At 41.0% G+C, this 51,670-nt stretch carries 39 protein-coding genes, 1 tRNA gene, 2 pseudogenes, 1 CRISPR repeat array and 2 riboswitches; of the genes and pseudogenes, 30 read left to right on the top strand and 12 right to left on the bottom strand.

The genetic code is table 11. The annotated features are described in order from the left end of the window. Nucleotides 1–456: 456 nt before the first annotated feature. The 9 genes from RMY32_RS10410 (at nucleotide 457) to ftsH2 (ending at nucleotide 12,150) form a co-directional block, all read left to right on the top strand. Nucleotides 457–585: a hypothetical protein gene (locus RMY32_RS10410; RefSeq protein WP_322715060.1), complete on the top strand. Its 129-nt coding sequence runs from the start codon at nucleotides 457–459 to the stop codon at nucleotides 583–585. A 240-nt stretch (nucleotides 586–825) separates the two neighbouring features. Continuing rightward, nucleotides 826–2,286 (top strand): TM0106 family RecB-like putative nuclease, encoded by a 1,461-nt coding sequence (locus RMY32_RS10405; protein WP_322715059.1) that lies wholly within the window; start codon nucleotides 826–828, stop codon nucleotides 2,284–2,286. Between the two features lie 210 nt (nucleotides 2,287–2,496). Further along, nucleotides 2,497–3,681: an esterase-like activity of phytase family protein gene (locus RMY32_RS10400; RefSeq protein WP_322715065.1), complete on the top strand. Its 1,185-nt coding sequence runs from the start codon at nucleotides 2,497–2,499 to the stop codon at nucleotides 3,679–3,681. A gap of 325 nt (nucleotides 3,682–4,006) precedes the next feature. After that, nucleotides 4,007–5,629, top strand: a complete 1,623-nt coding sequence (locus RMY32_RS10395; protein WP_322715058.1) for a serine/threonine-protein kinase — start codon at nucleotides 4,007–4,009, stop codon at nucleotides 5,627–5,629. Nucleotides 5,630–5,730: 101 nt separating this feature from the next. After that, nucleotides 5,731–7,245, top strand: a complete 1,515-nt coding sequence (locus RMY32_RS10390; protein WP_322715057.1) for a serine/threonine-protein kinase — start codon at nucleotides 5,731–5,733, stop codon at nucleotides 7,243–7,245. A gap of 110 nt (nucleotides 7,246–7,355) precedes the next feature. Further along, a tRNA-Asp gene (locus RMY32_RS10385) sits at nucleotides 7,356–7,429 on the top strand. Nucleotides 7,430–7,562: 133 nt separating this feature from the next. After that, entirely contained in the window at nucleotides 7,563–9,008 is a 1,446-nt protein-coding gene (gltX, locus tag RMY32_RS10380; RefSeq protein ID WP_322715056.1) for a glutamate--tRNA ligase, read from the top strand. Nucleotides 9,009–9,231: 223 nt separating this feature from the next. Beyond that, the gene (locus tag RMY32_RS10375) at nucleotides 9,232–9,726 is read left to right on the top strand and encodes a hypothetical protein (protein ID WP_322715055.1); all 495 of its coding nucleotides are present in this window, start codon (nucleotides 9,232–9,234) and stop codon (nucleotides 9,724–9,726) included. A gap of 537 nt (nucleotides 9,727–10,263) precedes the next feature. Continuing rightward, a complete protein-coding gene (gene ftsH2 / locus RMY32_RS10370) occupies nucleotides 10,264–12,150 on the top strand; it encodes an ATP-dependent zinc metalloprotease FtsH2 (RefSeq protein ID WP_322715054.1) in 1,887 nt (628 codons plus the stop codon). A 151-nt stretch (nucleotides 12,151–12,301) separates the two neighbouring features. Here the strand turns inward: ftsH2 and rnc are convergent, their stop codons facing one another. The 5 genes and pseudogenes from rnc to RMY32_RS10345 form a co-directional block, all read right to left on the bottom strand. After that, the gene (rnc, locus tag RMY32_RS10365) at nucleotides 12,302–13,057 is read right to left on the bottom strand and encodes a ribonuclease III (RefSeq protein WP_409882681.1); all 756 of its coding nucleotides are present in this window, start codon (nucleotides 13,055–13,057) and stop codon (nucleotides 12,302–12,304) included. 60 nt (nucleotides 13,058–13,117) lie between these two features. Beyond that, nucleotides 13,118–13,489, bottom strand: a pseudogene (locus RMY32_RS10360) (Swt1 family HEPN domain-containing protein); the annotation flags it as partial. A 141-nt stretch (nucleotides 13,490–13,630) separates the two neighbouring features. Beyond that, nucleotides 13,631–13,936 (bottom strand): hypothetical protein, encoded by a 306-nt coding sequence (locus tag RMY32_RS10355; RefSeq protein WP_322715053.1) that lies wholly within the window; start codon nucleotides 13,934–13,936, stop codon nucleotides 13,631–13,633. Nucleotides 13,937–14,038: 102 nt separating this feature from the next. Then, on the bottom strand, nucleotides 14,039–14,239 hold the full coding sequence (locus RMY32_RS10350; RefSeq protein WP_322715052.1) for a hypothetical protein: 201 nt from the start codon (nucleotides 14,237–14,239) through the stop codon (nucleotides 14,039–14,041). Nucleotides 14,240–14,282: 43 nt separating this feature from the next. Beyond that, the gene (locus RMY32_RS10345) at nucleotides 14,283–14,870 is read right to left on the bottom strand and encodes a Uma2 family endonuclease (RefSeq protein WP_322715051.1); all 588 of its coding nucleotides are present in this window, start codon (nucleotides 14,868–14,870) and stop codon (nucleotides 14,283–14,285) included. A gap of 92 nt (nucleotides 14,871–14,962) precedes the next feature. Here RMY32_RS10345 and bchD point away from each other — a divergent pair, with 92 nt between their 5' ends. Beyond that, nucleotides 14,963–16,987, top strand: a complete 2,025-nt coding sequence (gene bchD, locus RMY32_RS10340; RefSeq protein WP_322715050.1) for a magnesium chelatase ATPase subunit D — start codon at nucleotides 14,963–14,965, stop codon at nucleotides 16,985–16,987. 37 nt (nucleotides 16,988–17,024) lie between these two features. Here bchD and RMY32_RS10335 read toward each other — a convergent pair whose 3' ends face one another. Then, complete coding sequence (locus RMY32_RS10335) at nucleotides 17,025–17,810, bottom strand: RNA polymerase sigma factor SigF (protein ID WP_229498888.1); 786 nt, start codon at nucleotides 17,808–17,810, stop codon at nucleotides 17,025–17,027. 610 nt (nucleotides 17,811–18,420) lie between these two features. Here RMY32_RS10335 and RMY32_RS10330 point away from each other — a divergent pair. The 11 genes and pseudogenes from RMY32_RS10330 (at nucleotide 18,421) to RMY32_RS10280 (ending at nucleotide 32,728) form a co-directional block, all read left to right on the top strand. Continuing rightward, on the top strand, nucleotides 18,421–19,728 hold the full coding sequence (locus RMY32_RS10330) for a Fis family transcriptional regulator (protein WP_322715049.1): 1,308 nt from the start codon (nucleotides 18,421–18,423) through the stop codon (nucleotides 19,726–19,728). Then, nucleotides 19,728–23,204, top strand: a complete 3,477-nt coding sequence (locus RMY32_RS10325; protein WP_322715048.1) for a hypothetical protein — start codon at nucleotides 19,728–19,730, stop codon at nucleotides 23,202–23,204. Before RMY32_RS10330 ends, RMY32_RS10325 begins: the two co-directional genes overlap by 1 nt. After that, on the top strand, nucleotides 23,197–25,962 hold the full coding sequence (locus tag RMY32_RS10320; RefSeq protein ID WP_322715047.1) for a pPIWI_RE module domain-containing protein: 2,766 nt from the start codon (nucleotides 23,197–23,199) through the stop codon (nucleotides 25,960–25,962). Before RMY32_RS10325 ends, RMY32_RS10320 begins: the two co-directional genes overlap by 8 nt. Before the next feature lie 113 nt (nucleotides 25,963–26,075). Next, nucleotides 26,076–26,804 carry a Bax inhibitor-1 family protein gene (locus RMY32_RS10315; RefSeq protein WP_322648731.1) on the top strand — a complete coding sequence of 243 codons (729 nt, stop codon included), beginning with the start codon at nucleotides 26,076–26,078 and terminating at the stop codon, nucleotides 26,802–26,804. A 131-nt stretch (nucleotides 26,805–26,935) separates the two neighbouring features. Then, nucleotides 26,936–28,094: pseudogene (locus tag RMY32_RS10310) on the top strand (PCRF domain-containing protein). 117 nt (nucleotides 28,095–28,211) lie between these two features. Next, nucleotides 28,212–29,334, top strand: a protein-coding gene (gene prfB, locus RMY32_RS10305) for a peptide chain release factor 2 (RefSeq protein WP_322715046.1) whose coding sequence is annotated in 2 segments (ribosomal slippage) — nucleotides 28,212–28,283 and nucleotides 28,285–29,334 — 1,122 coding nt in all. Because the reading frame shifts where the segments join, the coding sequence is not laid out codon by codon here. A 130-nt stretch (nucleotides 29,335–29,464) separates the two neighbouring features. Further along, nucleotides 29,465–29,620: a DUF3285 domain-containing protein gene (locus RMY32_RS10300; protein ID WP_104904774.1), complete on the top strand. Its 156-nt coding sequence runs from the start codon at nucleotides 29,465–29,467 to the stop codon at nucleotides 29,618–29,620. Between the two features lie 124 nt (nucleotides 29,621–29,744). Then, the gene (gene ybeY, locus RMY32_RS10295; protein ID WP_322707034.1) at nucleotides 29,745–30,272 is read left to right on the top strand and encodes an rRNA maturation RNase YbeY; all 528 of its coding nucleotides are present in this window, start codon (nucleotides 29,745–29,747) and stop codon (nucleotides 30,270–30,272) included. Between the two features lie 153 nt (nucleotides 30,273–30,425). Beyond that, nucleotides 30,426–30,881 carry a diacylglycerol kinase family protein gene (locus RMY32_RS10290; protein ID WP_322715045.1) on the top strand — a complete coding sequence of 152 codons (456 nt, stop codon included), beginning with the start codon at nucleotides 30,426–30,428 and terminating at the stop codon, nucleotides 30,879–30,881. 476 nt (nucleotides 30,882–31,357) lie between these two features. Continuing rightward, a complete protein-coding gene (locus tag RMY32_RS10285) occupies nucleotides 31,358–31,957 on the top strand; it encodes an aminodeoxychorismate/anthranilate synthase component II (RefSeq protein ID WP_322715044.1) in 600 nt (199 codons plus the stop codon). A 3-nt stretch (nucleotides 31,958–31,960) separates the two neighbouring features. Continuing rightward, nucleotides 31,961–32,728, top strand: a complete 768-nt coding sequence (locus RMY32_RS10280) for an MBL fold metallo-hydrolase (protein WP_322715043.1) — start codon at nucleotides 31,961–31,963, stop codon at nucleotides 32,726–32,728. 91 nt (nucleotides 32,729–32,819) lie between these two features. On the opposite strand, the gene RMY32_RS10275 is transcribed toward RMY32_RS10280, so the two are convergent. After that, nucleotides 32,820–34,061 (bottom strand): VCBS repeat-containing protein, encoded by a 1,242-nt coding sequence (locus RMY32_RS10275; protein WP_322715042.1) that lies wholly within the window; start codon nucleotides 34,059–34,061, stop codon nucleotides 32,820–32,822. 667 nt (nucleotides 34,062–34,728) lie between these two features. Between RMY32_RS10275 and RMY32_RS10270 the strand changes: the two genes are divergently transcribed. Next, the gene (locus RMY32_RS10270; protein WP_322715063.1) at nucleotides 34,729–36,039 is read left to right on the top strand and encodes an aminopeptidase P N-terminal domain-containing protein; all 1,311 of its coding nucleotides are present in this window, start codon (nucleotides 34,729–34,731) and stop codon (nucleotides 36,037–36,039) included. 169 nt (nucleotides 36,040–36,208) lie between these two features. Here RMY32_RS10270 and RMY32_RS10265 read toward each other — a convergent pair whose 3' ends face one another. Next, nucleotides 36,209–37,399: a HAMP domain-containing sensor histidine kinase gene (locus RMY32_RS10265; protein ID WP_322715041.1), complete on the bottom strand. Its 1,191-nt coding sequence runs from the start codon at nucleotides 37,397–37,399 to the stop codon at nucleotides 36,209–36,211. A gap of 416 nt (nucleotides 37,400–37,815) precedes the next feature. Further along, nucleotides 37,816–38,052, top strand: a riboswitch (cyclic di-AMP (ydaO/yuaA leader). 98 nt (nucleotides 38,053–38,150) lie between these two features. Here RMY32_RS10265 and ntrB point away from each other — a divergent pair. The 4 genes from ntrB to RMY32_RS10245 all read left to right on the top strand — a co-directional run bounded on the left by ntrB (nucleotide 38,151) and on the right by RMY32_RS10245 (nucleotide 42,476). Further along, entirely contained in the window at nucleotides 38,151–39,002 is an 852-nt protein-coding gene (gene ntrB, locus RMY32_RS10260) for a nitrate ABC transporter permease (RefSeq protein WP_322715040.1), read from the top strand. 84 nt (nucleotides 39,003–39,086) lie between these two features. Then, on the top strand, nucleotides 39,087–40,529 hold the full coding sequence (locus RMY32_RS10255) for an ABC transporter substrate-binding protein (protein WP_322715039.1): 1,443 nt from the start codon (nucleotides 39,087–39,089) through the stop codon (nucleotides 40,527–40,529). 54 nt (nucleotides 40,530–40,583) lie between these two features. Further along, the gene (locus RMY32_RS10250) at nucleotides 40,584–41,420 is read left to right on the top strand and encodes a nitrate ABC transporter ATP-binding protein (RefSeq protein ID WP_322715062.1); all 837 of its coding nucleotides are present in this window, start codon (nucleotides 40,584–40,586) and stop codon (nucleotides 41,418–41,420) included. A 16-nt stretch (nucleotides 41,421–41,436) separates the two neighbouring features. Continuing rightward, nucleotides 41,437–41,660, top strand: a riboswitch (cyclic di-AMP (ydaO/yuaA leader). Nucleotides 41,661–41,855: 195 nt separating this feature from the next. Then, nucleotides 41,856–42,476 carry a universal stress protein gene (locus tag RMY32_RS10245; protein ID WP_322715061.1) on the top strand — a complete coding sequence of 207 codons (621 nt, stop codon included), beginning with the start codon at nucleotides 41,856–41,858 and terminating at the stop codon, nucleotides 42,474–42,476. A gap of 335 nt (nucleotides 42,477–42,811) precedes the next feature. Here RMY32_RS10245 and RMY32_RS10240 read toward each other — a convergent pair whose 3' ends face one another. Genes RMY32_RS10240 through RMY32_RS10230 form a run of 3 tightly spaced genes read right to left on the bottom strand, consistent with a single transcriptional unit; the run spans nucleotide 42,812 to nucleotide 43,526 of the window. Next, entirely contained in the window at nucleotides 42,812–43,024 is a 213-nt protein-coding gene (locus RMY32_RS10240) for a high light inducible protein (RefSeq protein WP_322672725.1), read from the bottom strand. 44 nt (nucleotides 43,025–43,068) lie between these two features. After that, the gene (locus tag RMY32_RS10235; protein WP_322715038.1) at nucleotides 43,069–43,281 is read right to left on the bottom strand and encodes a high light inducible protein; all 213 of its coding nucleotides are present in this window, start codon (nucleotides 43,279–43,281) and stop codon (nucleotides 43,069–43,071) included. 41 nt (nucleotides 43,282–43,322) lie between these two features. Continuing rightward, nucleotides 43,323–43,526, bottom strand: coding sequence for a high light inducible protein (locus tag RMY32_RS10230; protein WP_322715037.1), 204 nt, complete (start codon nucleotides 43,524–43,526; stop codon nucleotides 43,323–43,325). A gap of 724 nt (nucleotides 43,527–44,250) precedes the next feature. Here RMY32_RS10230 and RMY32_RS10225 point away from each other — a divergent pair. The 4 genes from RMY32_RS10225 to RMY32_RS10210 all read left to right on the top strand — a co-directional run bounded on the left by RMY32_RS10225 (nucleotide 44,251) and on the right by RMY32_RS10210 (nucleotide 49,509). Continuing rightward, a complete protein-coding gene (locus RMY32_RS10225) occupies nucleotides 44,251–47,370 on the top strand; it encodes an MFS transporter (protein WP_322715036.1) in 3,120 nt (1,039 codons plus the stop codon). A gap of 290 nt (nucleotides 47,371–47,660) precedes the next feature. Then, complete coding sequence (locus tag RMY32_RS10220; protein ID WP_322672721.1) at nucleotides 47,661–47,933, top strand: hypothetical protein; 273 nt, start codon at nucleotides 47,661–47,663, stop codon at nucleotides 47,931–47,933. Between the two features lie 278 nt (nucleotides 47,934–48,211). Beyond that, entirely contained in the window at nucleotides 48,212–48,454 is a 243-nt protein-coding gene (locus tag RMY32_RS10215; RefSeq protein ID WP_322715035.1) for a hypothetical protein, read from the top strand. A 179-nt stretch (nucleotides 48,455–48,633) separates the two neighbouring features. Then, nucleotides 48,634–49,509 (top strand): alpha/beta hydrolase family esterase, encoded by an 876-nt coding sequence (locus RMY32_RS10210; RefSeq protein ID WP_322715034.1) that lies wholly within the window; start codon nucleotides 48,634–48,636, stop codon nucleotides 49,507–49,509. Nucleotides 49,510–49,603: 94 nt separating this feature from the next. Here the strand turns inward: RMY32_RS10210 and RMY32_RS10205 are convergent, their stop codons facing one another. After that, nucleotides 49,604–50,434 carry a dienelactone hydrolase family protein gene (locus RMY32_RS10205; RefSeq protein ID WP_322688031.1) on the bottom strand — a complete coding sequence of 277 codons (831 nt, stop codon included), beginning with the start codon at nucleotides 50,432–50,434 and terminating at the stop codon, nucleotides 49,604–49,606. 306 nt (nucleotides 50,435–50,740) lie between these two features. Continuing rightward, a CRISPR array of direct repeats spans nucleotides 50,741–51,421; the repeat unit is 37 nt; unit sequence ATTGCAATTTATCTAAATCCCTATTAGGGATTGAAAT. Between the last annotated feature and the right edge of the window lie 249 nt (nucleotides 51,422–51,670).

The following is a 51,670-nucleotide window of genomic DNA, read 5'->3' as shown; positions in this document are numbered from 1 at the left end:
TGCTAAGACTTTTGGACAAATACTCAGCACTCTCCGATATTTCTAGATTGAAAGGACGTGCCATTGTTTACTTCTAGTTTTGATTCTTTCCCGCCCTTTATTCTACAGTTCTATGCAGCCTCACATAGAATTGGTATTAGGACAGTCAACACCAAAATTCTCACAAATCAAATAGGATTGCTATAGTCTGTTAAGTTTAAATTAGTAAGGTCAACAAGTTCTTAGTAAGCACTTTAGTGTTTACTACGAACTTTTCATTACTAGGTTAGACATTGTACTAAGCACAACTTAGAAATTATTTCCACATCATTTTCACTCTTACTATTTTTACTTAAATCAAAACAGTTTTATTAAAAAATATCGTTTAGACAATCGCAGTTTTAACCACTCGTACTGCCTCCTCTAGCAGAATAAAGTTTTACACCTGACTGAATCCGCCTGACTGAGTCGATAATTATGCAATCGTTTTGCAGTCAAATTAATCGTCAAGATCAGAGGAGAGTTTTGCGATCGCTCGTGCGATCGTTGTGTAACACGTTTACAGATGAGAAGCGGCTGATGTTGTATTGTTATGTAACCTTGTAATAATGGACAAACTGTGATTTTTACTCTCTTTGAGTTGTAATTTGGCAGAAAAGCAAACGCTCTAGCTGTTGACAGTATAAAATAAACGGCAAATTAAGCGTGGACGCATTAGTGTAGCGCACCGTATCCCTACGGGAAAGCAAGCTACGCCAAGCGTCTTGCAGAGAAGCTATCGCCACTTCCAGATTTTAATTGTCACAGTTACTCCCAGATTCTGCTAATTCTTGTTAACTTAAAAGGATGCTAATCAATGCCGAACTCCTACTGCAATACCAACGCTGTAAACGCCGACCTTTTCTAGATATCCACGGTGACAAAAGTCAGCGCGATGCTCCCAATGAGTTGCTACGGAAACTGCAACAGGACAAAATCGCTCATCAGTTGAGTGCTTTGGCACAGATGACTTATTACCAACCAGATTATTCTTATGGAAACTGGGAAAAGGGAGAGAAAGGAACTTTAGAATTGATGCAGCGTGGGGTTGAGTACATCTATAAAGGAGTACTGTTAGCAACTTATTCGGAAGCAGACACCCTGCTAAGTCGTCCAGATTTACTTGTGAAACAGCCGGGACAATCAAATTTTGGAGATTGGATCTACGTCCCAGCTAGTATTGAACTGGGTAAGCGCCCTAAACAAGAATATCAAGTTGTCGCTGCATTTCATGCCCAAGTGTTGGCAACAGTGCAGGGAGTTGCACCTGAAACAGCTTTGCTCATATTGCGAACTAAAAATACAAATTATGCAGTGGATCTGTGCAAATGGACACCACGGATGCAGCAGATTTTGGAAGAGTTTATTCAAGTATTAAAGTCACCGAATCCGCCAGAGGTATTTATTTCTCGCCAAAAGTGCAATTTTTGCCATTGGTATACTCAATGTTATGCGATCGCTCAATCTGAAAAACATCTCTCACTACTACCAGGTGTAACACCCCTTCGCTACACTCAACTCCAAGCCTTAGACATTACCACACTGGAATCTCTTGTTAACACCAGTCCCAGCAGCTTAGAAAAGTTACTTGGTTTTGACACCGAAGTAGCGCCCAAATTGGTAGTACAAGCTCAATCTGCACTAGAAAAACGACCGTTGATTTTACCATATCCACTACCAACAGAAGATATTACATTTACAGCGCCTATAGAGATTTATTTTGATATTGAAGCCCAGCCAGACTTAGATTTAGATTATCTTTTAGGGGTTTTGGTTGTTAATAGACAAACTAATACAGAACAATTTTATTCATTTTTAGCTGATAAACCAGAAGACGAAGAATTAGTTTGGCAGCAATTTTTGGATTTGGTTTGGCAATATCCCGAAGCGCCAATTTATCATTTTTGTGTCTACGAGTTTGATACAGTCAAACGGTTGGCAAAACTTTACGGCACTCCACATTCTTTAGTGCGTCCTGTACTGAATCGATTTGTGGATGTGTATGAACAATTAACCCAAAGTGTAGCATTGCCCGTAGAAAGCTATGCCTTGAAAGCGATCGCTCGTTGGATAGGATTTGAGTGGCGTGATAAAGAAGCCAGTGGTGCCAAGTGTATTTACTGGTACGATAAATGGTTAGAAACAGGCGATCGCACTTTACTAGAAATTATCCAACGCTACAACGAAGATGACTGCCGCGCTACCCATAAAGTGAAAGATTGGCTTGTCAACTTTTTCCAAAGTGAGTATGATTTACGATTAGCTTAAGTAATTTATTATTTTTTAAAGGTTTTCAAATTCAAATACTTTTTGATAAGTCTAAGTAAAAGAAACACCTACTCAGACTTGTCATCAAGTTAAAAAAACATGATTTGTCGGAATTTTCAGGTTTGTATCTGTTAAATTATTTATTTAATTGATATTATTTGTAGGGATGTATAAATGTTTGTTACTAAAAATATTTATTTGATAAAAATTATGCAGAGTTTTAAAAAAATCTTCGTATTTCCACGAATTATTTACTTGTTGATTCCAATTATAATTATTAGCTTTGTATTCACCAACTTTTCTTCAAATAGTGTTGAAATTAGTAGTATAGATTTTATTGGAGAAGCAACCTTACAGAAAAGTTTAATATTTAAAGAAACTGAAGTAGGAGGTTTATCGGGAATTACATATAATGCCAAAAACAACCTTTATTACGCTATTTCAGATGACCGGGGACAAAAGGCTGCCGCTCGTTTCTACACATTAAAAATCGATTTGAGCAAAGGTTTGCTAGAAAAAGATGGAATTATTCCAGTCAGCGTTACTACATTATTAAATGAAAATGGTCAAATATTTCGTCCTGGTGAAACTGATACAGAAGGTATTGCATTAACTAATAAAGCAACTGTGTTTGTATCTTCTGAAGGCGATGCTGCAAAATTAATTAATCCTTTTATTAAAGAGTTCTCACTATCTTCTGGCAGAGAAATTGCAACACTTTCTATACCAAACAAATTTTTACCAGATAAAACTAATCAAAAAGGTATCCGCAACAATTTGGCTTTTGAAAGCCTCACCATCACACCCGATAATAAGCATCTATTTACAGCCACCGAAAATGCTCTAATTCAAGATGGTGTCGTAGCGAAACCTAATATTGGTACTTCTTGCAGAATTTTACAATACAACTTGCTCAACAAGCAACCTGAAAAAGAATTTCTTTACCAAACTGAACCAGTTACACCATTTTTAAATCTAATTGGCAAATTCGCTAGTGGATTACCCGATTTACTCGCTCTTGATAATCAAGGACATTTATTAAGTTTAGAAAGGTCTTTTACTGGTTTAGGATTTGCTATTTCTCTGTTTCAGGTTTCCTTAGAAGAAGCCAATGATATTCATAATATTGATAGTCTTTTAGCCGTTGACTCCAAAAATATTAAACCAGTTAAGAAAAAACTGCTGTTAGATTTGAGAAAACTAGATGTACTGCTAGACAACATCGAAGGCTTAACTCTTGGTCCAAAACTACCGAATGGTCAACAATCATTAATTCTCATCAGTGATAATAATTTTAACTCCCTACAACGCACCCAGATACTAGCCTTTCAATTTAAAGTTGAAAATCCCCTCATTAGATTATTACGCCGGGTACTCCCAAATTTTAAGCTTTAATTGCACATAGATAAAGGTGCTTAGGCGCAGCCCGTCATAAACATTGCAACTTGACTGCTATTTAGTTATTTCTGATTATTCCTGTGTATTCACTGAATATACTAGGTAACTTTATCTAGGTGATTTATAGTTTACGTGTAATTTCTCAACCGTACTCCTTAATAAATATGTTACACAATGTTTAGTAGCTTTTGCAGAGGGCTTAAGCATATTTACAGCATATAATTAATTTTCTCAAAATTCGGACATCTCTTAGATTTAAATTTAATAATTAGCTAGACTTATTAAAGTATTTTGCCAATAACATTTTTTATAAATGATTTTTATGCCAGAAAATAAAATTGATAGTATGGTAGGGCAAAAGGCAGAAATAGACGATTACATCGGACATTTTTTAAACAATCGCTATTTAATCAGAGATTTGATTGGCAAAGGGGGGATGGGTAGAGTTTATCTAGCAGAAGATACTGCTAAAGGCGGTATGCCGATCGCAATCAAAATCTTATCACTTAGTTTGTCAAACCAACAAATGTCCCAACGTTTTGCCAGAGAGATTTTTATTGGCGCTCAATTGGGTCGCAAAAGTAAACATATTGTTCGCATTTTAAGTTATGGAGTTACTGAAGATAAAACTCCATTTTATGTAATGGAATGTCTCCAAGGGAAAAATCTCAAACAAATTCTGAACATTCAGCCCTTAACAATATCGAAGTTTTTAGAAATTTGTAATCAAATTTGTTTTGGCTTACAATGTGCCCATCAAGGTATTAGTCTTAAAGGAGAGATTTACCCTATTGTTCATAGAGATATTAAACCAGAAAATATATTTATTGCTGAAGATAGTAAAAAAGGTGAAATTGTTAAAATCCTAGATTTTGGTATTGCTAAGTTTTTAACAGAGCGAAGTGGAATGACACTAACAGATTCTTTTATTGGCAGTTTGCCTTACTGTTCTCCGGAACATATGGAAGGGCGTAAACTGCTAGATGTCCGCTCTGATATTTATAGTTTAGGAGTATTAATGTTTGAAATGCTGACAGGTAAACACCCATTTCAAACAAAAAGTAACTCCTTTGGTACTTGGTATCAAGCCCATCGCTTTCAAATGCCACCTACAGTTGAAGAAGTAAATCCGCAAGTTAAAATACCAGAAATATTAGAAAAAATATTAATGACTTGTTTAGCTAAAGAAGTAAGCGATCGCCCTCAGAATATCAACCAAATATTAGAAGATTTAGAAAAAGTTAGTCTTCAAGTTAATAATATTATTCCTAGCAATAGCACAGACATTATTAAAGTTTCGCTTCCAGTTCAATTAGTACCCGCAACTTTACTATCAGAAAAAGAGTGCTTGCAGAAAAATTGGCCTAAAAATAAACCAATTGCACCAATTGGTTTTCCCCATTTACTACAGACTTCTCAAAGACCTATACCAACTTTTTGGGCAATGTTGCCCAAACAAGAGATTGCAAAATTTTTGGATAAAATACATAGTACTGAATTTATTAGTAAAATGAATGTATATCCGATGCTAATGTGGTTAACAGTGCTATATGACGCCCAACCTTCTACGACTAAGTGGCTACCTTATTTTCTGGATTTAAAAGATAACAAGAGTCAAAATATAGCACGTAGTTTAGCAGAAGTAGGCTACTATCATTTACTATTTTTCCCCTTAGAAGAGCCAACTCATTGCTCTCATGTAACGACTTTAAATCTCACGGCTAAACAGCGTCAGCAACTTTTAGATTGGTTAAATATGAGTCAACAGTCAAATGAATTAATTTTGCCCGATCAAGCCAAAAATATTCTAAAAGCAGAGTACGAAAAGCTGAAGTTAGACATATTACGAAACTTAGCCACACATCAAAAATCTGAGACAGAAGTTTTAAAAACTTGGATAAATAAATTTTTAGAAATGTTTTTGAAAATGCTATTACGTCGTTGAAATTTTGCTAGTAAAATCAAAATCCTTGCCACCATTAACTAATAATATTTTTATGTGTTTATTGCTAACTTTCAATGGACTCAGCATCAAAGGTGAACAAAGTGAATCAGAGCTTATTTACATCTCCCAGTAGTACGGGCTTGCTTGCCAATCGTTATCAACTCAAGCAATTAATTGGCAGCGGTGGCATGGGTGAAGTTTTTTTAGCAAATGATGTTTTGTTAGGAGGTATACCAGTTGCTATCAAGTTTTTGACTCAAACTGTTGTTAATACCAAAATGCAACAAGACTTTGCTCGTGAAGCTTTAATGAGTGCAGCCTTGAGTCAAAAGAGCGTACATATAGTGCGGGCGTATGATTATGGTGTGAATGAGAAAGGAAAACCATACTACGTCATGGAATATTTATGTGGTAAGAGTTTAAAGGATTTAATTCCGCTATCTCTGCCCATGTTTTTGACTCTCTCTCGCCAAATTTGTTTGGGCTTACAGTGTGCTCATCAAGGAATTAACATTGATGGCAAAATTTGTCCGTTGGTTCATCGAGATATCAAGCCCGCTAATATATTAGTTATTCCCGATCCGATATTGGGCCAGTTAGTTAAAATTCTTGATTTTGGTATTGCTAGATTTTTGAATTATGCATCAACAGCTAGTACAAGTAGCGGATTTAATGGCACTTTACCCTACTGTTCTCCAGAACAGCTAGATGGAGAAAAATTAGATAGTCGCTCTGATATTTATAGTCTGGGTGTGATGATGTTTGAGATGCTTACAGGCAAAAAACCTTGGCAAACAGAAACTGATTACTTTGGCGCTTGGTATAAAGCACATCATTTTGAAGCACCAAAAACGATCGCAGATGTTAAACCTACTATTAAAATACCTCAGAAGTTAAATAATTTAATTATGGCTTGTTTGACTAAAAAAGCAAGCGATCGCCCTCAAAATATCGCTGAAATTTTACAAGTTTTAAACAGTCTAGAACAGTCTAATTGTCCTACTTTACCTACAAAATTCACCTTTAAGTCTCCCTTAAATTCTGCATTACCAATCACTGTAGAACAAAGCTATCGGCAACTTTTGTGGCCTCAAAATAAACCAATTCAAGAAATTGTTTTTCCCCAGCTTCTAGACACTCCCCAAGGATCTATAACAGCGCTATGGTTGATGTTATCTAAACAAGAAATTAAAAACTATGCGGTTTCTACCCGTTATAACCAGTTTGTCTTTGTAACATCCCCTCACCCAATGTTGTTGTGGGTAACTGTACTCTATAATCAACAATTCGCTCCGAAGTGGCTACCGTGCTACTTAGATATGCAAAATCCCCAAAATCTCAGAATGGTAAGTTTACTGGCTGAAAATGAACAATATCCTTTGATTTTCTTTACTCTGGAAGCACCACATTCCTGCATCAAGGTTCTCAGCAGTCGCATTGAGCCAACTCAGCGGCAGATGTTAAAAACTTGGGTGCAACAAAGCCATAGGCTACTACCCACTTCTCAACCCCAATTGAGCAAACAGCTATTGAAACAGCAGTATAAACAAATGCAATCCCGAATATTGCAACATCTGGAATCAGAGCCACAGGTTGTGTTATCGCGGTCTGTTTAACGTATAATTTGCATCTTGGAGATACGCAACAAAAATCATTACTAATTCCTGACTCCGAAACACTTGACAAGTAGAAAAAAAATAGTGATAATAGCAAAGTTGCCAAACAAGGGACTGTAGTTCAATTGGTTAGAGCACCGCCCTGTCACGGCGGAAGTTGCGGGTTCGAGCCCCGTCAGTCCCGTTCTAAATTTATGAGTAGCAAATCACTTAACTTAGGTGATATTAGATTCTGAATTACCCAAAGAGGTTGACTCAGGATTCAGGATTTAAATATAAGCTACATTTATCATGCTTTGCGAAAGAGAGAATTAACTGTGACTGTTAGAGTCCGTATTGCGCCGAGTCCAACCGGAAATTTACATATTGGTACAGCTAGAACTGCTGTATTCAACTGGTTATTTGCCCGTCACCACGACGGTAAATTTATACTGCGAATAGAAGATACAGATTTAGAGCGATCGCGTCCCGAATACACCGACAATATTCTGGAAGGATTGCGTTGGCTAGGACTGAACTGGGATGAAGGGCCATTTTTCCAATCCCAACGCCTGGATATTTATAAAGAAGCAGTGCAAAAATTGCTAGAGCGAGGATTAGCTTATCGCTGCTACACCAGTTCTGAAGAATTAGAAGCGCTCCGAGAAGCCCAAAAAGCTCGAGGCGAAGCACCTCGCTATGACAACCGTCACCGCAACCTCACCCCAGAACAACGCGCCGCTTTTGAAGCAGAAGGTCGTTCTTCTGTAATTCGTTTCAAAATCGAAGACGAGCAGGAAATTGTCTGGAACGACCTAGTAAGGGGAAAAATGTCTTGGCGAGGTAGTGATTTAGGTGGTGATATGGTCATCGCCCGCGCCTCAGAAGAGGGTAGCGGTCAACCTTTATACAACTTTGTTGTTGTAGTGGATGACATCGATATGCAAATTACCCACGTCATCCGGGGAGAAGACCACATCGCCAACACTGCCAAACAAATTCTGTTGTATGAAGCGATGGGTGCAAAAATTCCAGAGTTTTCGCACACGCCGTTGATTTTGAATATGGAAGGGCGCAAGCTTTCTAAGCGGGATGGCGTCACTTCCATTTCTGAATTTCAGAAAATGGGCTTTACTGCTGAAGGCTTGGTAAATTACATGACATTGCTGGGTTGGTCGCCACCAGACTCGACACAAGAAATATTTACCTTAGAAACAGCAGCTAAAGAATTTGGCTTTGAACGTGTAAATAAAGCAGGTGCAAAGTTTGACTGGGACAAGCTGGATTGGTTGAACAGTCAGTATATCCACAATACGCCAGTAGATAAACTCACAGATTTACTCATCCCCTTTTGGGAAGCGGCTGGCTATAAATTTGATGGTGGACGCGAGCGCTCCTGGTTAGAACAGCTAGTAACTTTAATTAGCCAGAGTTTGACTCGCCTGGTAGATGCAGTACCTCAAAGCCAACTGTTTTTTAACGACACAGTTGAATTTAGCGATGAAGGCAGTACACAATTAAAGCAAGAAGGTTCTACTGCTGTTCTAGAAGCGATTGTCACAGCTTTAGAAAATCAGCCGCAACTGTCAGAAGCCGCCGCCCAGGAGATTATTAAACAAGTTGTCAAAGAGCAGAAAGTCAAAAAAGGCTTAGTGATGCGATCGCTTAGAGCAGCTTTAACTGGAGATGTTCATGGCCCCGACTTAATCCAATCTTGGTTACTACTAAATCAGATTGGTTTAGATAAACCGCGCTTGAGTCGGGCTATAACGGAAGCTAAGTAGCGATTACTTGCAGATTTTAGAAATATTTTAGATTTTAGGGGCGCACGTTTGTGTGCCCCTATCCATAAGGTAGAGCAACTATAAGAACAAGAAATTATTGACTAATTACTAATGAATTATCCCCAATTCTAAATCTAAAATAGTTAGTCAATTATCCTCATGTTGGGAACTTGGTGTGTAAAATTCATGTCTTCAAAAACACTTAGAAGCGAACGTAATTACAATGCCGACAAAAGCGCTCAATAGAGGGATGAGATTATCGTTCATGATAGTTACGCTCTTCATCACATCAACAGTTAATGCTGCGGTTGATGCTCAGGAAGCGCCAACGATATTTGGAGATGTCACCATTAGCCCTCAGTTTTCGCCAGACCCTCTGACAGTTCGCGGGATGAGTGGTGGCTCAATATCTGGGAGTCAAGTAGGTGGGAGAAGCGAAACAGCTACTGGCCCTTGTACTGGATTTGTGGATGAAACACCAGACCACACATTAGCGTTAACAAGTAAATTTGACTACCTGAAGTTGCAAGTGCAAAGTCCTGAAGACACCACAATGATTATTAAAGGGCCCGGTGGTACTTGGTGTAATGACGATTTTGATGGCAAAAATGCTGGCATTGTTGGTGAATGGCTAGCTGGAAGTTACCAAATTTGGGTTGGTTCTTACGAAAAAGGCAAGTATCTTCCTTACACTCTAAAAATTACAGAAGTAAAGTAGGGCATGGGGCATGGGGCATGGAGAAGAGACAAGGTAGACAAGGAAGAGGGGGAGATAAAGGAGAGGCTTGTTCAATAGACCTCTAGCAAAAGTGCTTTTTGCAAGAGAGGGGAAAAGGGTAAAGGTTAAAGGGGAAAGGGAAAATAACAAACCTTTCCCCCTTTCCCTTTCCCCTTTTCCCGACAAATGCCAAGAAGTCTAATAATTCCCCCTTGTCTCCCCAGTCCCCAGTCTCCACAATCATTATTGAGAGCGGCTTGAACGATACAAGGAGCATTCTGGAGAAATTTTCTCTGTCTTTGCATCCCGTTGCGCTCCCTTTTCTCGTGCGATATTGTATTAAAATTAAGTTAACTTTGATTAAGATTCTTGTTGGCATCGCCATAATGCTCTAATTGCCTTATGGCAGTGCATCTAAGAGATCGAATTAAACAAAATGGATTTATAAACATCCGTTTAACAGCTTAAAGTGACAGAGTGATTGAACTTAGGTTACTAGAGCTAACGAGTTGTATAGGCATCTAGAGGCAAATTAAAATGAAATTCTCTTGGAAAGTCGTAGCACTCTGGACGTTGCCGGCTTTGGTAATTGGCTTTTTCTTCTGGCAAGGGGCGTTTGCAGGCGCACCTGTTGACATGAGTAAGAATACAGCTAATACCCGCATGACTTACGGTCGCTTTCTAGAATACTTGGACAGTGATCGCGTCAACAGTGTGGATCTTTACGAAGGCGGTAGGACAGCAATTATAGAAGCCCGCGATCCAGACCTGGAAAATCATGTCCAAAGGTGGCGCGTGGATTTGCCTATTAACGCTCCTGAGTTAATTAGCAAGCTCAAAGAGAAAGCCATTAGTTTTGATGCTCACCCCATGCGGAATGATGGCGCAATTTGGGGATTGTTGGGCAATCTCATTTTTCCAGTTTTATTGATTACTGGGCTGTTCTTTTTGTTCCGGCGTTCTAGTAACCTCCCCGGCGGCCCAGGTCAAGCAATGAACTTTGGCAAATCTAAAGCGCGTTTCCAAATGGAGGCAAAAACCGGCGTCAAATTTGACGACGTAGCCGGAATCGAAGAAGCTAAAGAAGAACTACAAGAAGTCGTCACCTTCCTGAAGCAGCCAGAAAGATTTACTGCTGTGGGCGCACGGATTCCTAAGGGAGTGCTGTTAGTTGGGCCTCCTGGAACTGGTAAAACTTTACTCGCAAAAGCGATCGCAGGTGAAGCAGGCGTACCTTTCTTCAGTATTTCCGGTTCGGAATTTGTGGAAATGTTTGTTGGTGTGGGTGCATCCCGCGTCCGCGACTTGTTTAAGAAAGCTAAAGACAACGCCCCCTGTATTATCTTCATCGATGAAATCGACGCCGTAGGACGGCAACGGGGCGCTGGTATCGGTGGCGGTAACGACGAGAGAGAGCAAACCCTCAACCAATTGCTCACCGAAATGGATGGGTTTGAAGGTAACACAGGCATCATTATTATTGCTGCTACCAACCGTCCCGATGTACTAGACTCAGCATTGTTGCGTCCTGGTCGCTTTGACCGCCAAGTAACAGTTGATGCACCCGATATCAAAGGGCGTTTGGAAATCTTACAAGTCCATGCGCGAAATAAGAAACTAGACCCTAGCGTATCTTTAGATGCGATCGCTCGCCGCACTCCTGGATTTACTGGTGCTGACTTAGCCAACTTACTCAACGAAGCAGCAATTCTCACTGCGAGAAGACGCAAAGAAGCCATCACCCTCCGCGAAATTGATGATGCGGTGGATCGGGTAGTTGCAGGGATGGAAGGTACTCCTTTGGTAGACAGCAAGAGCAAGCGCTTAATTGCTTACCACGAAATTGGACACGCCTTAGTGGGGACTTTGTTAAAAGACCATGACCCAGTACAGAAAGTTACTTTAATCCCACGGGGACAAGCACAGGGTTTAACTTGGTTTACACCCAATGAAGAACAGGGGTTAATTTCCCGTTCTCAACTGAAAGCGAGAATTACTGGTGCTTTGGGTGGTCGCGCCGCCGAAGAGGTAATTTTTGGCGCTGCGGAAGTCACAACTGGCGCTGGTGGAGACTTGCAGCAGTTATCGGGAATGGCCCGGCAAATGGTGACTCGGTTTGGGATGTCCGACTTAGGCCCACTGTCATTAGAAAGCCAGCAGGGAGAAGTATTCTTGGGTCGTGACTGGACAACCCGATCTGAGTATTCTGAATCTATTGCTTCCCGCATCGATGGACAAGTCAAAGAAATTGTTGAGCAGTGCTACGACAATGCTAAGAAGATCATCCGTGACCATCGCACTGTCACCGATCGCTTAGTAGATTTGCTCATTGAAAAAGAAACTATTGACGGCGAAGAATTACGCCAGATTGTAGCTGAGTACACTGAAGTACCTGAGAAGCAACAGTACGTACCGCAACTATAATATTTGACTCATTTCCAGATAGTAGCTGGAAATGAGTAAAGTAACAAAAAGTAAAATGAGGATGGCGTATACCATCCTCATTTTTTTGCGTTTTTTCAGTGTTAGAAAGCTTCTAATTTTAAAATTCTCAAAATTTATGAACCCATAAACTCTATAACAAACCTTGTTTTTTCAACTTAGCTAGCGCATCTTCAGCAGCAGCTTTTTCTGCATCTCTTTTATTGCGTCCGTTACCTTCGCCATAAATTTTTTCATCTACCAATACTTTTGCAATGAATTCTGGTGCGTGAGAAGAACCTCCTATTTGTTCTGTGAAATATTTGGGAGGAGTTGGAGTAACGCTGCGTTGCACCCATTCTTGAAAGCGATTTTTGGAGTCTACAAAATTCTTGGAGTTGCTATCAGATTCATGAGGAACAGGTGAGTTTTCAACTATTGCTGAATCAAACAATGGTTCCACAAAATCTCGGACTGAATCAACTCCAGAATCTAGAAAATAAGCACCAATAATGGCTTCAAAAGTGTTACTGAGCAACCTAGATTGTATTCGTCCTCCATCTTTTGCTGCACCCCTACCTAGCCGCATCCATCGACCCAAGTCTAAACTAACAGCAAACTTTGCTAACTGCGGTTTATCTACTAATCGAGAACGTAAAGGTGTTAATTCGCCCTCTTTTTTGTCTGGATAACGACGATATAGATACTCGCCACTCAGGAAATTTAGTAACGCATCACCCAAAAACTCCAGTCGTTCATTATCTTCACCTGAATTAGGGTTTTCATGCATATAGGATGTATGAGTGAGTGCGCAAAGCAAGAGAGATGCATCTTGAAAGGGCAATTGTTTTAGGAGTTCATCTAAGTTTTCTCTTATGCGTGCTTCTTCAGCTTGCTTTGGAGAAAGCATTCGCAGAATTTCTTGCTTGTGCTTTTCTACAATATCTGCTTCTGATGCTGAAATAGCTTTGAGAAGTCGAACAATACTATCAAGTGCGCGATAGGTATCATCAGTAGAGAAACGCTTTCCATTCATTTCATGTGCCCATTTATTACGAACTTCAATGAGTTCGCTAACTAAGGCACGTTCACCATGACCCAGTTTTCTTTTAAAAACCTGATTCCACTGTCCAATTATTACTTTTAGTAACTCAGAAATATCATCACGCAGAATGTCTTCTGGATTGCGCTTTAAACTTTGGTTATCGGATAGAATAGATGTCGCTATTTTCAGCCAGCGCTCACCATGAACTTTTCGCATTTCCTGTTCAAAATAGGGATATAGACCCTGATTTAAAGAAATTAGAGCGCTCTCGATTCGGTTGCGATTACTAATAGCCATTGAAGTATTTGATATTACAAATGATTTTCTGGTATTTGTTCCGCAAAGGCGGACTTAATTCGTGTAGCTTTATTATTGAGGGTTTTGAGTTTTCAAGAGAATGAAACAGTTGTGTAAATAATATTCGAGTTTATAAAGAACTTACGGTTTACTTTGGGCGATCGCACCATACAAAATACCTAAAATTTTCTTAATATCCTTAATATAATATTCACTCAAATCAATCGAAACCACATTACCTTCAAGCTTGAGAAATTGCCAGATAGTACCGATAGTAACAGCACCATATATAGCTTTTATTTGATTTCCACCTCTCTCGTTAAATAATTGAGCAGCTACCATTTCAGCAATACATTGCGCTAAACCAGACCTCAGATTCTCATTTTTACTTTCTACTAGGACAACCACCGGACTTCGTACAAGCAACTGTTCCGAAGAAAGACTCAAAATAAAATCACAAAATCCGTTTAATCCTCGCTGGCTATCAACAGTAAAATCAACTCAAGAAAACAAACTTATTTCATAATTAAATTTGCGTCTAATTTCTAATCAAATTGGACTGATTATAATTTCACTTCGAGCTTTTTCCGAACCGATCGCTACTGCTAAATCAATATTTTCCTTAAGAAGAGTAGATAATAAATTGCTACATTCTTGCTCCTGCACATTTGCGAATAGCCCAGATGACTCGTGGATAACTAACCCAAAATAATCAATAACTTCAATAAATTTAAAATCACTATAAGCCATAAAACTTACTCCTTTGTCTTATGACTGAATCCTATAACAAGGTTTAAAAATTCAGCTTTGGCGGAAACACCTTAGCTAAATCAAGAGATAAATCAGGGAAGCAGGGAAAAGTTATTATCTCATTTGATAAGAAAATTCGCTTATTTGAATAACCATATCTGCCTTGATTATCCTGATATGGTTCACTGTAAGCTTCCAAATAATTATCGAAAAAATTAAATATCCAATAATTAGTAATACCGGCTTTAGCATAGAGAGGTATTTTAACATCTTGGTCATAAGCTAAAGAAGAATCTGAAACCTCCATTACCAAAAGCACATCAGCAGGTTTAGGATGACCAGATAGATAATTATCATCTCGGTTTTGAAGAATAGCAAAATCCGGTTCAGGTTCACTATTCGGTGGCAAAGCAATCGGAGCTTGAGATTGCAAAGTTGCCCTATCACCTACAATTTTCGGAAGTTCTCGCAACAAGTTTCGCAAACAAGTTTCATGGGCTGTACCTTTGGATGCCATTTCAATAATTTCCCCGTTGATTAATTCAATGTGGTCATCTTCATGGAAAAAGCCCAATTCTCCAAGCTTGTGGTATTCATCCAGTGTGAAGCGTTTAGCCTGAGCAATACTCATAACCTTACCTTTGATCTCATTGCCATAATACTTATTCTAAATGTGTCAGAAATTGGTATGCTAAAGGTCGAGACTCGCTAAGAAAGCAAACAATGCCTGCGCCTACTATTAATCCTACAATCGCTGCTTTTCCCTTGACAGCCGTAGTTGGTCAAGAAGCAATTAAATTAGCCTTGCTTTTAGCCGCAGTCGATCCTGGTTTGGGAGGAGTGGCGATCGCAGGTCGTCGCGGTACGGCAAAATCTGTAATGGCTCGTGCTATCCACGCTCTACTACCGCCGATAGAAGTTGTCAAAGGTTCAATCAGTAATTGTGACCCCAACTACCCAGAAGAATGGGACGATCAACTTTTGGCGGAGTACGCAGACAAAGATATTCAAGATATTCCCGTCGAAATTATCCCCGCGCCTTTTTTGCAAATTCCTCTAGGTATCACCGAAGACCGACTCCTCGGTTCAGTAGATGTGGAAAAATCAGTAAAACAAGGTGATACGATTTTTCAGCCTGGATTACTCGCTACAGCCAACCGAGGTGTACTGTACGTAGATGAAATTAATTTATTAGATGACCAAATATCAAATCAGCTTTTAACAGTATTATCTGAGGGACACAACCAAATTGAACGGGAAGGGATTAGTTTTCAGCATCCGTGCAAATCCCTATTTATTGCCACCTACAATCCAGAAGAAGGTGGATTACGAGAGCATTTATTAGATAGAATTGCGATCGCACTCTCTGCTGATGGTGTACTCGGCTTAGATCAAAGAGTAGAAGCAGTCGATCAAGCGATCGCCTATTCTAAATCTCCCCAAGATTTTCTCCAACAGTACAACGAAGATTTAGACTCTCTCAAAACTCAAATCATCTTAGCGCGGGAATGGCTCAAAGAAGTAATCATCACCCACGAACAAATTGCCTATTTAGTAGATGAGGCAATTCGCGGCGGAGTTCAAGGACATCGCGCCGAGTTATTCGCCACGCGGGTTGCTAAAGCTGCTGCGGCTTTGGAGGGACGAACAACAGTTAATGCCGAAGATTTGCGCCGTGCGGTGGAGCTGGTAATTATACCACGCGCCACAGTTGTGCAGACACCACCAGAACAACAAGCACCACCTCCGCCTCCGCCGCCGCAACAAAATCAAGAAGAACCTCCAGACGAATCAGAAGAGGAAGAACAAAAAGAAGAGGAAGAAAATCAAGAGCAAGAACCGCCCAGTATCCCAGAAGAGTTTATCTTTGATCCAGAAGGGGTAATTCTTGATGACAGCGTGCTTTACTTTACTCAAACAGCGAAGCGGCAAGGTAAATCTGGTAGTCGCAGTGTCATCTTTTCTGATGACAGGGGACGCTACATTAAGCCAATGTTACCTAAGGGGAAAGCGCGACGCATTGCAGTAGATGCCACCTTGAGAGCTGCGGCTCCTTATCAAAAATCACGAAGAGAAAGACACCCAGAAAGAAAAGTTATTGTCGAGCAGGCTGATATTCGCTCGAAACGCCTAGTACGTAAAGCTGGGGCGTTGGTAGTATTTGTGGTAGATGCTTCTGGCTCAATGGCACTGAATCGAATGCAATCAGCTAAAGGTGCGGTGATGCAACTGTTGACAGAAGCTTATCAAAACCGCGATCAAATAGCATTAATTCCCTTCCGGGGAGAACAAGCCGAGGTATTATTGCCTCCAACACGTTCTATTGCTTTGGCGCGTAACCGTTTGGAAAGGTTGCCCTGTGGCGGGGGTTCACCCTTAGCACATGGTTTAACTCAGGCTGTGCGCGTCGGCTTAAATGCTCAGATGAGTGGAGATATTGGGCAAGTTGTCCTTGTAGCAATCACCGATGGGCGAGGTAATATTCCTTTAGCGCGTTCTTTGGGCGAACAGCTAGAAGCAGGAGAAAAGCCAGATATCAAAGGAGAATTATTAGAAATTGCTGCGAGAATCCGTGCTTTGGGAATGCAACTATTAGTAATTGATACAGAAAGTAAATTTGTGTCTACTGGGTTTGCTAAAGAATTATCGCAAACAGCAGGCGGTAAATATTATCATTTGCCGAAAGCGACAGATCGAGCTATTGCTGCTATGACCAAAGGTGCGATCGCTGATTTAAAATCTAGATAATTTGTCATTTGTCATTGGATTTTTGACTTAGCTATGACTACGAGCCAGTAGGCATTACCTGTGGTTGTAAATAGCAAATCAAATCTTGAATTCCCTTTTGCAGATAGCGGGTTACTGTCATTGGACTAGTACCAATGTTCTTAGCTGCATCCTTGCGAGAAAGTTCCTTCAAAAATACCATTTCAACTGCCATGCGGGGCTTTTCTTCCAACATATTGATTGCGCCTTGGAGTTGTTGGCGTTCTTCTTCTTGTTGCAGAAGTACATGAGAACGAGGACAAGGAAGTGCCTCACCCAAGGTTATTTGGCAATCAACATAGTTAACTGCGGTTGCATCTAAACTCAAAGGCATCCGGTTTTGAGCAGCTAATTTGGTTTCTTGCCACTCTTGTACAGATACTCGAAGTTGGCTGGCAATTTCAGCATCCTTGGGCGGGCGACCTAAAGAGATTGATAAATCCTTGCGAATCTTTTGTCCTTCATTGTATAATTCTTGCCAACGACGGGGAATTTTTAATAGAGTACTGCGATCGCGCAAAAAGTGCAGCATCTCACCGCGAATATATGGCACTGCAAAGGAACTAAAAGCATATCCTTGGCTAGGATCGAAACGCTCAATAGCCCTAATCAAACCAAAATACCCAATTTGTTCTAAATCTTCATAAGGTTCATTGCATTGATGGCTGAATTTATGAGCCATCTTCCGTACTAAGCCAGTATGTAACTGTACAAGTTTATTACGAAGTTTAATAGATGGATTCTGGTGATACAAGTGCAATAATTCTATACCATCAGTTCGTAAAGAGGACTCACTTGTTGCCATATAAATTACCTTTGTTGTAACTCCTATTCCTGAGAAAATGGAGCTGCGTATATTTTCTTCTAAGCTGTTATTATTTTGCTGAGTCAGGGAAGAATAAGCCATCGTCGTTTCACTGAACTTGTTAGGGGTCTAACTCCACAATTCAGTATTTGTACGCATGATTTTGCGAACCCCTCTGTTACAGGTGATTTTTGCTTTTTATATAACTGTTGAATGGCACATAATCTTTAGCTTTTGCAACAAAAACTAGCTATTTATGCTGAACAATGCATAACTGACCTAATAGCCATCTGTCATACTGAGAGCAACGTGAATCGGTACTGAATTAATCGCAAAAGAGACTGGGCAATTTTATCTTTTAGTACGCACCATCATTAATAAAGGTCGAAAATCCAAATTGAAAGTTGGGTACAAGAACAAAACCTAAGCTACAAAAAACAGAATTCCGACTCATCTTTAATGGGAATTTCTACTTAGTTGGGTCTTGAGGTACATTTCTATTCAATATTGGTAAGATGGAAACTTTGGAAACTTAGTGGAAACATAGAAACAGGTGATTGACATGCCAGTTTGATGGGTGTCACACTTCTGCTAAACAGGAGGGTGAACAATGAAAATCACCAAACACCGACAAAAAATTCTCGATGCACTTCAGCAATGGTTTAGTATCCATAAACAAGGGCCAACTCTAGAAGAGTTGTGTCAAGAACTCGGAATGCAACCACGTCAGAAAGCAACAGTTCAGAAGTGGTTGCAAACTATGCGCGGTATAGATGTGGAATGGGATGACCACAGCGCCCGTAGTCTTCGCCTTTTGACATCTAAACCGGAAAAACCCTCCTTACACCTATCTGTTACCGATACTCTGCGATATCTGGCTACTGGCGTGGTGCAGTGGGAAAAACTTGAGCTAGAAAAGCGAAGTCAAGTACCAGAAGCCCTTCGCATTGGGATGTCCCGTATGTACTTAACTTCCTTACTACGGGGAGAACAAGCCCCAGAGAACCTACCTCAATTTTTTGATTGGGCGGAAACATCAATTACTTCTTGGAAACCAGCCCAAGAGATTAAATATCTTTCGCCAGATGTCAGCGTTATAGAAGACGGAGTAGTTTCCGATTTTGCAAGAGAATGGCAAGTTTCGGGTAATGATGTGGTGGCGCAGGTACAAGAGTCAGTACTGAAAGATGTACTGGAATACTGTCGGGGAAATCAGTTAGAAGATGCTTATCGCGCTTTTCGACAACTGATTATTACTAAACCCACTCTTCATTACTCAGAATATCGGCAACAGCTACGTTTACCCAAACTCAGACCACTGCGGGAGTTATTGTCACGGTTAGAAATCTATGTCGATATGGATAAGTTGGCAGAGGGTAGCGTCTATCATCTGTGTCCGCGCTGCAAGTATGTGCAACGCCAACGCCCTGATGGTACATATACCTGCCATAACCCTTGGTGTGCAAGACTTTGTGCAACCAGCAACTTTCAACCATTGCCACCTATTTCTAAAGAAAAAGCAGCAGACTGGAAAGCTGTTACCCCTGGCGTACATTTGTACGGTACGCTTCCAGGAATTTGGGAAATTCAACTCAAAGAAGAACTTACAAAATTGGGTTTGCGCGTTACTCTCTGGCCTTTTGTCGATGAATTTGACTTACTTGTAGAGTTCCCGCGCAAAGTTCGCTGGGCAATTGATTTTAAAGATTGGTCATCGGTGGATGAAGAACGTTTGAAAAAAGTGCAGTATCGGCGTGATGCAACGGAAACTTTTGTAGTTTTTCCAGATGAACGCGAAGACTATTTACGGATAAAGGTAGTGCGCGAACAACTAGAACCTGAACTTGAAGGGGTGCGCTTACGCTTATTTAGCGAAATCATCACTCAGGCTCAAGCAATTTTAGGGAAGAAAAAATAATGCGTGACACCATTAGCTGGCGCAAGGAGCTGTGTAAAAAACTCCGCAACTCGGATGAATTACAACAGCATATAGTATCTAGTTTAGTTAACGCAGATACTAAGGTACAACAGCGAGAACTTAAGCGTCTTGCCTACCTCATTGCTGATGTGGAATTGGGATTAACCCTACTTAAGGAAGTAGCACCAGAAGAACCTGCCACTTCTGTGGAAGCTTTGCTTAAAGGATATCGTTTTCCAGTTGAACAACTACAAAGCGATCGCAACTGGCAACTTATACAAAATGCTCGTTTCTATTTGATTAAGCGTAAAGGCAGACAATGGCTGCGAGTTCTTCAGGAGTACATAAATTTACCTGAAATTATTAGAATCTACAGCCTTGAAGAGGCAAGGAATGTTCCTCAAACTATTTTATCCAGTACCTACCCAACTCGTTTAGAGAAGATATATCTTCCAACTTTATTAAAAACTCCACAGCATAGACAACGAAAAGTCAAATTAGCAGATGAGGGGCGGTGGTATGCCAAGATTTCCCAAAAAGGTAACTCTCCAGTTGAGGTTCCGATTAATATTCCCAAGGAAGTTGCTAACATAGCACCTTCGTGTGTAGTAACCCTTCATCGCACACGGACTAAGCAGAATCCACAGTGTAGCGTTACCCGTGAAGAATTAATACTAGCTGCCCAAGAAATGGACGATAAATTGTCCCAGTTTGGGCAACAAGAAAATTATCGTAACCGTTTGGAAAACATCCTCTTCCAGCTATACGATGCTGAATCAGATAATTTCCAGCATGGTAATCAGCTAACTTTAGAAAATCTTATCCACATTGTTGGGCTTTTGAATGTGGGCAAGTCTACCCTGTTGGAAATTCTGATTTACCACTCCGCTAAACAGGGCGATCGCTGTGGGTTGATGGTGAATGATGTTGCTACAGCAGTGCGCCTCGCTTCTTTGTTCTGCCACAAATTAGGAATTCCTGCTGCACCAGTGTTGGGTAGTAAACGCCAAGAGCAACTGGCAAAAGTCTACGAACCTATTCTCAAAAGTGAGGGTGAGGAAGTTACTAAAGGAGGGATGCACCCTGCATGGCGTTGGTTTAGTCCAGTCTGTCCACTTTTAGCTCTAGTGCAATCAGAAGATAAATGGGAATTTGGCAATGAACCTTGTCACAAGCTTTATCAAAAAGTTCTTGTAGCTGATAATGATGATTCTGATGATGAAGACTGGCAGGAAAGTGATAAAAAATACACTTGTCCCTGTTATTACAAATGTCCACGTCACCATTTAGAACACGATATTGCTACAGCTTCAGTCTGGATTTTCACCCCTGCTAGTTTTATTCATACTCGTGTACCCCGCCAAGGATTTGAACAAGACTTGACGTTTGCTGAGGCTGTTTATCGAGAATGTAAATATCTATTTGTTGACGAAGCCGATCGCGTACAGATTCAGTTTGACGAAGAGTTTGCCCCGGATGAAGTCTTAGTCGATGCTTCTGAAAACTCTTTTTTAAATAAACTCGGACTTAATCAGTCTACGATTTACAATTCCGATCGCAGTGATATGGCAGGCGATCGCTTTGTTGCTTGGACAACCGCACATTACAATACCCAAAATGCTACTAACCGCATCTATCACTTACTCCTCACGCACCCTAAATTAGTTGCGTGGTTGGCGCCACTTCCTTTTACAGGTCGTTCTCTATTTGCTCGGATTATCCGTGACTTGGTTGATCCGCCTGAGATTACTGTCTCAGCGAAACCGAAACTAACTCGCCAACAAATCATGGAAGAACGGCGTAAACGCATCATTGAAGCAGACTTGGCTCCCACAGAGCAACGTCGCCGCCGCAAACAAATGATGGATCAACTAGATGGATTTTTACAACATCCGCTCAATCCCCGTCGTGGTGGTGAACTTTCAGGTTTGGCGCTGACAATACTAACTGCGGAAGATGACCGTCAAGCCTTAGCTGAAATTGCTCCTTGGTGCAAAAGATGGATAGAAATCCATAATCTTTCCCTACCAGATGAGACTCAATTTGAGGAACTAACCCGAAATCTCCAGTTTGCAATTTTAGTCACCATACTCGATAACCGCCTGGGTTTTATAGTTGATAATCTGAGCGACCTCGGTCGGGTAATTAACTTGCACGACTCAAGCCAAGACCTTTTACATCGTCCACCGGATGACTTCCTCTCAGTTTTACCAGAATCGCCAGTGGGAAATATTCTAGGTTTTTTGTATAAACAAGAACGTAGCGCTAAAAAAGCTGGCAAGCTGGACTATTTCCGCTATGTAGGTGTAGGTCGTGCGTTACTGTTAAATTTCCCAAAACTGTTTGCAGTTGACGATTGGGACGGCCCACATACTGTTCTGATATCAGGTACTAGCTATGCTCCAGGTTCGCCAGCTTATCACATCAACATAAAACCCACTATATTGTTGCAATCTAGAACTGGCGAGGCAGGTATAGCTGAAAGTCAATTTTTCTTTAGTCCCAAACAGAATCCGCAAGCCAACTATATTGCTTTATCAGGATTACCACCTGCAAAACGCAAACTTGCTGCTAAAGAAATGGTGGAGGCTATGTGCCACTCAGTAAGAGGTGGAGAGAGTTTTCTAGATGGGGTATTTCAGGATTTAGCACAGCGAAAACAACAGCAACCTGAATGGTGGAGCGATCGCGATCGCATCTTGATTGTCGTGGGTAGCTACGATGAATCCGAATGGGTCACGTCTATCTTACAATCGCGCTACCGCTTCGACGTAAACATCAACGATGACGGTATTGCTACCCTCCGTCGTGACAATGCTCCTACTCATCTTCATGGTATTCTGCGAAGCGAAATTAGGAATTTACAACATTTACCCACCCAGATTGTAGTTGCCCCTTTGATAGCTCTAGAACGGGGTCATAACATCTTGAATGCTGAAGGCAAAGCTGCATTTGGTGCAGTGCTGTTCCTCAATAGACCTATGCCAATCCCTGATAACTGGCAATCTACTGTTCAGCAACTCAATACTTGGGCGTTAAAGCACGAAAAAGACTCCACACTTTACGAAGAAGCTCAATCAATATCGGGGAACCTAACCCTGACTCAGGTTGCAGATATCTTCTACCAGAATGCTGTTGCCGAGATGGTCAACTTGAACTATACGGCGTGGGCTTTTAAGCAATTAACACAAGGAGAGCGATCGGTACTTTGCTGGACTCAGTTAGTAAGTATTTGGCAAATCATTGGGCGTTTGGTGCGTGGTGGTGTACCAGCAGTAGTCCATTTTATAGATGTGAAATTCGCGCCAAATTCAGCCATTGGCGAACAAGACAGTGAAAGTACTTCACTTTTGGTTGCCATCATCAAGGTGCTGGAACCTTATATAGAAGGTGAGGATGTGCTGGCGCGATCGCTTTATGGCGCTTTTCTGAACGCACTTCAACAAATGAAACAAAGAAATTTAAACTATGACTAAAATTATTCTTCCTGGTGCTTGGGTACTTACTGCAACGAATCCAACATACAAACTCTCTGCAATCTATGTCCCTACTACATGGCGACAAGTCGCCAACAACCTTGCTCAACAGCGTGCCAGACTCCAAGGTAAAAGTTATCGGGCTGTGCCAGTTTACTCCCTCGATCCCCTGGTAGTTGGTAGTTTTCCCAAAATTATCAAGACTTTGCGTAATGGCTGGCAAAAAGACAATGTACCTTGGTTATTAGCAACAGAAACCACAGGACTTTCTGACTTAGGTAATTTGATCAAAGATTGGTTAATAGAAGAATTTAGTTCCTTGGAGGATGTTGAGTCACAGCTTGCAAATTTGAATAATGATGATTGGCAATGGGGAAATTCACAAACCTATGAGTTACTCCATCCTCAAAACAAAGTCGAAACAAGCAACCTTTACCAAGCAATTCCAGATTACCTTGCCAAGGAGTTTCTCCAAAAACCAACAGTTTCCTTTGGCGTTGATGAGCAGTATCAATTGACATTTTACCCAGTGGTCAGCCTTCAAGGTGCTGAGTTGATGTCATGGCCTCCCAGTCAAGTTACGGTAACAACAGGAAAAGAAATAACAGAAACAGCTTACATTTCATTTGTCATTGAGTTTGTTTTGCAAACAGTTCCCTGGCGCGAAAAACCTATTGTTTATCATCATTTATCAATTCGACGTTGGCTGACTAAACCTTTGAATTATGTACCTTATCCAGGTGTGAAAGCTCATACTGGTGATAACCGTCGCTGGTTAGATGGACAACGCCAACCCTTTTGCTTTATTCCACTGATGATGAACCGTTATGGAAAGGAAGTAAAGTGGCCTCAAGCCATCAGCAATCTTCTTTCTCTCAATGACTCTCAACTTCCTGACGCAAATAATTTCGTTTCTAACCCAAATCACAACTGGTCAGGTGTCAACACAATTCCTAGTGGTATCCAAGCTGCGATCGCCTATACTTCTAAATTAGGTGAACCACCCTGCTTTGCTGGTGTCAGCCCACAAGATTTGGCTAGTTTAGATCGAGCTATTGAAGCACATCTCCCTGTTCAAAGAGTTGGTGACGCTGAGAGGGTGACAGGTAACGTTTTTATTTTCTGGCCTTTAGAAAAACCCAAACAGAAAATTGTTCCTCTGCTTGCTGACAAAAAAAACCAATCTAATAAACTTAAAAAAGCCAAAAAATCTGACGATCCAAATCATTCACACACCCCAATGCTGCGACCAAAATTAGCAGCACCAGCAGTATTTCGTAAAGCTGAAAGTCCCCTCCGTACCATACTGATTTTGTGGGAAACTCCACAGTGTCGTGATGCACTAGTTGCTGAAATTTGCCAGTTACTATATTTATCACCCACAAAAGTAGAAAATATTTATCAAGGTTCCTGCGGTTCTCTGTGTATCAAGACTCAACATGTTGGCGACCTTACACAAGACTTGGAAATTCAACATTTCTCTGAAGCAAGGAAAACTTATCAACAGCAACGCCCTGATTTATTAGTAGAGCGCATTAATCAAATTACCGCGTTTCTACCCCAAACTAAAGAACTAAGTGGGGCATTAATCGAAATTAGACCGAAATCTCGTATATCCGAGGCTGATCCCAAGTTGGCGTGGCGAATTGGGGCAATGAAAGCAGGCTATCTCAATCAACACATTCATCGGATAACTTATATTACCAAAGCTGGTGAAGAAAAACCGAAAAAATCCGGTTTGGAACCAGTAAAACGAGCAGTATCAGATTTACTAAGGCAATTTGGGATTTTACCTGATACTCCTTTAATTAATTCCAAAAAAGATGGCATTGATCCTGATGTCTGGTTAACGTGCTTTTATGTTCTACGCCGTACCCGCAAAACCAATGCTGAAAATATTCCCAAAACTGTTGTTTTGATGATCAGAGTTAATCCAATAACAGCTAAAGTAGAATTAACAACTCCTGATTTATTTAAAGAACAAGGCTGGATATCATATCCTGTTGGACTCGCGCATCTTCTTAATGAAGACTGGGATTCTAACTCTTATGATGAAAGTAATGAAGAGCTTGATGATGAACAAAAGCGCAAAGAGCAAACGAAAGAACAAAGGCTAATCAATAAGTTCGTTGCTGAATGTTTGCAAGAGTGTTTAAATACTCCAATTACTGATAATAAACCCCCGCGTGTACTGTTCATGGCAGAGGCACTAAATGCCCGCAAAATGCTGAACTGGCTACAAAACCAAAATTTACTAACTAATGACCCATTGCAAGCACTAAAACAATACCTTTCACAAGAGCAAATCAATCGTCTGTGGGTTGTGCGCTTACGAATTGCAGATACTGGTGAAGTACCAGTTGCTATTGTTAAAGATTCTCCTGGGAGTCGAACCAGTGGTGTTTACCGATGGCGGAGTGTGTGTGATGATGGGGAGCGATCGCTCTACCTGAGCGTTAGAAAGGCGTTGTATACTGAACGAGGCACAACAATATTACAAAAAAATCAGTCTCGCCTTGACAATGGCAGCAGGCAAGCTGGAAAAGCCAAAATTTTAGAAATAGCCTTGATTCATCACCCAGAAATCAAGGGCGACAAGCTAGCTCACTTTGTTCACTCTCTCAGAAGTCGCTGGCCTTATTTTGCAAATGACGTTTCCTTGCCTTTGCCTTTTCCCTTTGCAATCAAGGCTAAAGAGTATGCTATCAGTACTAAAGATCCAGTGGAATCGTCAGTCTCTGAGGATTCCAATTTTTAACAACGAAACTACCTTTCAGATTTTGCAACAATATTAAATCGTTGGCTGTTAACCGCAAAGATTGGTAACAATAGGAATAAGTAGAACGTTTTCCTAAAAAACAGTTTTTCAATATGAGCAATACCAGTAATTTTCGTGAAGCTATCCGTGAGGCTAAATCTCACGCCCTTGTTGGCCCAAACGTGATTGCCAACGCCCTCCCCTACGTCGGTGGTGGATTGGTGCTGACTGCATTAGGAACCTACGGTGGTTTGGGAGTTATCCGTACTAACCCCGGAATATTCTTTCCCACCTTCATTGGTGCGGTGATTGTGGAGTTAATTTTGTTCTTTGTTGCTCAGAATGTTGCCCAAAAAGGTAACAAGGGGCTTGCACTACCCCTATTGGCAACCTACAGCCTCTTGTCTGGATATACCCTCAGTGGCTTGGTGTATGTCGCTTTGAGATCCCAAGGCGTTGGCATTCAAGGCATTGGGTTAGCTGCCCTTGGTTGTGGTGTCACCTTTATTGCTGCCCGTCAAATTGGTTCAAATCTTTCTGAACAAGATGGCATGGCTTTGACGAAAACCATCAATCTTGGTGTCATTGCCTTGGTGGTTGTGTGTTTAGCGCAATTCGGGTTTGCTATGTTTGGTGTTTACACGCCAAATTGGTTAGAAATCGCCATCTCCGGTTTAGGAGTATTCCTGTTTGTTGGGGTTTCTGTTGTCGATTTCTACATCTTGCCCCGCACTTACAGCGATGACCAATATTTGCCTGCTGCTTTGTCGATGTACCTTACTTACATCAACTTGTTTGTCTTTATCTTGCGGTTGCTAATTGCCATCAATGGCCGCGATTAATTGTCTGTAGACACTAACAAAAGTCAAGTTTTATAAGGGTAAAACCGTGGTTAAATTTTTAGCAACCACGGTTTTTTCATCGTTTTAATAGTAGGATATATAGATAAATTAAGCCTCAAGTGAGCAAAACTATGCTTGAACTTTTAAATATCAAAATTGAAGTAGAAAGGTTGTCTAATATCTTGACCAAGGCTGAAGGCTGTCTTTGACCTGACGGAACTGAATGCAAAAATTCAAGAGTTGAATCAATTAATTTCTCAACCTACTTTCTGGCATAATTTTGTCACTTACTATCAGAAACTTCAAGAAATTGAATACCTCAACGCTAAGAAGAAACAATATCAGCGATCGCACTTCATTCTAGAAGATATCAAAGCTGCACTAGAACTACTAGAATTATCTGCTGATGAAGAATTATTGCAAGAGGCGCAAACCAACCTTACCCAACTCCAGGAAGAACTCGAAACACTAGAAATAGAACAATTCCTGTCCGCTCCCTGCGACCAAAACGGGGCATTCTTGGCAATTACGGCTGAGGTTGGAAGTATAGATGCCCAAGACTGGGCAGCTATGTTATTACAGCTATATCATCGTTGGGCAGTAAATCATAACCATAAAGTGTATCTAGTGCAAGAGTCAGCAGGTGATTTAGGAGGTTTCAAACATGCCACCCTAGAAATTACAGGGCGTTATGCTTATGGCTGACTAAAATCGGAACAAGGAACTCATGCAAGAATAGAGCGAATTTCTCCTGTTCATGGCAATGGCAGACGGCATACTTGCCTAGCCAGTGTAGAAGTCAGCCCTATTTTAGATGAGTCTATTGATTTTGAGATTCCAGAGAAGCATTTAGAAATTACTTTTTATCGCCATCGAGGGAATGTCAACCGAACAGAAACATGGGTAAAGATGGTTCACATTCCGACTGGGATTAGTGTATCGTGTAACCAAGAGCGTAGCCAGCTGCAAAACAAAGAGAAAGCCCTGGCTATTCTCAAGAGTAAACTGTTTGCGATGTCTACGACGGGCTACGCCTACGCACTAGCCCAAAATGTCCAGCATGATGAAATTCAACCCGGAAAGATAAAATCTCTATCCAGCAAGCTTATCCGTGAATATATCTTGCATCCTTACACCAAGGTGAAAGATTTACGTACCAATGTAGAAACACCTGCTGCGGCAGAGGTTTTAGATGGTAAAATTGATTTCTTTATCAAAGCCTATCTGCAACAGCTTCACACTACTTCAGTGACCCAAGAAGCCCTTGATAATTTCAGGTCACTTTTGTAACTTATATAAGTAGTGTAGAAAAAATTTGCTCAACTACAGCTAAAATCAAGAAACATAAGTAAAATAAAAAGCAATTTTCCAATCCAAAGCGCTCTATCTCTCATTACAGCAAGCACTATGGAAGTTTTAGAACTCAAACGCGAAATCGAAACGTTGTCTGGCCGCCTGGGTAAAACCCAGGACTATCTTTGACGTACCCGCACTGACAGCCAAAATTCAAGACCTCGAAAAAATATCAGCACAGCCAGAATTTTGGAATGACCAAACCCAGGCCCAACAAACGCTGCAAGAACTCAACGATCTCAAAGCCCACCTCCAGCAATACGATCGCTGGCACGCCAATCTAGAAGATACTAAGGCAGTTGTGGAATTGTTGGAGTTAGAAACCGATGAGGCACTACTCCAAGAAGCCGAATCTACCATCACTAAACTCAATCGTGACTTAGATCAGTGGGAGTTACAACAGTTACTCTCTGGCCCCTATGATGCAGAAGGTGCTGTACTGACGATTACTGCTGGTGCTGGTGGCACAGATGCTCAAGACTGGGCATTTATGCTGATGCGGATGTACACCCGTTGGGGCGAAGCTCACGGCTATAAGGTAACTTTAGCTGAAGAGTCGGAGGGTGATGAAGCCGGAATAAAATCGGCAACCCTAGAAATAACCGGTCGCTATGCTTATGGTTATTTGCGTTCAGAAATGGGTACACATCGCTTAGTGCGGATTTCACCTTTTAATGCTAACGGCAAGCGACAAACCAGTTTTGCAGGGGTGGAAGTGATGCCACAGATTGACAACTCTGTGCAATTGGATATTCCAGATAAAGATTTGGAAATCACCACAACTCGCTCTGGTGGTAAAGGCGGGCAAAATGTCAATAAAGTAGAAACTGCGGTGCGGATTGTTCACCTGCCCACGGGTCTTGCCGTGCGCTGTACAGAAGAGCGATCGCAGCTGCAAAATAAAGAAAAAGCCCTAAATCGCCTCAAAGCAAAGCTGTTGGTCATAGCCAAAGAGCAACGCGCCCAAGAAATTGCCGAAATTCGTGGCGATATGGTAGAAGCCTCCTGGGGAAACCAAATCCGTAACTATGTGTTTCACCCTTACCAAATGGTGAAAGATTTGCGTACAAACACGGAAACAACAGCGATTGGCGATGTGATGAATGGGGAACTTGATACATTCATTCAAGCTTATCTGCGCCAAGAAAATAAACTAGTAGAAAACACTCTGGCATAAAATTGCTCATTACATAACACCCAGATTGCTAAGGCGTTTCACACAGAAACGCTTTAGCAATATATGGGCGATCGCAATTCTATCCCAGACCAACTGTTACAGTTATAAAAGAGTCTGTAGACAAATAACTATGAGCAACTCACCTTCAACAGAACCTCAACCTAGCTACGTCAAACTTGCCATGCGAAACATGGTGCGGAAGGGTGGAACTTCTCTAAAGCATTTTGCGTTGACTGCTGTAGGGCTTTTAGCTCTGCTTGTTGGTCTTGCTTACCTCACTCACTAAACTAGTCATTAGTCATTAGTCATTAGTCATTAATTATATTTAAAAGCACAGATGACCGATGACAAAGGACAAAAGACAGTCTTAACGACAAATCGTAAACCTCAGACAAGGAGACTGTGTGCCCCTGAGAGTTGAACTATATGTGGAGGAGTATTTTTATGAGTTGTCCCCGACAACATCTGTAAAAATTGACGAGACTAATGCCCGAATTACCCCTGAAACTTGGGAAAACTGGTTTAATCACTGGTTGGAAATACTTCACCCTCAGATTCCACCAGCGCCAAGTTATGAAATTGGGTTGCGTTTGACAGATGACTTGCAAATTCAAGAACTGAATGCTCAATATCGTCAGCAAAATAAGCCGACAGACGTTTTAGCCTTTGCTGCTTTGGAGGTGGATTTTCCTCAAAGCAAAGAAATGCTTGCCTCTGTACCATTATACTTAGGTGATATTATTGTGTCTGTAGATACAGCACAGCGCCAAGCTCAACAACAGGAACATAGCTTACCAACTGAGCTAGCTTGGTTAGCTGCTCACGGTTTATTGCATCTGTTGGGCTGGGATCATCCTGATGAAAAAAGTTTGGAGCGAATGTTAAAACAGCAAGTGGGATTGCTGAATGCAATAGGTATTGCTATTGACATGGAATAGCAGTAATTGAAGTATCTCTTAATGTTAATTTTGGGTAATACTTTTATAATACTTCTGTGGAAAATTGCTTAAAGATTGCCTCAAAGTTAATTCTGCCATTAAGATCGGCGAATATTCCCACTGTAGCAACTCTGTTCTTGTGTTTTTAAGTCTATGTCCCAAAAAATTTCTCCATCACCAACGCCTACCTCGTTACAAACACTGGTGTCTAACGAACGGGAATTCTCCTGGAAAGTAGCCTCTAATTTATTTATTAGTTTTAAATATGCTTGGGCTGGAATCAGCTATAGTTTTCAGACTCAACGTAATTTTCGCATCCACATAAGTGTTTGTGCAATGGCTATCGCTTTAAGCGTTTTTTTGCATCTGCAAGCGGTGGAAATAGCGGTAATTGGTATAACTAGTGGTTTAGTTTTAGCATTAGAGTTACTAAATACAGCGCTTGAGTCTGTTGTGGACTTAACCGTTAAGCAGACATACCATGATTTGGCAAAAATTGCTAAAGATTGTGCGGCTGGTGCAGTGCTTGTCTCTGCTTTCGTAGCGATGCTAGTAGCAGGTACGCTATTGCTCCCTCCTCTAGTAAGGTTAATTATATCGACTTTGTAGAGGTGATTTGCTCCAACATAGCCCGCACTTCTCTATGAGACGCTGCGCGTAGCTTGCTTTCACGAACGCGAACAGCGTGCCGTAGGCAAGTGATACGACAAAGCTCAGTGACCACCGCAGGCATCGCCAAGTGAGCCAATAAGAGGATCGCATGTCCGATCCCCTAGAGAACACATTATAAGCAATTTAAAATTGAACAAGTGGCTGATCACAGAGTAGCCGCTTCATATTTACGTGTTCACTTTAGGGTTATTTTTACATCTAGCGAACAAATAAATAAGTAGGCAAGAATAAATCAAACTATGTTATGCAATGTGAAATTAATTAAATTGGTTCATAGTAACCGACTCTAATTCTATTTTAAGGGCTAAAGTCACTTACTACAAACCTTTAATTATTCACGCCCACTCACTTAGTATGAGATATTTGTCTATGCTGTTGCAACTGATAAGTGATAAAGCTAGGAGTTATAAACTTTGATTATAGTTATCGATAATTACGATAGTTTTACATATAATTTAGTGCAGTATCTGGGAGAATTGGCATCAGAGTTCCCAGTGGCAGATGATATTAAAGTTTTTCGTAACGACAAGATATCCATAGATGAAATTCAGGCATTAAAGCCGGAAGCTGTAGTTATTTCTCCTGGGCCTGGTCGCCCGGAAGATGCCGGCATTTCTTTAGAATTGATTGAACAGCTAGGACAAGAGTTACCAATTTTGGGTGTCTGTTTGGGACATCAAAGCATTGGTCAAGTGTTCGGTGGTAAAATAATTCCTGCTCCAGAGTTGATGCATGGCAAAACCTCTCAGGTATCTCACACTGGAGTGGGGGTTTTCCGGGGATTAGAAAATCCTCTGACCGCCACCAGGTATCATAGTTTGGTAATCGAACGTGAGACTTGCCCAGATGTGTTAGAAATCACCGCTTGGGTTGAAGATAACACCATTATGGGAGTGCGACACCGGAACTATCCTCACATTCAGGGCGTCCAGTTTCATCCAGAGAGTGTCCTGACAGCTTCAGGAAAACAGTTATTGCGAAATTTTCTCCAACAGTTACAGTCAAGAGCATAATTAATGAAACGACGACAGTTGATGGGCTATGCTGGGGCGGGGTTGGCCACAGCTTTAGTTACTACCTTGGGTTCTGAATCTCAAGCTGACGCACAATCTAGCGGTTTATCAGTTCAGTGGTTGGGTCATACTTGCTTTCTTTTTACTGGTGGCGGTGCGAAAGTTCTCGTCAATCCATTTCGGTCAATCGGTTGTACTGCTAAGTATCGTCCCCCAAAAGTTGCAGCAGATTTGGTACTGATTAGCAGCCAACTGCTAGATGAAGGTGCCGTGGATGTACTACCGGGAAATGCAAAACTCATCTATGAACCAGGAGTTTATGAGTTTAAAGGCATTAAATTCCAAGGAGTTGCCATAGACCACGATCGCAAAGGTGGTAGGCAGTTTGGTTCAAATACTGCTTGGAGTTGGAAGCAAGGCGGAATTAATATCCTACACTTAGGTGGGGCTGCTGCACCCATTTCTATTGAGCAAAAAATCCTGATGGGGCGTCCCGATGTGGCATTTATTCCAGTGGGAGGCAGTGCAAAAGCCTACAATGCTGAGGAAGCAAAGCAGGCTGTTCAAGTATTAAATCCCAAGTTAGTGATTCCGACTCATTACCGGACACAGGCTGCTGATGCTGCTAAGTGCGATCTTTCACCACTAGATAATTTTCTAACCTTAATGCAAGGTATGAAAGTGCGGCGTAGCAGTGCAGATAGTATTTCTATTAGCCCTAAAGATTTGCCGGAGAATAGCGAGATTCAAGTTTTGAGTTACAAATTTTGAATAAAGGGGACTAGGAAAAAAGCAGGGGAAGCAGGAATAGAATCATGACTCCTGCCTCCACCTTCAGGATTCTGAATTCTGAATTCTGATTTTAGAACGTATACCACTCTCCAGTCAGCTTATCTGCGTCGCTGATGGGAGTCTCAACTGCTGTCGTTTCATTTATAGTCCAAATGTTGTCTGTACCTGCTGTCTGATCGCGCCAGTAGATATCAGTCTTGCCATCGCCATTGAAATCGCCAAGAGATGGTGTCAAGGCCGCGTTATTAGCTGGTAAGAAAGCTTCAGTCGCAACTGTTGTGCCATCCATCAACCAAGCGGTATTCTCACCTGTGGTGCCATTGTGCCAGAAGATATCAGTCTTGCCATCACCGTTGAAGTCACCAATTTTGGAAGTCCAGGATGAGTCAAGTGTGCCCAAAGCACCCTCTGTGACTAAGATGCCATTCATCGTCCAAACCTTGTTTTCACCTGTTTGGGCGTTTCTCCACAGAATGTCTGTCTTAAAGTCGCCGTTGAAATCACCAAGGCTAGGAGTCCAGGCGGCATCTTGTGATTGTAGAGCAAATTCAGTCTTTTGCGTCCCATCCATAAACCAAGCTGTGTTATCGCCTGTTGTGGCATTGCGCCAGAAGATGTCACTCTTACCATTGCCGTCGAAGTCAACAATGGTAGGAGTTAATGCTGGATCTGTATTGTCTAGAACAGTTGCATTCAGAACTGTAGTGCCATCCATCTCCCAAATAGCATTCTCGCCAGTTGTGGTATTATGCCAGAAGATATCGGTTTTGCGATCGCCATTGAAATCGCCAATCTGAGGACTCCAGGCTGGATCGACGCTACTTAGAGCAGCCGCACTACCAACTTTGGTGCCATCCATCAGGACAACGCTATTCTCACCGGTTGTCTTATTGCGTAATAAGAAGTCGGTTTTGCCATCAGCATTGAAGTCAGCAATTTTGTAATCATAGGCGGATAGGTCAAATTGACCCAAAGAACCCTGTTCGATAACTTTTGTGCCATCCATCAACCGAATGATAATCTCACCAGTTGAAGAATTGACCCAAACTTTGTCTGTTTTGCCATCACCGTTAAAGTCAGGAGTAATCGCCGCACTAGTCAAGTAAGGATTAGGATTGGGATTTGCTGACGTTTTAACAGGCACAGTTATCGGTTGACTTTCTAGTGCTAGTGAAGAACTCTTATTTCCAAACCCCAAATCATAATTTAAACTCTTAAGAGAATTTGTCAAGATTTCTGATTTTGCAAAAGAATCTGATGCTAATCGAGATGTATTCAAAGCTAAGGGTGAGGAATTTTGATGTTCAGGCATGGTGAATTTTTATTATTGGCTGCCATATTTTTTTAACTTTTTTTGGCAATCTCTTTCTGTAACGAAATAACATTTACTTGGTTTTCAATATTTTTTTATAACTATTTTTTATTTATTAATGTCACTCTTTGAAGATAAATATTTCTTAAACTATTATTCTAAAATTTTCAAGTTATACATAAGCATTTGCAAAATATGTTTTGTAATCTATATATGATTATTTATAGATGAAAATGATTACTTTATCTATTTTTTTGACATTTTAAGGTTTGTATCAAAAATCTACTTACGAACCAGAAATTTATTTTATGTTTAATTAGATCGACTTAATTAAGATAGAAGCGATCGCTACATTATTCCTAATATATTTTGTATAATCTTACCTTTGATGAAACACCAAAATTTGTATAAAATAAACGTTTAAAACTTATTTAACTTCATGAATATCCTAAAATATTCGATAACAACAAAATCCCCGACTTCTTAAAGAAGTCAAGGATTTGAGTCTTTCGAGATAATTAATTATTCTCCACTGATTTATAACTTGAGTGGAAACAAATATTGGTTAGAATAACTTAGATTAGCAGCTACTAAGAAGCATCATCTGTGCATTTGTTAGTTGCTAAAAGTGTCAAATAATACAATACTTTTTAAAAGTACATCAACTATGCAAGCAGAATATCGGCAGCGCCGCGAACAGTTAATGGCAAAAATAGGTAATGGAACAGCCATTTTTCGCAGTGCGCCAATGGCAGTGATGCACAACGATGTTGAGTATGTTTATCGCCAGGAAAGTGATTTTTTTTACTTGACTGGTTTTAATGAACCACAAGCAGTAGCAGTTTTAGCGCCGCATCACGCAGAACATCGATTCGTGCTGTTTGTCCAACCAAAAGATCGCGAAAAGGAAGTATGGACTGGTTATCTTTGTGGGGTAGATGCAGCCAAGGAAATTTATGGTGCTGATGAAGCGTACCCCATTAGCGAGTTAGATGAAAAGTTACCGCAGTATTTAGAAAAAGCCAGCCGGATTTACTATCACTTAGGACGCGATCGCAATTTTAACGATCAAATCCTCAAACATTACCAAAGTTTACTGCGGACTTATCCGAAGCGCGGTACAGGGCCGATCGCTATTGAAGATACTGGCCCTGTCCTCAACAGCATGAGATTGATCAAAAGCGAAGCTGAGTTGGAATTGATGCGTGAAGCAGCTGCGATCGCTACCGAAGCGCACAATTATGCCCAAGAAATCGCCGCGCCGGGACGTTATGAGTACGAAATTCAGGCGGAGATGGAACGGATCTTTCGAGTCCGGGGTGGAATGGGGCCTGCTTATCCTTCGATTGTGGCATCTGGTGTCAATGCTTGCGTACTCCATTACATTGAAAATAATCGTCAAATGCAGGATGGAGAATTACTGCTAATTGATGCCGGTTGTGCCTATGGTTATTACAACTCGGATATTACCCGGACATTTCCGGTTGGAGGTAAGTTTACGCCAGAACAAAAGACATTGTATGAGATTGTTTTGGAGGCGCAAAAACAAGCCATCGCTCAAGTCCAACCAGGTAATCCTTTCAAGTTAGTTCACGATACAGCAGTACGCGTTCTCACAGAAGGTTTAGTCGAACTTGGCATTCTCAAGGGTGAAATTGATAAGTTAATTGAAGAAGAGAAATACAAACCATATTATATGCATCGTACCAGTCATTGGTTAGGTTTGGATGTCCATGATGTAGGTGTTTATCAGCATGGTGAAGACAAACCACAAATTTTACAACCAGGTCAAATTTTGACAGTGGAACCAGGACTATATATTCTGCCAGATACCAAACTAGCAGAAGACCAGCCACAGACCGATCCTCGATGGGTTGGCATTGGTATTCGGATTGAAGATGATGTGTTAGTTACACCTGGGGGACATGAGGTGTTAACTGCGGGGGTTCCCAAAGAAATAAATGAAATCGAAAGATAAAAAATGGGGATGGTAGACATCATCCCAAAGAAAAGCCCCGGCGATTGAAATCGCGGCTATACAGACTTGTGTTGAGCAAAGTCGAAATACAAAACCCACCTTCGTGGGTTTAAACCCTTGATTTTGTATTAGTCCACGGAGGTGGACTTTGCTTGTATTACCGTGACTTTTAAAACTCCACTTCTAAAGGAAAAATTGCGGTGAAAGTAGAACCAACACCTACCTGTGAGGCTAGGTTAATTTGACCTTGCAATAGTTTTATTAAACGCGAAACGATCGCTAATCCCAATCCTGTACTATCAGGAAGATAGGGGCGATCGCTAGAACTGACGCGAAAGTAGGGTTCAAATATCTGGGCTTGGTTTTCGGGTGCAATGCCAATTCCAGTGTCAGAAACTGCGATCGCCCATCTCTGCTTCTCCAACATCTGACACATGATAATAATAGTCCCCGACTCTGTATATCGAATCGCATTACTAAGAAGATTTGTAATAATCTGTTGCAACTGAAACGAATCTGTGATTAATTTTTCAGGGATGCGATCGCAATCGACTACAATTTGTAAATTTTTTCCCGCAGCTAAAGGTTCCAACATTTGACAGATATTATCGATTAATTCCCGCACATCGGTAGGCGCTAATTGGATTTTTGTCTGTCCTGCCTCATAGCGGGAAAGTTCTAGTACATCATTGATTAAATGGAGTAACTGTCTACCATTGCGTAGTACCCGCTCAATATGTTCTAAATTGCTAAAGTTGTCTTTTATATCAGCCTTTCGTCGTTGTTGGCGTAAAAATAGATCCGAATAACCAATAATAGAAGTTAGAGGATGTTTTAATTCGTGGGCTAGTTGGGAAAGATACTCTTGATTGGCGCTAATTAACCGCGTGAGTTCTTCATTGTGGAGCGTTAGTGATGCTTGTAACTTCTGTAATTCCCGCAAGCGTTCTTCAACATAACTCTTGAAACATCGAGCGATCGCTTCGTCTAGGATAGCGTCAATCAAACGCATAGAACGAATTATCTCTACAGGTGTTCCCTCCAATAAATCTGCTTGTAGAGCATCAAGTATTATTGTTCGCAGCAGATGATATTCTCTAGCGATTTCTGCTGGATCAAAGCCTTGTTCGGCACGAATAGCTCCATGCTGAAAACTGGCAGTAACTATTGACTGAATATCATTATCCTGAAATTTTGAAAGCACTGTCACCATAGCTTTCAAAACATCAGGGACGTGATCCTTTACCGCTGTATAAGATAGGTCATCAGCACTTTCAATCTGTCTATCCTTGCGAACCGCTAAAATCCATTTATCAACGATGGTATCCGTTTTCTCAGCCAGTACTTGACTAAAATCCATTATGTTAAATTCAGCTAAAAGATAGATGAGTGAACTTCCATATCCAATTATTTTAGCAAGTGCAGTGGGTTTCTACCAAATTTAACAATATAGTTCACCTACCAAAAGGAAGAGATTATATACGTTATTTTATTTGCTAATTAAGTAGCCGTATATAAAATTTTATCGGTATATTCCGTTTTCTATTAAAAAATATTCATCAAGCACGTAATATTCTTGATACTGGACTTGAATATATTGTTTAGCTCTCTGTGCAAGGAATTCACTCACAACACAACTAGACAAATAAGTATTATTTAATACTATTAAATAAATATTAATACTTTGTTTAAGTATTAAAATAAACAATATTTCTCATAAGATAGATGGCTTTTACTGAGGATCGATGTTATATTGTGCATAATTTAGTATCCATTAGAGTAAGTCAGCCTAATTCAGCGTGTCACAGTGCATAACGCTGGAACGGAGGAACCAAATTGTGGGGCGTATCTCATAGAAAGTGAGGAGTTGGAAGTAAGAAGTTAGAAGTTAGTTTAGTAAATACTTAAATTTGTAACTCATAACTTATAACTCATAACTCATAACTTTCTTGTGAAGGGCATCTCTCAGCCCTAGCCCGTCAGCTAACTTCGTAGGCATTGAGAGGAGACTGAAGAGACGGCATTATTTATGATGTTCCGATCTCATCAGTGTCCAAGGCTGGTACTGCTCGGATTTTTTGTACCTGCACTTAAATCTGTTGAGGTCGTAAATGATATTTCAACTAAATTTGGCTGCGATCGCCGCGATCGCAGGACAAGCAACCTGGAAAAAGGCAAAACCTGTCATCCTCAAAGATGTCTTTATTCTACCTGTATTGGGCTTTTTGGGAATAATTCTACTGTGGTGGATTATTGCACTTGCCAATCATGAATTGATGCCCACCCCACCAGAAGCGCTAATCGCGAATCTAGACTATATCTTAAATCCTTTCTACGAGCGAGGCCCAGGTAACTTAGGAATAGGTTGGTTGTTGATAGCAAGTCTGCGTCGGGTCTTATTGGGCTTTTTTTTAGGTGCGGTAGTAGCGATTCCTCTGGGATTTCTAATTGGTATGTCCAGACGGGCAATGCTAGCGTTTAATCCGATCGTGCAAATTTTTAAACCAGTATCGCCCCTAGCTTGGCTACCCATCGCCTTAGCAATTTTCAACTTAGCAGATCCTTCCGCCATTTTTGTCATATTCATAACTTCCTTATGGCCGACAATTATTAATACCGCCTTAGGAGTTTCTAGCGTTCCCCAAGATTATTTAGATGTGGCACGAGTTTTAGAAATGCCGCGTTGGCGACGGATTACAAAAATAATTTTGCCTGCAAGTTTACCGTATATTTTTACGGGCTTACGAATTAGTTTAGGGATAGCTTGGCTGGTTATCGTTGCCGTGGAAATGCTCACAGGCGGTATTGGTATCGGCTTTTTTGTTTGGGATGAATGGAGTCGCTTAAATTTAAGTTCAGTCTTTTTAGCTGTGTTCATAATTGGCTTAACTGGATTGATTCTTGATTACGGTGTAGGCAAAATCCAAGAATTAGTAACTCGCCGCCCTACAGCTTCTAACTAATTAAACTTTTTCTGCCAAGACATCAAGATACTGATTAACTGTGCGCTTTGGCGCGAGCAATTAATCACCAATGGAGCTACAAAAATGGGTGATAATAACTGGACTCGACGAGACTTTATCAAAGGAATAGGAGCAACCACAACCGGAATAGCGTTGTCCTCTTGTGCGATTTCAGGAGATAGATCCGCCAAAGGACTAACTGAAGAAGCCTTAGCTGTACAACCAGTAGTTAGATCGCAAGACCTAGAAAAATCCGATTTGACCATTGGTTACGTTCCCGTTAATGATTGTGCGCCATTTGCGATCGCCTGGAAAAAAGGCTTCTTTCGTAAGTATGGTTTGAACGTTACACTCAACCGCGAAGCCAGTTGGGCTACTTCCCGCGACGGTGTAATTTTTGGTCGTCTGGATGCTTCACCTGTAGTATCCGGTGCCGTCACTAACGCCAGAATTGGTGCCGAAGGCGCACGCCACGCCCCCTTGTGTGCAGCCATGACTATTCATCGCCACGGTAACGCCATGACAATGGACAAAGCCATGTGGGATTTTGGGCTGCGTCCGTGGTACGAGTACCAAGAACAATATGGTGATGGCGCGCTAGAAGCCTTTGGGCGCGATTTCCGAGGCTACTTTGACAAGCAACCACCAGAAGGCAAAGTTTGGGCGGTTGTTTTGAGTTCCGCCATTTACGAATACTTTATCCGTTACCTATCCGCCGCCGCTGGTGTCGATCCGCTTAAAGAGTTTCGGATCATCATCGTTCCGCCTCCCCAAATGGTAACAAACGTGCGGATTGGGGCAATGCAAGCTTACATGGTTGCAGAACCCTGGAATACACGAGCAATAACAGGTAACGAAAACATCGGCTTTACCTTCGCACAAGGTAAAGAAGTCTGGTTGGGACACCCAGATCGTTTATTAGGGGTGATGGAATCTTTCATTGACAAATATCCTAAAACCTATCGTTCCCTCGTCAAAGCGATGATTGAAGCTTGCCAATATTGCAGCAAAGTAGAAAACCGCCAAGAAGTTGCCGAACTACTTACAGAACGTTCCTTTACAGGTGCTAGACCCAAAAAGAAAAATGCCCCAATTGCGAAATATACAAGTCCGGGTATTATCGGCAACTACAACTATGGCGGCTTTGACGGCAAAGACCGTACCATCAAAGCCGCCGACACCACGATTTTCTTCGATATTCCTGACAACCTTCCCAAACAGCCAGGAGAACATTCCACATTTTTATGGAGATCGAGAAGTATTTGGTTGATGACACAAGCAGCGCGGTGGGGACAAATTAAGCAATTCCCTAAAAATGCCGATAAACTAGCAGAACTTGGCTGGAGAACAGATTTATATCGGGAGATAGCGTCTGAAATGGGCATTAAGTGTCCCAAGGATGATTACAAGGTCGAACCACCAGAAGTATTTATAGATAAGAAAGGCTTCGACCCCAGCGATCCTGTGGGTTATCTGAATAGTTTTGCCATCAGGGCTAATGCTCCGACTCGCTTTTTCATGTCTTAAATTCAAATTTGAAATTTTGATTGATGACTAAATTATTTCCGGAGCATTTTGATGATGGAATATACCTCATTACCTGTTAATACTCAGACTGAAGTTATTCCCCGGCGGGGATTTTTAGAAATTGAAAATTTAGTCAAGTCTTATCCGACACCTGATAAAGATAATTTTGTCGTTTTAGATGGAGTTAATCTGACGATTGATGAAGATGAATATATTTCTGTAATTGGTCACTCAGGTTGTGGAAAATCAACTCTACTAAAGATAGTAGCTGGTTTAGAAAAAGCCACTTACGGCTCAGTCAGGCTAGATGGAAAAGAAATTCGTCAGCCGGGAGCCGAAAGGATGATGGTATTTCAGAACTATTCGCTGTTACCCTGGTTAACAGTGCGAGAAAATATCCGTTTAGCCGTAGATGAAGTGTTAAAAAATGCTAATCGTGCCGAGAAAATTAGCATTGTAAATCAGCACTTGGCAATGGTAAACTTGACGGCGGCGGCTGACAAATATCCTGATGAAATTTCTGGAGGTATGAAACAAAGAGTAGGTATTGCCAGAGCCTTAGCAATTCGCCCCAAAATGTTGCTAATGGATGAACCTTTTGGGGCATTAGATGCACTAACTCGTGGCAAATTGCAGCGGCAGGTATTGGATATTTGGGAAAATAATCGTCAAGCAGTGATGATGATTACCCACGATGTAGACGAAGCAATTTATATGTCCGATCGCATCGTTTTGATGACCAATGGCCCAGCTGCTAATATCGGAGAGATTTTAGAAGTTCCTTTTGAGCATCCGCGCGATCGCGCCGCCATGCGAAACTCAAAAGAGTATTTTGAACTCCGCAACCACGCCTTAAATTTCCTCGATCGATATTTTGCCCAAGACGAGTAAATTAGATTATCATTTTTTTAGTGGGTAGCCTAATTCAAATTCATGAAAGCTGGATTTGAAACGGAGGAACCATATTGTGGGGCGTATCTCATAGAAAATGAGGAGTTAAGAGTCAGAAGTTAATAATTATTAATATTAACTCAGCACTCATCACTCACCACTCAGGACTCAGCACTCCTAAGAGAGAGACACCTTCCAGTCTTAGCCCGTCAGCTAACTCCGTAGGCAATGGAAGGAACCCCCAAGACCTTGGCTGTAATACAGTTATTGTTGGGGTTTCCTTGACTAATTTAAGATTTGAAATTTTGGTTATCGTCACTCAATCTAAAATCCTTCGACTGAGCCTAGCCGAAATTCAAAATATAAAATTAGTCGCCCTGCTTCTCATTGCTAATTCATTTCATTAGGAGAAGTAAAGCTGTGCAAATTAAGCCAATGTTAGCACGTCTGCAAAGTGCCACAGGCCGAGATGACTTAATTGAACAAATGGTACTGTTGCCACAACCAAACAAACCTTTTTCTAAAAAACCTCAAAAGGCGAAAGCAGTTAATCTAATTGTTGCTTATGATGCATCTCCCAACAGTCATACGGCATTAGATATTGCCTTTTGGATTGCTCATCAAACGCGTTTGGCCACCAATACAGAAGTTACAGTTCAAGCCGTTTATGTAGTAGAAGATAATCAAAGCAATCAGTATTCAAATATCTTGAGTTTTCCCCAACAACAATCTTCATTAGAATGTGAAGTTAGTGAAGTATCAAAGTCTGTCACACAGGTATTAACTCAACCAAAATTACAGACAGCGATCGCTCCTCTACAACAAGCAGATATAATTCTCTGGCAAGCCCGAAGTTTGGCTGAAGAATGGCAGGGTTCTTTCAAATCTCATTTGCGATTTGGCTGCATTTCTACAGAACTTCGCAAAGTTGTTGAATCAGAAGCGGCTGATATTCTGTTTCTAGGTTGCAACTCTGTCAATCATCCAATGATTGAAGCACTAGGTTCTAAATTTCCCTGTGCTGTTTTGGGTATTCCCAGTAGTATTGATGAATAATCACTCTTTAAAATTTCAGTAATTTTTGTCAAATTTTGATCTGAGAAAAGTCACCTACTTGTAAGTGACTTTTTTGCTACTCAATAAATAAACTTTGAAAGGTCGTATGTGGAAAACTGGCAAGCATTTGTAGAAGCCAATGCAATACTGCTAAGGCTAAAAAATCAAAATGTATAGGTTGGGTTTTGTTACTCAACCCAACCTACAAATTAACAATCTTGGTAAATTTGCCAAATTGGTGCAATATTGTACCGTCTCTGAATGAGAAGCGCTATAAGCACTTAAGTGCTTACTACAAACATATCTTAACCTGTCATAATGCTTGTAGCAGACGACTAGTAGCCAATCAGATGTAAAACGTCGCGCAGGACACTATAACCAGCTAAATCCCAAAGCAAATAAGCAAGGAAACCAATAGCCGCCAAGCGACCATTCCAAATTTCCGCTTGAGGAGTCCAGCCAAACAAAAATGCATTGCGGTCTATGCCGTTGTATTCCGGTGCAACAGCTGGTAAATCAGTAGAAGGACGAGTTTCTTGAGTTGCCATTTTTTTCTCCAATATACTGGTGATTTTTCAAGTGTTAAATGTTTCTAGTAGCCAACTATGCGTAAAACGTCACGAACAACGCTGTAGCCAGCTAAATCCCAAAGTAAATAAGCAAGGAAACCAATTGCTGCAAAGCGACCATTCCAAATTTCCGCTTGAGGAGTCCAGCCAAACAAAAATGCATTGCGATCTATACCGTTGTATTCCGGTGCAACAGCTGGTAAATCAGTAGAAGGACGAGTTTCTTGAGTTGCCATTTTTTTCTCCAAAATCTAATAGGTTTTTAGGTGTTTAGTTTCTAGTAGCCAATCAAATGTAAAACGTCACGCAAGACGCTATAACCAGCTAAATCCCAAAGCAAATAAGCAACAAAGCCAATAGCCGCCAAGCGACCATTCCAAATTTCGGCTTGAGGAGTCCAACCAAACAAAAATGCATTCCGGTCTATACCGTTGTATTCAGGTGCTACAACTGGTAAATCAGTAGATGGACGAGTTTCCATTGTTTTTTCCTTCCTAATCAAGTTGGTTTTTATTCTTTAAACGCTCTCGTAACCAATCAAGTACAAAACTCTATAGCCAACTAAATCCCAAATTAAATAGGCAAGAAAGCCAATCATTGCAAAACGACTGTTTAAAATTTAGGCTTGAGGAGTCTAATCAAACAGAAAATCATTGCGATCGCAACTATTATATTCTGTTGACATTATTAGCAAATCTCTATAAAAAAGAGTTGCCATTTCCTTGCCCTTAACAATTCGTTTGTTAACTTTAATGTAGCTATTAATAACTAGAATGCTTTCTGTCTATAGGCACAAAAGACAAGCACTTCTTCTGACCGATGCTCAAACGGATTATTATAAATAAATCCACCTAGAGAGGGTGATAAAAACAGATGTTGAAATAAATCTAAACTATTTGAAAGCAAACTATTTTTAAAATAGCGTTACTCACTATAAATTAAACAATTAAAATTAAAATTAGCAGTAAATAAGTAAGATTGCTTGCCATTGAATTATGTTCTTTACCAAGAGATAATAAAAGTTATATCTTCCGCTGTATGAGGGTTTCAGCCTTTGGAGAGATGCTTTAAAGACGTAAATTCTACGATTGTGATCTAAAGAGTTAGGTATTGCCATAAGTACAAACATAATAAATACTAAGAGTTGCTTCTCAAAAAATTCTTAATTCCCCCAAATTTAAACTTAGTAGGTAGAAGGAAATCCAATGTTCCAAAGTACGGAAATCATGGTGGGACTCCATAAACCACTATTGTGGTTAGCACAGGTTCCAGTAGAACGCTCAAACGTCACACCAGAACAAGCATCGGTTCTCTTTTCGGGGCCACGCTTTTTTGTGGCTTTAATCTCCGGCGTGATTCTTGCCTTTGCTTTCCAATTAGTTCTAACTAATCTCTCCCTTGCAGCCGGTATTTCCTACCTGGGGCACTCATCTGACTCTGATTCAGATAATGGAGAAGTCGGAAGTTTGGGCGGCAGTATTCGCAAAATCGGCACAGCAGTGGGAATTTGGACATTAGTCACTGTGACTGTCGCTTTATTAATCGCTTCTTACCTAGCAGTAAAATTGAGCCTTGTGATCTCAGACCGAGGATTGGGAGCGACTCTCGGCTTAGTGATTTGGGGTGCTTACTTTTTGCTCTTAGTTTGGGTAAGTTCCACCACCGTAGGCTCCTTAATTGGCTCAGTTGTGAATACGGCAACATCTGGGTTTCAAGCGATTATGGGGACTGCTACCGCGGCACTAGGTGCCAAAGCTGTAAATAACCAAGTGGTAGCCACAGCTGAAGCCGCCGCCGCCGCTGTCCGTCGAGAACTAGGAAGCGCCATCGACCCCGTAAGTATCCGGGAAAACATTGAAGAGTACTTAGATAAGATACGTCCTCCAGAACTCGATGTGTCAAAGATTCGGAGTGATTTTGAAAATTTACTCAACGATCCGCAATTCAAAGCGATCGCTGGGACTCCAGATATCCGCAACATCGACCGCCAAAAGTTTATCGAGTTAGTCAGCAGCCGCACCGATCTTTCCAAAAAAGACGTTAGCCGGATTTCTGATACCTTATATAAAGTTTGGCAGCAAGTGGTAAGTCAGCAAGCACCCACCGCAGATCGGCTGGGTGAGTTAATGGATTATTTGAAATCACTCCCACCAGGACAAACCAAAACAGATGAACTCAACGCCAAACTGGATCGGTTATTAGCAGAACAGGGTGGTTCCAAAGAAACTGACCAAAACCAAAAGGCAGCCTCTGGCCCAGTGCAAAGTACAATCCAGCAAGCACTGTCCGCCTTAACCGCCACTGTGCTGGGACGGGCAGATTTGCCTGATTTGGATGTGGAAAAAATCTTAGGTAGCCTCACTAGCGCTAAAGATAAAGTCACCGAACAAGCAGATAAGTTAGGCTTGCCAACACCATCACAACCCTATAGCCCAATTCGGGCTGATATCGAAAACTACCTGTACAATACTTATGCTTGGCAACTGAGTCCAGAAAGAATTGCCCAGGAATTTCATGATGTCATCTACGACCCAGCAGCCGACCCTGGAATCGTCCGCCGGGAACTAGAACGACTATCCCGTAATGATTTTGCCAATATTCTGCAACAACGGGGATTGCTTACCCAAGCCCAAATTCAGCGCATTGTCAATCAGCTAGAAACAGTCCGCCAAGAAGTGCTAGTAACAGTCAGAGCTATTGAAGAAAGAGATATAGTCCAAGACTTGCAACGCGCAGTAGAAAGTTATCTGCTCGTTACTCCCAAGGCAGATTTGACACCCGAAGGCATTGAGCAGAATTTTAAACCACTGTTGGAAGACTCAGAGGCAGATTATGAAACCCTGACATTGCGGCTAGCGCACCTTGACCGCCAAGAAATTCGGCAGATATTGTTACAACGTAATGATGTCCAGTTATATGAAGTAGATAGCATTGTCGATGAGTTGGAAAAACAACGCGATCGCGTCTTGGTAGAATCCAAAGGACTAGCAGAACAGGCACAATATCAAGCAGAAACCCTGTGGCTGAATGTAGAATCATATCTGCGTAACACCGGCAAATCAGAACTGAATCCTGATGGCATCCGCGCCGACTTCAAAAAGCTACTAGAAGATCCGCAAGCTGGAGTTAGCTCAATTCGGGCGCGCTTGTCTCGCTTTGACCGCGATACCTTAGTACAGTTGTTGAGTCAGCGAGAAGATTTGAGTGAAGATCAAGTTAATCAAATCATCAATGCTACTGAGGAGTCATGGTATAATATTCGCCACACACCTCAAATTGTAGTCGATAAAGCTAAAGAGCAATACGACTCTGTGACGACAACGATCGCAGATTATCTCCGAAATACTGGCAAACAAGAACTCAATCCTGAAGGTATTCAGCGAGATTTGAACAAATTGTTTGAAAATCCCAAAGAGGGAGCCGTCGCATTGCGCCGTCGGTTGTCGCGGGTAGATCGCGATACACTGGTGAAATTGCTCAGTCAACGCCAAGATTTGAGTGAAGAACAAGTCAATGAAATCATTGATTCCACCCAAACTTCGATTCGTAACTTTGTACGTGCGCCTCGTCGCCTAGCTAGCCGTACACAACAAAGAGTAGAATCATTCAAAGGTTATTTGGAAGAGTATCTGCGTCAAACGGGTAAAGAAGAACTCAACCCAGAAGGTATCAAACGCGACTTGCAATTATTGTTGCACGACCCGCGAGTGGGCGTAGAAAGTTTTGGCGATCGCCTTTCCCAGTTTGACCGTGATACCATCATTGCCCTGCTGAAAATTCGGGAAGATATTTCTGATGAAGAAGCAGCACGGATTGCCGATAATATAGTGTCCGTAAGGGATCAATTTGTCGAACAAGTGCGGAGCATCCAACGGGGTATTCAAGATGCTATTGATGGGGTTTTTGCCCGCATTCGCAACTATCTCAACTCCCTGGATCGCCCAGAACTTAACTATGATAGTATTAAACGCGATATTCGCACAGTTTTTGACGATCCCCAGGCGGGTTTCGATGCCCTGCGCGATCGCTTGTCCTCCTTTGACCGTGATACCCTAGTGGCAATCATGAGTTCTCGTGAGGACATCTCCGAAGAAGATGCCAACCGAATCATCGACCAAATTGAACGGGCACGCAACACAGTATTACAACGTGCAGAACGCATACAGCAGGAAGCCCAACGCCGTCTAGAACAGGTAAAGCTTCAAGCACAGCGGCAAGCAGAAGAAACCCGCAAAGCCGCAGCTACAGCAGCGTGGTGGCTGTTTGCCACAGCATTCGTCTCCGCCATTTTCTCTGCATTAGGAGGAGCGATCGCTGTAGTTTAACAAGTTGTCTCCGCTAACTTTTCAGCCTCCCATTCTGGGAGGCTTTTCTATTTTAAGTACGTCGAGAATAAAGAAATACGCATTGGCATTTGTGTAATTATGTCTTTCAATATAGTCATTTATGAATATCCTTTACTGCTCTAATCTCAGCAATTAGATGGGTGAAAATAGAATTGGTTTAATGTTTTAATTTTTTTAAATAACTTGCAATTAAATCTCAGCTTATTATCAATAAATTACTCTGTAATTTTTGCAAGTTAATAATTTTACCTAAATAGTAATTTCAAACAATGGAAAACACGTTAGTTGATAAAACCTTCCGTGACAGCAGTGGCAAAATTGTTGTGGCTCAAATGCCAAACCCACCACTTATTCTTTGGATAGTAGCTAGTTTACTCACTCTAGTTTTTACAAGTGGTAAAATCAATACAGTATTAGACTTTGTGGCAAATGGCGCATTGTTTACTTGGGCGTGGATGGAGCTATTTCAAGGCGTTAATTATTTTCGCAGAGCGCTAGGTCTTGCCGTATTGATTGGAATGATTGCATACAGAATTCAGTAAGTATACTTTATTAAGTAATAAATAATACTCAAAGGAGAGTTCTAAACTCCTTTTTTTTTGTCCAAAGTTTAAAATGTGAATAAAGTCATACTGACATTATGACTTTACTACACTGTGTTTTCTTATTCAGCATTTTAAACTGAGAGCAATACAGCAAATCAATTAATTCGTGTAACAAACAAAGCTTACTGTAAAGCTAATGAGTAAGAATATCTGTTCGCGAATTATTGATAAATGCTGTATAAAACTCAAGCAAATTAATTGATGGAGATTTGGATATGAAACGTATTTTATTAGGTACATTACTTGCTCTCCCATTTGCAATTTCCTCCTTACCGTCACAAGCATCAGCAGCAGAAATCATTGTCAGACCCAATGTTCATAGAGCTGCTATTGTGCGTAGACCTGTTGTTACCCGATATCAACGGAAGTTAATTCCTGCACATTGGGAAACAGTACGACGCGGTAACAGGTGGGTTAAAGTTAGAGTTCCTGCTCGTTATGTAAATGTCAGAGTTTAATATCTAAATAGAGGCTAACAACTAAAGTTGTTAGCCTCTATTAGTTAAAACTTTGTTGCTGAAGAAGACTTATAATTAAATACAAGTAGTTAACATAAGTCAATTTAATCAACATGAATATATCTAAAAATTCTCAGTTTTTAAAAAAGCTTGTAATATTTATACTAGGAATTAGTTTCGTGACAGGCTGCGATTCCATTCAGGCTGACGAAAAAAATATAACTAAAGAAAAAATCTTGATTGGTAATAATTATGGAGAATTATACGATCAAGGAAAGTTACGGACTTACTATTTTTACACTCCCAAATCTTATAACCGACACCGCCCGATACCCTTAGTTTTAGTGTTTCATGGAGATGATAGTAATGGTCGGTCTATCAGTAACGTGACTCGCTTCAATAAATTAGCAGAGCAAAAAGGATTTATTGTTGTTTATCCAGATGGAATTGACCAAAAATGGAGTCTTAGAGGTAACGCTCAAGGAAAGGTAGATGATGTCTTATTTGTCAGTGCTTTGATTAATCATCTTCAGCAGCAACTTAATATTGATAGTCATAAAGTTTATGCCACTGGTTTTTCTAGAGGTGGCATACTTACCCAAGCACTAGCTTGTAAGCTACCTGATAAAATTGCTGGCTTTGCATCAGTAGCTGGTTCGCTCCCAGTTAGACTCAAACCTAGTTGCCAGCCTCAAACTCCCATATCGATGTTAACAATCAACGGTACAAACGATCGCGACGTACTTTATGAAGGTGACGATCGCACTCAACGAGGAGCGCTGGTTTCGATCTCAGATATGGTACAGTTTTGGCGATCGCACGATCGATGTACCTTATCAAATGCATCTTTGAATTTTTCTGAAGATAAAGTAAAAACCGCTATCTACACAGGTTGCAGTGGCAATTCCGAAGTCTGGCAGCTAGCGGTAGTCAACGGTGGACATTTCTGGCCTGGTGGTTCTTCAACTGACGAGAACCTAAACAAATTCAATGCGAAGTTGGGGCTGAACGCCAGTGAAACAATTTGGAACTTTTTTCAGCGTCACAGTTCATAAGTAGCTATAGCAAGGGACTGGGTGAAAAGCCTTTTTGTGTCTAAGTTTTATCGTCTGTTGATGTCCTAACCACTTTGACTGTTGCTATAATTTTTTAAACACCATTTTGCTTAAACCATGCCAACAGGCGTTTCCAACCATCTTGAGCTTCTTGTTCGCGGTAGGAGGGGCGATAATCGGCAAAAAATGCGTGGGGTGCATTGGGATAGACGATAATTTCAGATTTGCTACTGCTGGACTTTAAGCGATCGCGCATCTGCTCTACTGTATCAACAGGAATACCTGTATCCTTGCCACCATAGAGTCCGAGAACGGGGACTGTGAGTTTTGATGCAATATCCACGGGATACTGGGGCTGAAGTTCGGTAGCATCGCCCACAAGTCGCCCATACCAAGCTACACCTGCCTTCACCTGGGGATTATGTGCTGCATATAACCAGGTAATACGACCGCCCCAACAGAAGCCTGTAATTGCCAACTTCGCGCCATTACCCTTAGCTGATTTCTTTGCCCAGTTTACTGTAGCATCAAGATCGGATAATACTTGGGCATCTGGTACTTTGGCGACAATTGGACGAATTTCGTCTATGTTGCTTAACTTCGAGACATCGCCTTGACGCACAAATAATTCGGGTGCGATCGCTAAATATCCCAACCGAGCAAAGCGACGAGTGATATCCTGGATATGCTCGTGTACGCCAAAAATTTCCTGGATTACCAGAACAATTGGGAAATTATCACCGGTAGCTGGTGCTGCTCTATAGGCAGGAATTTCGCCATCTTTAACAGGAATTTTCACTGCACCAGCTACTAACCCCTTGGCATCAGTAGTGATGACTCCGGCAGAAATGGGTTGTACTGCAAGGGCAAAACCTGTCGCCACTGTCGCTGTTGCAATAAATTTGCGGCGCGTTATTTCTTTCATCATCTCTACGTTGAATTACTAAGTTCCCTTATATTTAGGTTACTGTATGGTCAAATGCGCGCAAGGGTAGGTGTACAAATTTCATACCCGAAAAAAAGTGCTTCTATCTCAACACCAGCAAGCGTTTCACCCTACTAATTGTCCAAAGTCATCCGCGCAATCTCTGAAATGCTTACAATAATTGAGTTTCAGCCTTCAATCTTTCCCGGCACTCTTCCCAAAGAAATTCTCTAATGCTATGATTGCTCTATAATCGCGCAACCGCACCTTGAAAACTAAATATAGCTTGGCTTTCAGGCTTCCGCTATTGCAATTTATCTAAATCCCTATTAGGGATTGAAATTTGCATCTATCCTTTACAAGGAGGTAGTTTTAGACTATTGCAATTTATCTAAATCCCTATTAGGGATTGAAATAAAATAATCTTAGTGTAACGGGAAGGTTCTTGCATTGCAATTTATCTAAATCCCTATTAGGGATTGAAATTATGATACTCATATTAGATATAATCTTGGGGATAAATTGCAATTTATCTAAATCCCTATTAGGGATTGAAATAGTTCATCGCAAGTTTCGCATAATCCTTCAGATTGCAATTTATCTAAATCCCTATTAGGGATTGAAATAGCCCGTAACTGTTGTCAACAAGAATCAGATTATTTATTGCAATTTATCTAAATCCCTATTAGGGATTGAAATGTAAATTCTCAGTCTTCAAAAATTAATTAATATGCATTGCAATTTATCTAAATCCCTATTAGGGATTGAAATAGCTCCTTTGCTTGCGCTCCCAGCGGAAGAATATTATTGCAATTTATCTAAATCCCTATTAGGGATTGAAATAGCTGGACAAAGATTCGAGAGGAGGATTTACCAAATTGCAATTTATCTAAATCCCTATTAGGGATTGAAACGCATAAACACTTCTACTTTCTCTCCTGCAACTGTGAATTGCAATTTATCTAAATCCCTATTAGGGATTGAAACCAGCGCCCACCGCCGAGCTTATCGTGTTTTTCAAAATTGCAATTTATCTAAATCCCTATTATACCAATTTTTTATAAAGCTGCATAGAATTCGATCCCCCCTAGCCCCCCTTATAAAGGGGGGAACCAGAAAAACATATCAAAGTCCCCCAATTTATCGGGGGATTTAGGGGGATCTAGATATGTGCAACTTCACATTAAATTGGTATTAGGGATTGAAACAAGCAAATGAGACGACAAGCAATGCTAG

This window comes from Nostoc sp. ChiSLP03a (genome assembly GCF_034531215.2).
GTDB lineage: Bacteria > Cyanobacteriota > Cyanobacteriia > Cyanobacteriales > Nostocaceae > Nostoc.
The sequence above is the reverse complement of the archived record's forward strand: the minus strand, read 5'-3'. Positions and strand labels throughout refer to the sequence as shown.

What these genes read in the sequence shown, in the direction of transcription:
- RMY32_RS10350 (WP_322715052.1), bottom strand. Translation starts at nt 14,239, where the DNA reads ATGGCTTATAGTGATTTTAAATTTATTGAAGTTATTGATTATTTTGGG.
- RMY32_RS10235 (WP_322715038.1), bottom strand. Translation starts at nt 43,281, where the DNA reads ATGGCAACTCAAGAAACTCGTCCTTCTACTGATTTACCAGCTGTTGCA.
- RMY32_RS10300 (WP_104904774.1), top strand. Translation starts at nt 29,465, where the DNA reads ATGAGCAACTCACCTTCAACAGAACCTCAACCTAGCTACGTCAAACTT.
- RMY32_RS10400 (WP_322715065.1), top strand. Translation starts at nt 2,497, where the DNA reads ATGCAGAGTTTTAAAAAAATCTTCGTATTTCCACGAATTATTTACTTG.
- RMY32_RS10240 (WP_322672725.1), bottom strand. Translation starts at nt 43,024, where the DNA reads ATGGCAACTCAAGAAACTCGTCCTTCTACTGATTTACCAGCTGTTGCA.
- RMY32_RS10410 (WP_322715060.1), top strand. Translation starts at nt 457, where the DNA reads ATGCAATCGTTTTGCAGTCAAATTAATCGTCAAGATCAGAGGAGAGTT.
- RMY32_RS10315 (WP_322648731.1), top strand. Translation starts at nt 26,076, where the DNA reads ATGAGCAATACCAGTAATTTTCGTGAAGCTATCCGTGAGGCTAAATCT.
- RMY32_RS10205 (WP_322688031.1), bottom strand. Translation starts at nt 50,434, where the DNA reads ATGAAAGAAATAACGCGCCGCAAATTTATTGCAACAGCGACAGTGGCG.
- RMY32_RS10405 (WP_322715059.1), top strand. Translation starts at nt 826, where the DNA reads ATGCTAATCAATGCCGAACTCCTACTGCAATACCAACGCTGTAAACGC.
- RMY32_RS10250 (WP_322715062.1), top strand. Translation starts at nt 40,584, where the DNA reads ATGGAATATACCTCATTACCTGTTAATACTCAGACTGAAGTTATTCCC.
- RMY32_RS10330 (WP_322715049.1), top strand. Translation starts at nt 18,421, where the DNA reads ATGAAAATCACCAAACACCGACAAAAAATTCTCGATGCACTTCAGCAA.
- RMY32_RS10280 (WP_322715043.1), top strand. Translation starts at nt 31,961, where the DNA reads ATGAAACGACGACAGTTGATGGGCTATGCTGGGGCGGGGTTGGCCACA.
- RMY32_RS10215 (WP_322715035.1), top strand. Translation starts at nt 48,212, where the DNA reads ATGAAACGTATTTTATTAGGTACATTACTTGCTCTCCCATTTGCAATT.
- ftsH2 (WP_322715054.1), top strand. Translation starts at nt 10,264, where the DNA reads ATGAAATTCTCTTGGAAAGTCGTAGCACTCTGGACGTTGCCGGCTTTG.
- RMY32_RS10275 (WP_322715042.1), bottom strand. Translation starts at nt 34,061, where the DNA reads ATGCCTGAACATCAAAATTCCTCACCCTTAGCTTTGAATACATCTCGA.
- bchD (WP_322715050.1), top strand. Translation starts at nt 14,963, where the DNA reads ATGCCTGCGCCTACTATTAATCCTACAATCGCTGCTTTTCCCTTGACA.
- RMY32_RS10290 (WP_322715045.1), top strand. Translation starts at nt 30,426, where the DNA reads ATGTCCCAAAAAATTTCTCCATCACCAACGCCTACCTCGTTACAAACA.
- RMY32_RS10255 (WP_322715039.1), top strand. Translation starts at nt 39,087, where the DNA reads ATGGGTGATAATAACTGGACTCGACGAGACTTTATCAAAGGAATAGGA.
- RMY32_RS10320 (WP_322715047.1), top strand. Translation starts at nt 23,197, where the DNA reads ATGACTAAAATTATTCTTCCTGGTGCTTGGGTACTTACTGCAACGAAT.
- RMY32_RS10245 (WP_322715061.1), top strand. Translation starts at nt 41,856, where the DNA reads ATGTTAGCACGTCTGCAAAGTGCCACAGGCCGAGATGACTTAATTGAA.
- RMY32_RS10325 (WP_322715048.1), top strand. Translation starts at nt 19,728, where the DNA reads ATGCGTGACACCATTAGCTGGCGCAAGGAGCTGTGTAAAAAACTCCGC.
- RMY32_RS10335 (WP_229498888.1), bottom strand. Translation starts at nt 17,810, where the DNA reads ATGGCAACAAGTGAGTCCTCTTTACGAACTGATGGTATAGAATTATTG.
- RMY32_RS10270 (WP_322715063.1), top strand. Translation starts at nt 34,729, where the DNA reads ATGCAAGCAGAATATCGGCAGCGCCGCGAACAGTTAATGGCAAAAATA.
- RMY32_RS10345 (WP_322715051.1), bottom strand. Translation starts at nt 14,870, where the DNA reads ATGAGTATTGCTCAGGCTAAACGCTTCACACTGGATGAATACCACAAG.
- RMY32_RS10230 (WP_322715037.1), bottom strand. Translation starts at nt 43,526, where the DNA reads ATGGAAACTCGTCCATCTACTGATTTACCAGTTGTAGCACCTGAATAC.
- RMY32_RS10265 (WP_322715041.1), bottom strand. Translation starts at nt 37,399, where the DNA reads ATGGATTTTAGTCAAGTACTGGCTGAGAAAACGGATACCATCGTTGAT.
- RMY32_RS10375 (WP_322715055.1), top strand. Translation starts at nt 9,232, where the DNA reads ATGCCGACAAAAGCGCTCAATAGAGGGATGAGATTATCGTTCATGATA.
- ntrB (WP_322715040.1), top strand. Translation starts at nt 38,151, where the DNA reads ATGATATTTCAACTAAATTTGGCTGCGATCGCCGCGATCGCAGGACAA.
- RMY32_RS10225 (WP_322715036.1), top strand. Translation starts at nt 44,251, where the DNA reads ATGTTCCAAAGTACGGAAATCATGGTGGGACTCCATAAACCACTATTG.
- RMY32_RS10395 (WP_322715058.1), top strand. Translation starts at nt 4,007, where the DNA reads ATGCCAGAAAATAAAATTGATAGTATGGTAGGGCAAAAGGCAGAAATA.
- RMY32_RS10220 (WP_322672721.1), top strand. Translation starts at nt 47,661, where the DNA reads ATGGAAAACACGTTAGTTGATAAAACCTTCCGTGACAGCAGTGGCAAA.
- rnc (WP_409882681.1), bottom strand. Translation starts at nt 13,057, where the DNA reads ATGCTTTCTCCAAAGCAAGCTGAAGAAGCACGCATAAGAGAAAACTTA.